The organism is Amycolatopsis sp. NPDC051903, from assembly GCF_044452505.1.
GTDB lineage: Bacteria > Actinomycetota > Actinomycetes > Mycobacteriales > Pseudonocardiaceae > Amycolatopsis.
Window position 1 is genome coordinate 1 of sequence record NZ_JBITBT010000050.1, and the last position, 57245, is coordinate 57245.

The window sequence follows — 57245 nt, forward strand, 5'->3', positions numbered from 1 at the left end:
TGTGGGCCATGCTCCGCGACAACGCCAACTACCACGCCTCACCCCCGATCCCAGCAGCAGCGTGACTTGACAATCCCCATTGGGAAGTCCTTTCACGACAGAACTTCGGGGTTTCTCAGGCGGCGGTGCGGGCTCGGGCCAGCAGGACGTCGCGCAGGATTTCGAGCTGGCCGTGGTGCTGGACGAGGTCGGCGCACAGGTGCAGCAGCGCGCCGCCGGCGTCGAGCGGGTCGCCGAGGCCCGCGAGCGCGGCCGGGACCGGCGCCTGCGGATCGGCGCGGCCGACGTCCTTCTTCAGCTGGTCCACGGTCTTGCGAACCAGCAGCGGAGCGACGGGGCCGCACGCGGTGAACTCGGCGTCGCGGTCGCGGTGGGCCGGGCGGCCGGAGACGACTTCGCCGGCCCAGTAGGCGGTGGCGCCGAGGCAGTGGTTGAGCACGGCGTACGGGGTGTTGGCGCCCGGCACGTCGAGGCGGACGCCGGCCAGGTCGTCGCCGAGCTGCTCGACGATGGCCGCCATGCCGGCGAGGGCGCGGGTGGCGACGTGCAGGTACTGGCCGGGGGTGATCACCAGTGCTCCCCCGCCGCCAGGCCCGGGAGCACGACCGTGGCGCCGGTGAGGGCACCCATCGTGACGAGCAGGTTCCGCAGGACGAGCAGCAACGTGACGGTCGGATCCATCGGAGTGAGACCTTTCGGGAATTGCGGGGCCGCCGTTTCCCGGGGCCTCCGGCGTCGATGCCGAAACTCTCGCACGCCCATTCGTCACCAGTCAAGAAGGTTACTAATTCCACCGGGCAAAAAATTTATGGTGGTTAGGTTTGTTGCGCACTGATTCGTCACCTGTCAGACTGGTGTCCATGGAACACGCCTTCCCCTGCGGGAACCCGGCGCTCGACTTCGTCGGGACCCTGCGCGCCCGCCGCAACGCCGAACCCCTGGAGAAGCTGGGCTCACCCGGCAGCCTCGACGCGTGGTTCCGCGAGTCCGGCGTCACCGACACCGACCCGGGCAGCCGGCTCTCCGACGTCGCCGCCGCCATCGAGCTGCGCGAAGCGATCTACGCGCTGGTCGCGGCCCGGCTCACCCACCACGACGCCGACCTCGGCGCCATCGGCGTGGTCAACGAGTTCGCCGCGCGGCCACCGGTGGTCCCCCAGCTGTCGGTGGACGGCCGCCAGCTGGAGGCCACGCCCGCGCAAGCGCTGTCGTCCGTGGCCCGCGCCGCCGTCGAGATCCTCGGTGGACCCGACGCGGACCTGCTCAAGGAGTGCGGCCGCCCCGAGTGCACCCAGATCTACCTCGACCACTCCCGCGGCTCCCGCCGCGAGTGGTGCGCCATGGCGACCTGCGGCAACAAGATGAAGGCCGCCGCCTACCGCGCGCGCCAGCGCGGCAACCCACCCCTGGCCCCGGCCCGCCAAGCCTGACCGCTCCCCCGGCACCGGCCGGCGAAGGCTCGCCTTCGCCGGCCGTTTTCGTGCCGCGCGTCGCAATAAATTCGTAACCGCTCAAAGAGGTTACGAACAGGAGCGTCGGCGCGCTAAGCTCCCCGCACTCGGATTTGATCGCACGGGGAGAATTCCATGCTCACTCTGGTACTGGCCGGCCTGCTCGCGGGCGTGGTCACGAGCATTTCGCCGTGCGTGCTACCGGTGCTGCCGGTCGTGCTGACGGCCGGGACCCGGCGGCCGGTTCGGGTGGTCGCGGGGCTCGTGCTGAGCTTCAGCGTCGCGACGCTGTTCGGCTCGCTGCTGCTGAGCGCGTTCCACCTACCCCAGGACTTGGTGCGCGACGCCGGCATCGCCGTACTGGCCCTGCTCGGCGTCGGCTTGCTCGTGCCGCGGGTCGGTGAGCTGCTGGACCGGCCGTTCGCGCGGCTGCGCGGGCACGCGGCCGGCCCGGACGGCACCGGGTTCGCCGTCGGACTCGCGCTCGGCCTCGTCTACGTGCCGTGCGCGGGCCCCGTGCTGGCGACCATCGCCGTGCTCGGTGCGACGCACCAGATCGGGTTCGGCGCGCTGGCCCTGACGGCGGCGTTCGGCGCCGGCGCCGGGATCCCGCTGCTCGTGCTCGCCCTGGCGGGCGACCAGCTGACGCGCCGGGTGCGGTTCCTGCGCGCCCGGGCCCGCGCGATCCGCGTGACCACCGGCGTCGTGCTGCTCGCGCTGGCGGCCGCGACGGCGTTCGACCTCACCGCCGGGCTGCAGCGCAGCGTGCCGGACTACACGGCGGCGCTGCAGCAGAAGTTCGAGAGCGGCGCGTCGGCGAACCTGCGGCAGCTCACGGCGGCACCCGAGCCGGCCGGCATCACCGCGTGGCTCAACACCCCCGGCGGCCGGCCGCTGACGATCGCGGGCCTGCGCGGGAAGGTCGTGCTGGTCACGTTCTGGACCTACAGCTGCGTGAACTGCCGCCGCGCCCTGCCCCACTACGAGAGCTGGTACGACACCTACCGCGGCTCCGGACTCGTCGTGCTCGGTGTGCACACCCCGGAGTTCGCGTTCGAGCACGAGCCCGCGAACGTCGCCGACCAGGCCAGGGCCCTGGGCGTCGACTACCCCGTGGCCATCGACAACGACTACGCCACCTGGCAGGCCTACGGCAACGAGTACTGGCCCGCGTCCTACGTCGTCGACGCGTCGGGCCAGATCCGCGGCTCCCACTTCGGCGAAGGCTCCTACGCCGACACCGAGCAGCAGCTGCGGCAGCTGCTCACCGAGGCCGGCTCCGGCCCGCTGCCCGCACCCGCCGACGTCCCCGACACGACCCCGACGGAGTCCACCACGCCCGAGACCTACCTCGGGCCGAAGAACGCGCCCCTCGACAGCACCGGCGACCTGCCACCGCTGGGCCGCTCCCGCGAGCTGCACTTCCCCGCCGCGGTCGCCGCCGACACCTTCGCCCTCGACGGCACGTGGACGGCCGCACCCGAACACCTCACCGCCGGCCCCGCCGCGCGCCTGCGCCTGGACTTCCACGCCCGCGCCGTCCACCTCGTCCTCGGCGGCACCGGCACGATCACCGTCGACGTCGACGGCACCCGCACCACCGTGGAAGCCTCAGGGGTGCCGAAGCTGTACACCCTCCTTGCCGGCCCGGTTTCCCGGCATTCGCAGGTGACCCTGTCATTCACGCCCGGCCTCCAGGCGTACGACTTCACCTTCGCCTGACCGGCCACAGTAGACGGTCAGGCGCCCCGCAGGGCCCGCTCGTAGCAGCCGACCGCACACCGCCGGCCGGTCTCGCCGTCACGCCAGGTCGCGACACCACCGTCCAGCCCCGCCCGCGCCGGCCGCGACGCCCCCGGAACGAGCGGCAGCCCGACCCGCAAGGTCTCGACCACGAAATCTTGAAACCGGTCCGCGACATCACACAGGGCGCCTCGGACCCGAGTCTCACACGGCGGCCAGCACTGACCACAGTGGACGCTCACTGCCCCCGCAACGGCAGCTTCGTGATCTTCCCCGTCGGCCCCTTCGGCAGCTCCGGAACGATCCGCACACGGCGCGGGTACTTGTACGCCGCGATCCGTTCCTTGGCCCACGCGACGATCTCCCCGGGGTCCGCCGCGGCGCCCGGTTTCAGCGAGACCACCGCGACGATCTCCTCGCCCAGCCGGTCGTCCGGTTCGCCGATCACAGCCGCCTCGGCGATCGCGGGGTGGCGGTAGAGGAGTTCCTCGACCTCGCGCGGGTAGACGTTGTAGCCGCCGCGGATGACGAGGTCCTTCTTGCGGTCGACGACGAACACGAAGCCGTCGTCGTCGACGTAGCCGAGGTCGCCGGTGTGGAACCAGCCGCCGCGGAAGGCTTCGGCGGTTTCGGCGGGGCGCTTGTAGTAGCCCTTGGTGATGTTGTGCCCGCGCAGCACGATCTCGCCGACGTGGTCCGGACCGGGCGGCAGCGGCCGGTCGGCGCCGTCGACGATGCGCAGCTGCACACCCCAGATCGGCTTGCCGATGGAGAGCACCTTGCGGTTCGCGGCGCCCGGGTTCACGGTGGTCGTCGACGCCGACTCCGAGAGGCCGTAGCCCTCCAGTACCGGGATTCCGTACTTCTCCTCGAACGTCCGCAGCACCTGCTCCGGGATCGCGGCCCCGCCGGAGCTGCCGATGCGCAGGCTGCTGGTGTCGTAGCCGGAGCTGTCCGCGACCGCCAGCGCGTGGTACATCGTGGGCACGCCGGCCATGATCGTCACGCGGTCGCGCTCGATCGCCGCCAGCACGGCCTGCGGTTCGAACCTCGGCACGACCGACACCGTGCGGCTGTGGCGGGCGGCGGAGTTGAGGATGCTGGAGAGGCCGTAGACGTGGAAGAACGGCAGCACGGCGAGCACCACGTCGTCGGGTTCCGCACCGAAGGTCTGACCGCCGATCGTGCACGTCATGTACAGCGAGAAATGGGACAGCTCGGCACCTTTCGGACGACCGGTGGTCCCGCTGGTGTAAAGCAGCACGGCGGTGTCGTCGGCCGCACCCGGGTACAGGTCGCCGTCGTCGCGCGCGTCGAGCAGCTGCGTGAACGGCGCCGAACCGGCGGGCCAGCCGTCGAGGTCACCGACGACAACTGCGGACGCGGAAGGGACCTCGGTGAGCGCTTTGGCCGCTTCGTCCACCACGGCGGCGCCCGCGATGAGCAGCCGCGCGTCGGAATCGGTGAGGTGATAAGCGATCTCGCCGGCCTTGAGCAGCGGGTTCAGCGGCACCATCACGAGGCCGGCCTTGAGGATCCCGAAGTACGCGAACACGAACTCGGGCCCGTTCGGCAGCTGCACCGCGACCTTGTCACCCGGGGCCAGTCCGCGCTGCCGCAACGCGGTCGCGACGCGGCCGGACAACTCGTCGACCTCGGCGTAGGAGTGGATTCCGCCCGGAAAACGGAGAAAGTCCTTTTCCGGCTGGGCGAGAGCGGACTCCCGCAGGATCGTGGCCAGGTTGAAGCTCACGCTACCTCCGAACCTCGTTCTGCTCGCGACGCCCGCGAACGGTGCACTCCGTTGTCGACCCAGTCCGGTCGCCGCCAGATTACCGAATCATGTTCGGTTCGCCGAACCACACTAGTTCGACGATCGAACAAACAGGGGTTACAGTCGGATCATGCCCCCTTCCGGAGAATCCCGCGAGCAGTCCGCGCTCGGCGCGGTCCGCGCGCTCGCCCGCGCCTCGCGGCTGCTGGAGCGCTCGTCGGGTGAACTGAACCTCGCGCACTACCGCGTGCTGTCCGCGATCGCGTCGGGCGACGAACGCGCCTCGCGGGTCGCGCGGCGGCTCGCGCTCGGCCGCCCGGCCATCAGCGCCGCGGTCGACGCCCTCACCAAACGCGGCCTCGTCGTCCGCGGCGGCGTCGACGCCGACCACCGCGCCACCGCGCTTTCCCTCGCACCGGAAGGCGAACGCCTGCTGGCCGCGACGGAGGCCGAGATGATCGCGCGGATCACGGCGCTGGTCGCCCGCACCCCCGACGCCGAGCGCGTCCTCGAAGCCCTGGGCTGGCTCGACACGGCCATCGACGAGGTCATGGCGGAACGGATGGCCGAAACCCAGTGACCGCCGGCGAACAGCAGCACACTTCGGGAGACGGCGAAACCGAGGCGGCCGCCGCGAACAGGGACCAGCGCCGCCGCGCCGCCGCCGCCGAGCAGCAGTCCGGCGGGACCTCCGCACCGGCCGGCTCCGCAACCCGGCCACGCCACCGAGACAGCGAGCGGCCCCGCGGCGAGCAGCGCTCCGCCGGGGAACTCACACCACCCGGCCCGGCAACCCAGGACCGACCCCACAGTTCGGCCAAGCAGCCGTCCGCCGACGAAGAGAAGTCGCGCTGGCTGCGCCGCCTCGGCGGTTACGTCCTCCGGCACCGCCGGGAGCTGCTGATCGCGTTCGGCGCGGCCGTGCTCGGCAGCGCGTGCCAGACCGTGGTGCCGCTGCTCGAACGCCAGATCGTCGACGGGGTGATCCTCAGCCGGTCGGCGTCGTTGTGGCCGTGGCTCGTCGCGTTGCTCGTGCTGTCGGCCGCGGCGTTCCTGTTCGCCTACCAGCGCCGCTACCGGGGCGGCCGGGTCGCGCTCGCGGTGCAGTACGACCTGCGCAACGACATCCAGGCGCACCTGCAGCGCCTCGACTTCGCCGCCCTCGACCGCATGCCGACGGGTCAGGTCGTCTCCCGCGCGACGTCCGATTCCGCCCTCGTGCAGGGCCTGCTCAGCCTGCTGCCCATCATGAGCGGCAACATCCTGCTGGTCCTGCTCTCGCTCGGCGTGATGCTGGTGCTGTCGCCGGTGCTCGCGCTCGTCAGCCTCGTCGTGGTGCCCGGCCTGCTCGCCGTGTCGTACCGGATGCGCCGCCGCATCTTCCCCGCCACCTGGGACGCGCAGCAGCGCGAAGGCGACGTGGTGCAGATCGTCGACGAGGACGTCAACGGCGTGCGCGTGGTCAAGGCCTTCGGACAGGAGGGCCGCGAGCTCACGCGGCTGGCCGACACCGCGGGCGACCTCTACGGCCGGCAGCTGCGGGCCGTGCGGCTGCAGTCGCGCTACCAGCCGCTGCTGCAGGCGATCCCCGCGCTGGGCCAGGTCGCGATCCTCGTGCTCGGCGGCTGGCTCGCGCTGCACCACGGGCTCAGCCTCGGCACGTTCCTCGCGTTCTCCACCTACGTCGGCCAGCTCATGGCCCCCGCGCGTCAGCTCGCCGGTGTCCTCGCGATCGGCCAGCAGGCCCGCGCGGGCGTGGAGCGGATCTTCCAGCTGCTCGACCTCGAGCCCGCCATCGCCGACGCGCCCGACGCCGTCGACCTGCCCCCGGCGCGCGGTGAGCTGACCTTCAAGGACGTCCACTTCGGATACTCGGCGGACGCGCCGCTGCTGCGCGGTTTCGACCTGCAGATCGCCGCGGGCGAACGCGTCGCGCTCATCGGTCCCAGCGGCAGTGGCAAGACCACCGCGACCACGCTCGTCTCGCGCTTCCACGACCCGGACGCCGGCGCCGTGCTGCTCGACGGGCACGACCTGCGCACGGTGCGCCTGCGGTCGCTGCGCTCGCAGGTCGGCGTGGTGTTCGAAGAGAGCTTCCTGTTCTCCGACACCATCCGCGCCAACATCGCCTACGGCCGGCCCGGCGCCACCGACGAGGAGATCCTGGCCGCGGCCAAGGTCGCCGAGGCCGACGGCTTCATCCGCGCCCTGCCGCGGGGTTACGAGACCGTGGTCGGCGAACGCGGGCTGTCGCTCTCGGGCGGGCAGCGCCAGCGCATCGCGCTCGCCCGCGCCATCCTCACCGACCCCCGGGTGCTCGTGCTCGACGACGCCACCAGCGCCGTCGACGCCAACACCGAGGAGTCGATCAACGCGTCCCTGCGCGAGGTGCTGGCCGGGCGCACGACGCTGCTCGTCGCCCACCGCCGCTCGACCCTGCACCTGGCCGACCGCGTGGTGGTCCTCGACGGCGGGGTGGTCGCCGACCAGGGCACCCACGAGGAGCTGCTCGACCGCAGCGCGCTCTACCGCACCCTGCTCACCGGCCTCGAAGAAGAAGCCGCCGAACGCGTCGGCGACCGCATCGAAGCGCTCACCGAATCGGGCACCACGGCGTCGGCGTGGCGGGGCGAGCAGGGCAACGGCCGGCGCGCCCGGCAGCGGTTCGCGACGCGCGCCCCGGGGCTCGGTGGCGGGCTCGGCGGGTCCGGTGGCGGCAGCTGGCGCGCCGCGCTGCCGCCGACGCCGCAGCTGCTCGCGCGCGTCGACGAGCTGAAACCGGTGCGGGACTTCGCGAAGGTGGACCTCGCGGCCGAAGCGCGCCAGGACCGGGCGTTCTCGCTGCGCACGCTGCTGCGCCAGTTCCGCCGGCCGCTGCTGTTCGGGCTCCTGCTGGTGGTGATCGACGCCGTCGCGTCGGTGATCGGGCCGGTGTTCGTGAAGAGCGGCGTCGACGACGGGGTGCTGCAGGGCTCGCAGGCCGTGCTGTTCGGCGCTGCGGGGCTGTTCCTGCTCATCACGCTGGTGGCGTTCCTCGACGAGGTGGCCCAGACGTTCGTCACCGGCCGGACCGCGCAACGCGTGATGCTGTCGCTGCGGATCCGGATCTGGGCGCAGCTGCAACGGCTTTCGCTCGACTACTACGAGCGCGAAATGGCCGGCCGGATCATGACGCGCATGACCACCGACGTCGACCAGTTCGAATCGCTCATCCAGAACGGGCTGCTCTCGGCGCTGGTCGCCTTCGTCACCTTCGCCGGAGTCGGGGTCACGCTCGTGGTGGTCAACCCGCTGCTGGGCCTGTGCACGCTCACCGTCGTGGTGCCGCTGGCGATCGGCACGGTGATCTTCCGCCGTCGCGCGGCGAAGCTCTACGACGTGGCGCGCGACCGCGTGGCCATCGTGAACGCCGACTTCCAGGAGAGCCTCTCGGGCGTGCGCGAGTCGCAGGCGTTCGCGCACGAGGGCGAGACGATCCGCCGGTTCCGCCGCCTCGGCCGCGACTACCTCGACGCGCGCTACTCCGCGCAGCGCCTCGCCGCCACGTACTTCCCGTTCGTGCAGTTCCTTTCGGCGGGTGCCGACGCGATCGTGCTCGGCGTCGGCGCCGGGATGATCTACACCGGGCACCTGACCCCGGGCGCGCTGATCGCGTTCATCCTGTACATCGACCTGTTCTTCTCCCCCATCCAGCAGCTGTCGCAGGTGTTCGACTCGTGGCTGCAGACGCGCGTGTCGGTGAGCCGCATCGCCGACCTGATGCGGCTGGAGACGCTCACCCCACCCGCCACGGACCCCGTCGACCCGGGGCGGCTGCGCGGCGAGATCACCTTCAGCGGCGTGCGGTTCGCCTACCCGGCGCCGCCGCGGCCGATCGCGGAACGCCGCGGCCCGGCCGATCCGCGGCTTGTCGCCGGTGCCCAGGTCGCCGCCACACCGCCGGAGGCGCTGCGCGAGATCGACCTGACGATCGCGGCCGGCGAGACCGTGGCCCTGGTCGGCGAAACGGGCGCGGGCAAGTCGACCGTGCTGAAGCTGCTCGCCCGCTTCTACGACCCCGACCACGGCAGCGTCCGCGTCGACGACCTCGACCTGCGCACCCTCGACCTCGCCGCGTACCGGCGCGCGCTCGGGTACGTGCCGCAGGAGGCGTTCCTGTTCACCGGAACCGTGCGCGACAACATCGCCTACGGCCGGGCCGACGCCACCGACGCCGAAGTCGAGGCGGCCGCCCGCGCGGTCGGGGCGCACGAGTTCGTGGCCGCGCTGCCCGGCGGGTACCTGCACGAGATCGCCGAACGCGGCCGGTCGCTGTCGGCGGGACAGCGCCAGTTGCTCGCGCTCGCCCGCGCCCAGCTCGTGGACCCGGCGATCCTCCTGCTCGACGAGGCGACCTCCAACCTCGACCTCGCCGCCGAGGCCCACGTCGCCGACGCGATGCGCACCCTGTCCCACGGCCGCACGACGATCGTCATCGCCCACCGCCTGCAAACCGCGCAGACGGCCGACCGCATCGTGGTGCTCGACCGCGGCCGCATCACCGAAACCGGCAGCCACGACGAACTCCTCACCCGCGGCGGGCGCTACGCCGGGATGTGGGAGGCGTTCGAGCTGCTGTCGGGGCAACCTTCTCAGGCGTGACACTGGAACCCGCTCCGAGCCGGTCGGGGGGAAGCCGGCCCGGAGCGGGGGGGAGAGAAGGCCGTCAGGCGCCGGCGCGTTCGGTCACGGCGGGAAACGGCTCGACCATCGGCGCGAGGTCGGTGCCGCGGGTTTCCGGCAGGGCCAGGACCGCGAGCAGGCCCGCGACGGCGACCACGATCATCGCCACCGCCACGAGGTTCGGTGAGCCCGCGCCGAGCGCCACGAGTCCGACGCAGATCACCGGGGCCGGGCCGGACAGCACCGCACCGGGGATCTCGCGGCCCAGCGCGAAGCCGCTGAAGCGGTACTGGGCGGGGAACAGTTCGGCGTAGAACGCGGCCTGCGAACCGAACATCGCGAGGCACCCGCCGAGCGCGAGGGCGAAGGCCACCACGACCAGGCCGACGTTGCGCGTGTCGAGCAGCCAGAAGAACGGGAACGGCACCAGGGCGCAGAAAGCGCTTACGGCCAGGTAAACGGGCCGGCGGCCGGAGCGGTCGGAAACCTTGCCCAGCACCGGGATCGCCGCCGCGCCGACCGCGCAGCCGACCAGCAGCGCCACGAGCGCGCTGCTCTTCGCCACACCTTTGCCGGCCAGGTAGCTCAGCGAGTACGTCTGCACCACGTAGATGTTGAACGCGAGCACCCCGTTGGCGACCATCACCAGCAGCAGGCGTTTCGGCATCGCCTTGATCATCGTGAGCGCCGGCACCTTGGTGCGCGCCCGGGCGTCCTTCAGCTCCGCGAACACCGGTGATTCGGGCACCCGCAAGCGGATCAGCAACCCGATGCCGACCACGACGAAGCTCAGCAGGAACGGCACCCGCCAGCCCCAGCTCATCAGCTGGTCTTCGGGCAGCGCCGCGACGCTCGCGCTCACCGCGGCCGCCAGGCCGATGCCGAGGAACACCCCCGAGGCGGGCAGCGAAGCGAAGTAGCCCCGCTTTTTCGCCGGCGCGAACTCCGCGACCATCGTCACGGCGCCCACGTATTCGGCGCCGACGCCGAGGCCCTGCAGCAGCCGGCACACCACGAGCAGCACGGGCGCGAGCATCCCGATGCTCCCGTAGGTGGGCAGCAGTCCGATCACGACGGTCGCGATGCCCATCAGCAGCAGCGTGCACACGAGCGAGAACCGGCGGCCGTACTTGTCCCCCACGTGGCCGAAGATCATCGCGCCGAGCGGCCGGGCGAAGTAGCCCACGCCGAACGTCGCGAACGCCGCGACCCGCCCGGCGGTGTCGGAGAACTCGGGGAAGAACAGGGTCCCGAACACCAGCGCCGCGGCCTGGCCGTAGACGGCGATGTCGTACCACTCGATGAGGCTCCCGATCACCGTCCCCGGGATGAGGCGGCGCCGGGACTCGGCCCAGATCTGGTCAGGTGTTGCGGTGGGGGACATGGCTGGCTCCTCCTTGAGCGGTGCCATTCGGCGGGCGAACGACGTGGCGCAGCGGCTCCCCTGCGGCGAGCCGGTTGATGTTGTCCGCGATGACCGCGTAGCGGCGGCGCGGCAGCTGGGTGGTCCACGCGCTGGAGTGCGGCGTGCACCAGGCGTTCGGCAGGTCCCACAGCGGGTGTCGCGCGGGCGCCACGGCGTCGGCCACCCCAGCGGGGTAGCGGTACCAGACGTCGAGGATCGCGCCGCCGATCCGCTGCTGCACCAACGCTTCGTACAGCGCGGCCTCGTCGACGATCTGCGCGCGGGAGATGTTGACCAGCACGGCGTGAGCGGGCATCCGGGCGAGCGCGGCCGCGTCCACGAGCCCCGTGGTCTCCGGGGTGAGCGGGCAGGCGAGGACGAGGTAGTCGGCCGTTTCCTGCACCTGCGCCAGCCGGTCCGTCGGCAGCACGCGCGCGGTGCCGTCGTCGGCGGCGTGGTCGTCCACCGCGAGCACCCGGACGCCGAACGCGGCGGCGCGCGTGGCGATGGCCCGCCCGATCCGCCCGTACCCCACGAGGCCGAGCGTCTTGCCGTGCAGCTCGCCGTGCGGGATGCGGTGCGCGTAGAGCCGCGGCCAGGCGTCCGGGCCGAACGAGGCCTGCAGCGCAGCCGCCCGGATCTCCCACTCCAGCAGGCGGGCGAGCACGAACTCCGCGATCGGCGTCTCGTGCTCGAACACGTTGGCCACCTGGGTTTCCGGGGCCAGCGCGGCGAAATCGATCCGGTCGAGGCCCGCGCCGGGCACGTGCAGGAGCCGGAACGGCGGCGCCTGGCCTTCCGGCCGGGAGAGCCGCAGCGACACGACGACGTCGTCCGGGCCGAACTCCGCGTCGAACGCGGCCGAGTCGGCGGCCGCCCACGGCAGCCCGGCGACCTCCCACGGCTGCGTCAGGTGCGGACGCAGGTCGGCCTCGTGCTCCGCGGCCTCGCCGATCAGCAGGACCCTCATCGCGCGCCGCCCGGTCTGGTGCCCTCGGCCGCCGCGCGGAGGATGGCGCGCACGGCGGCCGGGGTGACCGGCGCCGGATTGCCCGCCCGGCCGCTGTCGTGGGTGTCGGGTGTGGCCGGAGCGCCGTCGGCGGTGGTCGCGATCTCGACGGCGCGGTCCTCGTCGCCGGGCTCGAAGCCGACGTCGGCGAGCCGCACCGGGAGCCCCGCGCCGACGGCGAGGTCCCACAAGTACCCGGCGAGCTCGTCCGTGCCGAGCGCGGCGGCGATCCGGCCGAGCGGCCCGGGCGCTTGCCGCACGAGGTGGTCGGTGACGTAGGGCAGCACCACGGCGTGGGCGACGCCGTGCTCCACGTCGTAGCTGCCGCCGAGCATGTGCGCGATCGCGTGCTGCATCGCGAACCCGCCGGTCAGCGCGGCCCCGGAGAGGTAGGCGCCGTACAGCATTTCGGATCGCAGCACGAGGTCGCCCGGGTTCGCGAGCAGCGCCGGCAGCGTGGTCGCCACCACGCGGGCGCCCTCGACCGCGGCGGGCGCGATCAGCGGGCTCAGGCTCGGCAGGGAGATCGCGTCGACGCAGTGCGCCAGCGCGTTCATCGCGCTCGACGCGCTGACCGCCGGCGGCAGCCCCACCGACAGCTCGGCGTCGTAGACCACTGTGGACGGTCGCATCGCGAGGCTTTCCCGCATGCGCTTCACCCCGTCGGCGGTCATGCCGCAGAACCCGGTCATCTCCGAACCCGAGTAGGTGGTGGGCATCGCGATGATCGGCAGGCCCGACTCGTACGCGATGCCCTTCGCCAGCCCCGTCGCCGCGCCGCCGCCGACCGCGACGAGGCAGTCGGCGCCGCGGCTCGCGGCCTTCTCGGCGCCGCGGCGCACGAGCTCGACCGGAACCTGGCTCACGGCCTCGGGCAGCAGCCCCGCGCACCGGTCGCCGATCGCGGAGGCGAACCGGTCGCCGAGCTCGGTGCGGCCCGGCGTCGTGACGACCAACGCCCGGCTCGCGCCGAGCCGGGCCACCTCGTCGCGCAGGCCGGCCGAGGTGCCGGGCCCGAAGACCACGCGGGGCGGCGTGGCGTTGTGCACCCCGGCGGGGTGGGCGAACGTCCGCGGGACGGCGGTCACCAGTCCACCACCGTTCCGTCGGCCAGCACGGCCGAGCTGCTGTGCGGCACCTCGGGCCGATACGGGTGCTTCGCGGCTTCCCGCTCGTCGACCTCGACCCCCAGCCCGGGTGTCTCGGGCACCTGCCAGTGGCTGCCCACCCGGGTCATCGGGGTGCGCACGACGTCGTCGTACCAGCTCACCGCGCCGCTCATCTCCTCTTGGATCACGAAGTTCGGGGTGCTCACGTCGAAGTGCAGGGCCGCGGCACCGGCGATCGGGCCGTTGGGGTTGTGCGGCGCCACGCCCACGAGTTCGGTGTCGGCGACGGCCGCGATGCGCTTGCCCTCCAGCAGCCCGCCGGTGTGGTTGAGGTCGGGCTGCGCGACGTGCACCGCCTTCGCGGCGAACACCGGCAGGAACTCGCCGAGCCCCACCAGCCGTTCCCCGGTGGCGATCGGCACGCGCGAGCGTTCGGTGACCTGCCGCAGCGCCGCGGTGTCACCGGGCTGCACGGGTTCCTCGCAGAAGAGCGGTTCGTACGGCGCCAGCACGTCGAGGTACTGCAGGGCCGCGGCGACCGACGCGGTGCGCCCGTGGAAGTCGACCATGATGTCGACGTCCGGGCCGACGGTGTCGCGCAGCGTCGCCATCAATTTGTCGACGTGCCGCCGCTCGGCCGCCACGGTCAGGTGGTGGCCGTAGGGGATGAAGACGACCTTCATCGCGTCGTAGCCCTGCTCGACGACCGCGGCGGCCTTCTCGCGCAACACGCCGGCGTCGGCGGTGTCGTAGACCGAGGTCATGTCGCCGAGCCCGAGGTGGGTGTAGACGCGCACCGAATCGCGGACCCGACCGCCGAGCAGCCGCCACACCGGCAGCCCCACCGACTTGCCGAAGATGTCCCACAGCGCGTGCTCGATGCCGCTGATCGCGGTCGCGCCGATGATGCCGAGGCGGTAGTAGCTGTGTTTGGTCAGCACCCGCACGATCTGCTCGACGTCCCGCGCGTCGCGGCCGACGACCAGCGGCGCGAGGTCCTCGATCGCCCCGGTGACGGCCCGGGTCTTCCAGTTGAGGCTCGCCTCGCCCCAGCCGTACAGGCCGTCCTGGTCCGTGCGGACCTTCACCAGGATCCAGTTCCTCAGCTCCGCGTTGACGACGGTCGTCTCCACGGACGTGACGCGGATCGGCGGACCGCCGGACGTCGGCAACAGCATTCGGTGCTCTCCGTTCTTCGAGTGGCGCAGGCCACGCTAGGTTCGCCGAGACGATTACGTCCAACTCTTTGTCTGGATCTATTGATTTGTTTTGCTTCTCAGAGTTGGCTGGCGTGATGGACCGGACCGGACTCGAGTGCTTCGTGGCGCTCGCCGAAGAACTGCACTTCAGCCGGGCCGCGGAGCGCTGCCACATCAGCCAGCCGGCGATGAGCCAGCAGATCCTGCGCCTCGAACGCGCGCTGGACGTGCGCCTCGCTCACCGGAACAAGCGCACGGTCTCGCTGACGCGCGCCGGGGAGGTGTTCCTCAGCGAAGCGCGCAAGGTGCTGCGCCAGATGGACGACGCCGCCGCGCTCGCGTTGCGCACCGACCGCGGCGAGGTCGGGCAGCTCACCACCGGCGTCACCTCGCCGGCGCTCTACGTCGTGTACCCGGAGATCGCCGCGCTGTTCCGCCGCCGGCTGCCGAACGTCGGCCTCGTGGTGCGCGAGCTGACCACGGCGGAGCAGGAGCACGCGCTGCGCCGGGGCGACCTCGACGTGGGTGTCGTGCACCCGCCGCTGGACGACCCGAGCCTCGCGGTGGAGGAGATCGGGCGCGCCCCGTTCCAGCTCGCCCTGCCGGAGGGGCACCCGCTGACCGAGCGCGCCTCGCTCGAACTGGCCGACCTCGCGGGCGAGCAGGTGGTGATCTTCCCGCGCCAGATCGCCCCGCAGCTCTACGACACCGTGCTCCTGCTGTGCCGTCAGGCGGGGTTCAGCCTGAAGATCGCCCTGGAAGCCCACCCGGCGCAATCGATCATCGCGCTGGTCGCCGCCGGACTGGGCCTCGGGTTCATCGCCTCGGAGACCCAGCGCCTCGCCCGGGACGGCGTGGTGTACCGGCCGATCGACGGCCCGCGGCCCCAGCTCGCCATCGGGGTCGCCTACCACGCCGACGCGATCGCCCCGGCCGTGCGCACCTTCCTCGAAGCGGCGCGGGAAGCCGGCCGGTCGATGCGCTGAGCCACCGTTGCCAGATCACCGGCTTCCGGATCTTCTTTGCCAGTTGTTGACCAAGTTCGCCTTCGGAGTTATGGTCTAGACCACCACATCACCCTTCGCTCGCGCACCTCCCCCGGCGGCACGGGAAACCCGTGCGCTGCTTCGCCGTGCCCGCGTCCGGGAAGCGAGCTTTCCCCGAAGGAGCTGGTATGAAAGCGAACCGGAAGCTCATCGCCGGACTCACCGGTGCGGCGGTCGCTCCGTTGCTCGTCCTGGTCAGCCCCGCCGGCATCGCCAGCGCGCACGGTTACGTCAACTCCCCCGCCAGCCGGCAGGCGCAGTGCGCCCAGGGCGTGGTGGCGTGCGGCGCGATCAAGTACGAACCGCAGAGCGTGGAGGGACCCAAGGGCCTGCACAGCTGCGACGGCGGCAACGAGCAGTACGCCGAATTGAACGACGACAACAAGGGGTGGCAGGCCGCGCCGGTCGGCACCACGGCCACGTTCACGTGGACGTTCACCGCCCGGCACAGCACCGCCAGCTACGACTACTACCTCGGTGACGAGAAGGTCGCGAGCTTCGACGGCCACAACCAGCAACCCCCGGAAACCGTGACCCACCAGGTGGATCTGAGCGGCCACACCGGCCACCAGACCGTGCTGGCCGTGTGGAACATCGCCGACACCGCCAACGCGTTCTACTCCTGCATCGACCTCCAGGTCGGCTGACCGCGGCGGGATCCGTCGCGGGCGCGGCGGATCCCGCCGGGCCACCTCACCCGTCGCCGGCGAACGCCCGGCGGCCACTCCCGAGTCCCCACAGGAGGCGTTTTCCGTGATCTCCCGGCGAGCTTTCCTCGGCGCGTCCGCCGCGGCCGCGACCTTTCCCCTGTGGGGCAGAGAAATCGCCTCAGCGGCCACTCCGGACACCGTGCAGGTCGCGTTCGACGACAAGTCCGGCTCGGGCGCGACCTACGCGTACGTCACGGGAACCACCCCGGACAACCGGCTCGTGATCCTCAAAGCCGACGGCACGCCGTACTACCCGCCCTCACCCTCGGCGCCGCAGACGCCGCTCGCCGAAGACTGCGCCATCCCGGTGAAATCCCTGGCGCAGGTGAGTGTGCCGAAGATGTCGGGCGCGCGGATCTACGTGGTGACCGACGCGAAGCTCGACTTCTTCGTCAACCCCGGCCCGGCGATGGTGCACCCGAGCTTCGCGAACACCGCCGACCCCAACCACGACCGGAACTGGTCGTTCAGCGAGTTCACCTTCAACGACGACGTGCTGTTCGCCAACATCAGCTACGTCGACTTCGTCGCGATCCCGATGGGCCTGCACCTCACCACGACGGGTTCGGGCGACCAGACCGTGCCCGGGCTGCCCGCCGGTTCGCTGGGCCCGATCAGCGACGCGCTCGTGGCACAGGGCGGACCGTGGGCCGAACTGGTCGACGCCGGTCCGGACGGCAAGCCCCTGCGCGCGCTGTCCGCGGAGCACCGCGCCGACCGGTTCGCCGGCTACTTCGACGACTACATCGGTTCCGTGTGGGAGAAGTACGCCGGCACCGACCTCACCATCGACACACAGGTGCCCGGTCTCGGCAAGTTCTCCGGGCGCGTCGGCAGCGAGGGCAAACTCACCTTCAGCAACGGTGAGAGCTTCACGAAGCCCGCCACCGAGGACGTGTGGAGCTGCAACAGCGGTCCGTTCGCCCTGAAGGACGGCGACACGCAGGCCCGCAAGGCCTTCGTCCCGCGCCTCGCCGCGGCGCTGAACCGCACGACGTTGCTCGACAACCCGAACCAGCCGGACGGCGAAGACCCGGCGAGGTTCTACCGGAACGCCGTGACGAACCACTACGCCCGGATCGTGCACGGCAAGCTGCCCGACAACCGCGGTTACGCCTTCCCGTACGACGACGTCTCCCCCGGCCCGGACTTCAGCGGCGCCGTGCAGGCGGGTGACCCGGACACGCTCACCATCACGATCAACGCGCTGCGCTGACCCGCTCTCTCGAACTGTACTATATGGTACAGACAGACGGCGGGCACCGGATCCGCCGGGAGACGGGCCTGAGGCGATGCCACGCACGGATTTCCTGGTCACCACGCAGTGGCTGGCGGAGCACCTGACCGATCCGCACGTCCGGATCGTCGACATCCGCGGCTGGGTGCCGCCGCTGCCCGGCGAGGGTGAGCAGCCGGCCGGGCTGGGGTACGTGAGCTCCGCCGACGAGTACGCGCGGGGCCACGTGCCGGGCGCGGTGTTCGTCGACTGGACGCGCGACATAGTCGACCCGGACGACGCCGTGCCGGTCCAGGTCGCGCCACCACAGCGGTTCGCCGAGGCGATGGCGCGACTCGGGATCGGCGACGAGCACCTGGTCGTCGCGTACGACACGCATCCGGCGTCGACGTTCGCTACGCGGCTGTGGTGGGCGCTGCACTACTACGGCCACCCGCGCGTGGTCGTGCTCGACGGCGGGTTCGGCCAGTGGCAGCGGGAAAACAGGCCGGTGGACACCACCGCGCCGGCCCCCGCGCGGGCGGTGTTCACCCCGCGCCCGCGCCCGGAGCTGCGCACCACGGCCGACGAGGTGCTGGCCGCGCTGGGGAAACCGGACGTCCAGCTCGTCGACGCCCGCGACCCCGGCCAGTACTCCGGCGCGCTCGCCCGCCGCGGCAACCGGCCCGGGCACATCCCCGGCGCGGTCAACGTCCCGCGCGAGGATCTCGTGGACCTCGCCACCGGCACGTGGCGCGCGGCAGCCGAGCTCGAAGCCGTCTTCTCCGCGGCCGGCCTCGACTCCGGCACACCGGTCGTGGCCTACTGCAACGGCGGGGTCGCGGCCGCGTCCGTCCTCTTCGGACTCGCACTGGCCGGCTACCCGCTCGGCACGAACTACGACGGTTCGTGGAACGAGTGGAGCGCCCGCACCGACCTGCCCGTCGAAACCGCCTGAGGAGGCTGCGGTGGTCACCGAACTCGCGATCCTGACCGCGCTGCCCGGCGGCGCGGACGAACTGGGCCGCGCCATCGCGGCCGGGGTGCCCCACCTGCGACGGCACCCGGACTGCCGGTCCGTCTCGGTCAGCCGCTGTCTGGAGGAACCGGGCCGGTTCACGGTGTCGGTGGACTGGACGTCGGTCGAGGCGCACGAGCAGGGCTTCCGGTCGAGCCCGCTGTTCGAGCGGTGGATCGGCTCGATCGCCGGGCTGTTCGACCCCGCGACGCTCGACACCCGCCACTACGAGCCCTACCCCGCGTGATGCGCCCCGAACCGACCACGGCCCGCGGCCGCCGCACCCGCGAGAAGATCGTGACCACGGCGGCGCGGCTCATGCACGAACGCGGTCTCGGCGGCACGCCGCTCGAGGACGTGCTCGCCGAGAGCGGCACCGGGAAATCGCAGCTGTACCACTACTTCGGCGGCAAGCAGGACCTCGCCGTCGCCGTGCTGGAGCACCAGCTGGCGCGGGTGCTGGCGGCGCAACCGTCCCTTCAGGACGAAACGTGCACCGACCTGCGCCGCTGGCGTGACGAAGTGCTCGCCGCCGCGCGGGAAAGCCAGTACGGCAACTGCCCGCTCGGCGCGTTCGTCGGCCAGGTCGACGACGACGCCGAACTGCGGGCCACGCTCGCGCGCTTGTTCGAGCGCTGGCAGGACGCGATCACCGGGCTCGTCCGGCGCGCGCGAGCCGCCGGTGAGATCGCGCCCGGCACCTCGGCCGAGGACCTCGCCCTCACCCTGCTGACCGCGCAGCAGGGTGGGACGGCGCTGTCCCACCTGCGCGGGTCACCCGACGCGCTGGCCCGCGCGCTCGACGACGTGCTGGACCGGCACCGGGCGCCCGGAGTCACCCCGTGAGGTCACCCTCGCTGGCGTTCTTCGCGGCGTAGAAGGCCAGCTTCTCCTCGTCGACCTCCACGCCCAGGCCCGGCCCGGTCGGCACGCGCAGACGGCCGTCCGCCAGGTGCAACGGCTGGACGATGTCGTCGACGTGCAGGTAGTACATGCTGTCGATCGCGCGCGAGAGCACGGGCGTGCTGGCCACCACGGCGAGGTGGGCGGCCGTGGCGATGCCGAGCTCGCCACCGCTGTGCAGGTTCATGCCGAGCCCGAACGTCTCGCAGTGCGCGGCGAGCGCCTTCGTCGCCGCGATGCCGCCCCACTTGTAGACGTCACCGTGGATCACGTCGACGGCGCCGAGCCGCACGGCGGGCGCGAACTCCTCGAACCGCACCACGCACATGTTGGTGCACAACGGGATCCGCACCTTCGCGCGCACCTGGCTCATGCCCTCGATGCCCACGCACGGGTCTTCGAGGTACTCGAGGTCGAGCTCCTCCAGCGCGAGCCCGGCGCGGATCGAATCGGGCACGGACCACGCGGCGTTCGGGTCCACGCGCAGTTCCACGTCGGGCAGCGCGCGCCGCAGCTCGCGCAGGATCTCGACGTCGCCGAAGACGTCGGTGGTGCCCTTGAGCTTCACGGCCGTGAAGCCGCCCTCGGCCACGACTTTCGCCGCGTGCTCGGCCAGCCCCTGCGCCAGCTCGCGGCCCTGCGCGCCCGGCGCGTCGGCGCGGGTGACGAGCGCGGTGATCGGCACTTCCTCGCGCACCGGGCCGCCGAGCAGGTCGGTCACGCGCTGGCCCGTCGCCTTGCCCATGACGTCCCAGCACGCGACGTCGAGTGCGGCCAGCGCCGCGTAGCCGAGGTAGCCGTGGAAGAACGGCACCATGTGGTGGCGCCGGTGGAACGCCTCGAGCGCGAACGGGCTCTGGCCCACCAGTTCGGCGCCCAGCTGCCGCGTGAGCTCGGCGACCGGACGGCCCCACATCGTCTCACCCCAGCCCTCGACGCCGGTGTCGGTGCGCAGCCGCACCACCGTGCGGGTTTCGCCCGTCTTGGTCTCGAACGAGCTGGTGAACGGGTTGGTCAACGGCAGGTTCACCACCTGCACGTCGACTTCGGTGATCTTCATGCCTCCCCTTCGGTCGTGGCTTGGTGGTGGGTGGCTTCGGTGGCGCTGTCGAAGGCGCGGATCGCCCCGGCCAGCGCCGCCACCCGCCGGTCGAGCAGGTCGGTGCCGCGGTCGGCGGTCGCCGTCGTGGCGTCGTCGGTGCTGCCGCCGGCGCGGGCCCACTCGCCGTGGCGTTCGACCGTGAGCCCCGGGTAGGGCGGCCGGTCGAACAACGGCGGCGGGGTCACGTCGGGCCGGGGCGCGGGTTCGCGCACCAGGTCCGGGTTCGCGGCGAGCATCAGCGACGTCTCGAACAGGCCCGCGTGGCCCGGCGGCGCGGCTTCGCCGAGCGACCAGTACGAGCAGGCGGCCAGCGCGACGTCGGCCTCCAGCGCGTACTGCTTCACGGCCAGGCGCATGATCTCGTCGTTGCCGCCGTGGCCGTTGACGATCAGCACGCGCCGGAAACCACTGCGCACGAGCGAGTCGAGCGCGTCGGCCAGCACGGCTTGCAGCGTGGCGGCCGAGAGCGACACGGCCGCGGCGAACAGGTGGTGCGGGCTGTGGCCGTACGGCAGTGCGGGCAGCCGGACGACCTGCGGATCACCGTCGAGCCGGGCGAGCGCACCGTCGACGACGGCCTCGGCCAGCATCGTGTCGGTGCCCATCGGCAGGTGGGCCGCGTGCTGCTCCTGCGAGCCGATCGGCAGCAGCGCGATCGCGGCGGGCGCGGCCGCACGCACCTCCCGCCAGGTCATCCGCGTCAGTTCCGGCATGTGGGCTCCCCTCGAAGCGCTTCGCGTGGCATCGTGACCGCATGAGTTCCGGCGAACGACCGGCGCTGCGGCTGGTGCGAGCGCCCGAACCCGTTCCGCCCGTGCTCGGTGCCGTCGAGCTGGTGCCCGGGCGGGTGCGCGCGGCGCTGCTCGACCTGTCCGGCACCGTCCTCTGGCGCGCCGAAGCCGTGTTCCCGCGCGGTACGGCCGACCGGGCCGAGGTCGACGCGGCGCTGGCCGAGGCCACGCGCTTCCCGGATCCGCCCGCCGGCGTGGGGGTGGCGGCCGCGGGTCTCGTCGACGCCGGCGCCGGCGTGATCATCGAGCTCAACGAGGTGCCGGCCCTGCACGGCTACCCCGTCGCGGCGGTGCTCGGGGACCTGCTGCACGTACCCGTGCACGTCGAGCACCGCGCGCGCCTGCAGGTCCTGGGCGATCGCTGGTTCGGCCCCGGCGCCGGCCGCACGACGTTCGCCTCCGTGTCGACGGGTGAGGTACTCGGCGTCGGCGTGCTGTACGACGGCGAGGTGCTCGCCCCACCCGGCGGGCGCAGTGGCGCGCACATGACCGTGGCCGCCAGCGGCCGCCCGTGCACCTGCGGCGCGCGCGGGTGCTGGAAAACCGTGGCGACCACGCCGTGGCTGCGCGAGGAAGCGGAACGCCGCGGCCTGGCCGGGCGCACCGTCCGCGCCCTCGCCGGCGATCCGCTGCTCGACGAGTACGCGGGCAACCTCGCGCTCGGCCTGGTCAACATCCAGCAGCTGTTCGCCCCGGGGCTCTTCGTCCTCCACGGCGAAGCGGCCGAAGGTGGCGAACCGTTCCGCGCCCGCATCGAACAGCGCCTGCGCGAGGACTCCTCGTGGGCGAGGAGCGCCGAACCCCCGCGCGTGCTGGTGAACCCCGGCCCGGCCGACGACATCGCGTTGCTCGGCGGCGCGGGCCTGGTGCTGTCGAAGCACTGAAGTCACGAGGCCACCCTTCGCCGCGCGCGCCGTGGATCCGGGTCCGGCACGGCGTCGAGCAGCGTGCGCGTGTAGTCGTGCTCGGGCGCCGCGAACAGCTGCTTCGCCGGCGCCAGTTCCACGATGCGACCCGCGCGCATCACGGCGACGCGGTCCGCGATCTGCTGCACCACCGCGAGGTTGTGCGACACGAACACGTACGTCAGCTTCAGCCGTGATTGCAGTTCGCCGAGCAGGTCGAGCACCTGCGCCTGCACCGAAACGTCGAGTGCACTCGTCGGCTCGTCCAGCACGACCAGGCGCGGTTCGAGCGCCAGCGCGCGGGCGATCGAGATGCGCTGGCGCTGTCCGCCGGAGAACTCGTGCGGGTAGCGGTCCTGCAGCTCCGGCGCGAGACCGACTGCATCCAGCAGTTCGCCGACGCGGGCCCGCAGCCGCGTGCGGCCACGGCGGCCTCGCAGGTCGCCCTGGTGCGTGATGAGCGGTTCGCCGACGATCTCGGTGACGCGCAGGCGCGGGTTCATGCTGGAGTACGGGTCCTGCAGCACCACCTGCATCTCGCGGCGCACCGCGCGCAGCCGGGCGCCCGAGAGCGTCGCCAGGTCGGCGCCGGCGAAGCGGACGGTGCCCGCGGTGGGTTCTTCGAGCCGCAGCAGCAGCCGGGTCAGCGTCGTCTTGCCGGAGCCGGATTCGCCGACCACGGCGAGGGTTTCGCCGGTCACCACGTCGAGGTCGACGTGGTCGACGGCGGCCAGCGCACCGTAGTCCTTGCGCAGGCCCCGGATCTCGGCCAGGTTCGTCATACCCGCTCCAGCTTCGGTGTGGCGCGCAACAGCTCGCGCGTGTACTCCTCCTGCGGCGCCTCGAAAACCGGCAGCACGTCGCCGGTTTCGACGACGCGCCCGGACCGCATCACCACGACGCGGTCGGCGACCTCCGCCACCACCCCGAGGTCGTGGGTGATGAGCACGACCGCCATGCCGTGCCGGCGTTGCAGGTCCACCAGCAGTTCGAGGATCTGCGCCTGCACGGTCACGTCGAGCGCCGTCGTCGGCTCGTCGGCGATCAGCACCCGGGGCCGGCCGACCAGTGCCATCGCGATCATCACGCGCTGGCGCAGCCCGCCCGAAAGCTGGTGCGGGTACTGGGCCGCGCGGCCCTCGGCGTCCGGGATGCCCGCCTCGCTCAGCGCGGACACCGCGGCCCGGGCCGCCTCCGACCGTGAGGCGCCCTGGTGCCGGCGCACGACTTCGGCGACCTGCGCGCCGACGCGCTTCACCGGGTTGAGGCTCGTCATCGGGTCCTGGAACACCATGGCGACGTCGTTGCCGCGGATCCTGCGCAGGTCCTTTTCGGACAGTCGCAGGACGTCGCGGCCGTCCAGCCGCACCTCGCCGGCGGCGTAGACGCACGGCGGCTCGGGGTTGAGCCGCAGCAGCGACAGCGCGGTGGCCGTCTTGCCGCTGCCCGACTCCCCCACCACCGCCAGCGTTTCCCCTTCGTCCACCGCGAAGCTGACGCCGTCGACGGCCGTGACCGTGCCCGTGTCCAGCCGGAACTCGACCCGCAGGTCGCTGATCTCCACGAGGCTCATGAGCGGTACGCCTTCGGGTCCGCGACGTCGCGCAGGACGTCGCCGGTGATGTTGACGGCCAGCGCGGTGATCATCAGCGCGATGCCGGGGAACACGGCCACCCACCACGACGTGCCGAGGTACAGCTGGCCGTCGCTGAGCATGCCGCCCCACGTCACGGTCTGCTTGGGCACCCCGAGGCCGAGGTAGCTCAGCGACGCCTCGGCCACGATCGCCGCGGCCACGTGCAGCGTGCCGATCGTCGCGAGCGGCGCCATGACGTTCGGCAGCAGGTGCCGGCGCATGATCGCGAGGTCCGTTACCCCGATCGCCCGCGCCTCGGTGACGAACTCCCTGGTACGCAACGAAAGCACTTCGGAGCGGATCACCCGGGCGTAGGAGACCCAGCCGGTGAAGCCGAGCACGAGGACCACGTACCACAGCCCGGAGCCGAGGAACCCGACGATCGCGAGCGCGAGCAGGATAGGCGGGAACGCGAGCTGGATGTCGGCCAGGCGCATGAGGATCCGGTCGAACCAGCCGCCGAGGAACCCGGCGACGAGCCCGATCACCGCGCCGACGATCCCCGCGAGCAACGCCGCGCACGCGCCGACGAGCAACGAAATCCGGGCGCCGTAGCACAGGCGCGACAGGATGTCGCGGCCGAGCTGGTCCGTGCCGAGCAGGTGGCTCGCGTCGCCGCCCGTCTGCCACGCCGGCGGGTGCAGGCGCACGAGCAGGTCCTGCGCGCTCGGGTCGTAGGGCGCGATGAGCGGCGCGAACACCGCGACCAGCACCATCAGCACGAGGACGGTCACGGCGACGGCGCCCAGCCGGTTGCGCAGCACGGCGCGCACGGCACTGGGCCGGGCGGCCGGAGCCGCGGCGGTGTTCGTGGCAGCGGTGGTGATGGCAGTCATGAGGTCACCCGCACCCTGGGGTCGAGGATCGTGTAGGACAGGTCCACCAGCAGGTTCACGACCACGAACGTGGCCGCGAAGAACAACACCGCGGCCTGCACGAGCGGGAAGTCGCGGTTCTGGATCGCCTCGACCGTGAGCCGGCCGAGGCCCGGCCACGAGAAGACCTGCTCGGTGAGGATCGCGCCGCCCAGCAGCGAGCCGACCTCGAGGCCGACGACGGTGACCACGGGCAGCGCGGCGTTGCGCATGCCGTGGCCGAGCACGATGCCGCCGGTGCCGAGCCCCTTCGCCTTGGCGGTGCGGATGAAGTCCGAACCCAGCACGTCGATCAGCGATGAGCGCAGCAGCCGCGCGATCACCGCTACGGAGTACACGGCGAGCGTGACGGCAGGCAGGATCAGGTGCGCGATGCCGCCGTACCCCGACGCGGGCAGGATCTTCAGCTGCACCGCGAAGATCAGGATCAGCAGGATCCCGACCCAGAAAGCCGGAGTGGACTGTCCGACCAGGACACCGGCCATCACGCCGGAGTCGCCGGCGCGGCCGCGGCGCAGCGCGGCGAACGTGCCCGCGGGCACGGCCAGCACGAGCGCCACGAGCAGCGCGGCGCCGGCCAGCTCCAGCGTCGCCGGGACGCGGGAGAACAGGACGTCGGTCACCGGCTGGTCGTAGACGAGCGAGTTCCCGAGCTGCAGCCGCGGCAGGCCGGCGAGGTAGTCGAGGTACTGCGTGATGAGCGGGCGGTCCAGCCCGAGGCTCGCCCGCAGCGTCGCCTCCTGCGCCGCGGTCGCGTCGGGCGGCAGGATGAGCTTCACCGGGTCGCCCGAGAGCCGCACGAGCAGGAACGCCGCCGTGGCCACGAAAAACAGGACCACGATCGCCGTGAGCACCTTCGTCACGACCACCCGCAGCACGCCGGCGCCGGCTCGCGCGGGCGGCCGCGTGGCGGTGGTGACCGGCGCCGTCACGGGGTCACCTTCGCCGAAGCCATGGCGAGCACGCCGACGACACCGGGCTGCCACGTCGGACGGGTGTTGACCGCGTAGGTGTTGTCGATCTGGTAGAGGAACACGAACGGCGCCTCCTGCTTGAGAAGTTGCTGCAGCGACGTGAAAGCCCGCTGCCGGTCGGCGGGTGCGAGGGACAGTTCTTCGGCGTCCACGAGCCGGTCGGCTTCGGCGTTGTGCCAGCGGCTCTGGCGCCGGTCGTGGCGCACGTTGGACTGCACGAGGCTTTCGGCGTCGAGCGTCCAGCCGGTGCTGGCGGCGAGGTAGATCGGGCCGAGCGCGCCGCGGTTGCTCGACGTCAGGCGGCTCGAGTACGTGCCGGTGTCCACGAGATCGACGCGCGCCCGCACGCCGGCCTTCGAGAGCAGTCCGGAGATGGCCTCGGCGACGTTGGAGTCGGCCGTCTGCGCGGTGATCGAGGTGTCGAACCCGTCCGGGTAGCCCGCCGCGGCGAGCAGCCGCTTGGCTTCGCCGACGTCGCGCGTGTACGGCGTGATCGACGGGTCGAAGCCGAACGACTCGCGGGGGAACATCGTCGGCACCTCGCGCGCCTTGCCGTCGAGCACCGCCTTGATCAGCAGCGGCACGTCGACGGCGTGGTTGAGCGCTTGGCGCACCCGCACGTCCCGCAGCGGTCCCTGCGTGGTGTCGAGCGAGAGGTACGACGTGCGGATGCCCGGGAAGTGGCGGATCTCCACGCCCGGGTAACCCTGGATCTGCAGCGCGGCGTCGGGCGTCAGGTTCGCGACGATGTCGACCTCGTCGCTCTGCAGCGACGCCAGCGCCGACGACGGGTCGGGCATCGGCAGGAACACGAGCTCGTCGAAGGCGGGTTTCCCGCCCCAGTACGCGGGGTTCGCGCGCATCCGCAGCTGGTGGTCGCGCTGGAACTCCTCGAACGTGAACGGCCCGGTCCCCACTGGGTGTTTCGCGAAGCCGGCCGACCCGACCTTCTTGAGGTAACCCGGCGGCACGGCGACGCCGCCGAACAGCGAGACCTTCGCCGGGATGATCGGGTCGGGCTGGCTGCAGCGCAGGTCGACGGTGAGCGGGTCGACGGCCACGGCGTGCTTCACGTACCGCAGCTCGACGATCGGCGATTTCGTGGCGGGGTCGAGCAGGCGGTTGATGCTGAACGCCACCGCGTTCGCATCGCAGGGCTCGCCGTTGTGGAACTTCACGCCGGGCCGGAGCTTGAACCGCCAGGTCAGCGGCTCGGGTGAGGACCAGGACAGGGCCAGGCCCGGCTTCAGCTGGTTGTCCGGACCGCGGGTGGTGAGCGTGTCGAAGAGGTTGATCAGCACGTTCATCGAGAACAGGTCGCCCTGTTTCTGCGGATCCAGGATCTTGGGATCCGCGGTCTGGGCCACGCGCAGGACGTTTCCGGCGGGGCCGGTCGTGCCCGCGGCGCTGCCGCAGGCGGTGAGCAGGCCGGGCAAGGCGAGTGCAGGCAACGCGAGGCTGCCGAGCCGGAGGGCGTCGCGGCGGGACAGGCGGGGACGCGGTGGGGCCACGGGGAGCCGGCTCCTTTCGCTTGGTGAAATGTCGTTCCGTCACATGGAACGGGATTGCGCTAAGGTAGGCCTCGTGAACAAGGCTGTCAACGACTCGGCTCGCGCCCGGCCCGAGCCCCGCGGCGCGGTGGAGAAGGCGCTGGAAGTGCTGGCGACGCTCGCGCGCCCGGGCGGCCCGCACCGGCTCGCCGACGTCGCGAAGGCCTGTGACCTGCCGAAACCGACCGCGCACCGGATGCTGCAGACGTTCGCGGACGCCGGGTTCGCGGTCGGGACGGGCGGCGCGTACGACGTCGGCCCGCGGTTGCTCGGGTTGTCGGCGGCGGCGCTGGCGGGCAGCCGCGTCGCCCGCGCCGCGCGGCCGGTGCTCGTCGACCTGCGGAAGCGGACCGGGCTCACCGCGCACTTCGCCGTGCGGCACGCCGATCAGGCGGTGTACGTCGAGAAGGTCGAGCCGGAGCAGGCGTACCGGTTGAACACGCGCCCCGGCGGCGAGGTGCCGCTGTACTGCACGGGCGTGGGGCGCGCGATCCTGTCGCGATTGCCCGCCGCGGAGGTGACGGCGGTGCTCGATGCCGCGCCACTGAAGGCGTGGACCGCGAAGACGCAGACCGACCCGGCGGCGATCCGGGCCGATCTGGCCACTGTGGACAGTCTGGGGTACGTGGTCGACGACGAACAGCACGAAGCCCACGTGCGATGCGTGGCCGCTCCGGTGGTGTCCGGCGACGGGGCGGTCGCCGGCGCGGTGAGCGTGGCGGGGCTGACGTTCACGCTGCAGCCGGACGCGTTCGCAAAGCTCGGCCCACTCGTCGCCGAGGCGGCGAACCGGATTTCGGCGAAGCTGGACAACGCTTCGACGCCGCTGCACTCGGTGTCCGATGAGGACTGAACTCGCGGGGATCCTCACCCGGGGCCGGGAAAGCGGCGTTTACTCGGCCGCGGCGTGGTCGGTGGGCACCGCCGGCGGCGTCCTCGACCGGGGCTTGCTCGGCACCCGCTGGCACGGCGGCCCGGCCGTCACCGAGGACAGCCGGTGGGATCTCGCGTCGGTGACGAAGCCGATCGCCGGGCTCGTCGTCGCGGCGCTGGCCGAGCGGGGGTTGCTGGACTTCGACGACCCGCTCCCCCGCTACCTGCCGGCGTACGCGGGCGGCGACAAGGCCGGGATCACTGTGCGGCAGCTGCTCACGCACACGTCGGGACTGCCCGGCGGGACGCCGTTGTGGCGGCAGCACGCGACGCGGGACGCGTTGCTCGAAGCGATCCGGACGGGACCGTTGCGGTCGGCGCCGGGAACGCGGGTGGAGTACTCGTCGCAGGGGTTCATCTTGTTGGGACTGATCGCGTCGGTGGCGGCCGGGGTTCCCTTGGACGAGCTGGTGGCGGATCTCGTGTGCCGGCCCGCCGGGCTCACGTCGACGAGCTTCGGACCGGCCTCGAACGCGGTGGCCACTGAGGACTGCCCGTGGCGCGGGCGGGTCGTGTGTGGACAGGTGCACGACGAGAACGCCGTGGTGCTGGGCGGGATCTGCGGGCACGCCGGGCTGTTCGCGACGCTCGGCGACGTCGAGCGGCTCGGGCAGGTGCTCGCGGCCGGTGCGCCGGGGTTGCTGAAACCCGCTTCACACCAGGCGATGATCGCGTGCCACACCTCGTCGCTCGAGCTGCGGCGCGGTCTGGCGTGGCAGGGTCTCGACGTGCCGGGCTCGCCCGTGGGCACGGCCCTCGCGCCGGATGCGTACGGGCACACGGGGTTCACCGGCACCAGCCTCTGGGTCGAGCCGGGCCGTGGGCGTTATTACGTGCTGCTGACCAACCGCGTGCACCCGTCGCGGTCGGTGCCGGGAATCGACGTGGTGCGCCGCGAGTTCCACGACCGCGCGGCGATGCTGTGAATTGAGCTCCCACATCCTGGGAGTTCGCGGCCGTCGGGATTCGTTGGCGGAGAACGACTCCCGTTGGTCGATGTCCGTTTTATTCGGTTTCCACCCAAGGGCTGGACCCGGTTCCAGTCCCTACTTTCGGCGCTTCTCGCTTTCCGGGCGAAATCCGAAACTTTCTGCACGGGCCACTCGGGTTGGCCCTCTGTGCGGAAGGTAGACCGTATGTCTTCGAAACGGCTGGCCGTGCTGGCGACAGCAGTGACGGCTTCGTCGATCCTCGTGGCCGCCGGTGGCGCCGCGAACGCGGCACCCCAGCAGACCGGCCAGGTGAGCACCGACTCGCAGGGTCGCGTCATCGCCGTCCAGCCCGCGGCCCCGCTCGCCGCGGCCCGGGGGCTGGCCGGCACCGCCGCCGCTGCGGCGCAGTCGCACACCGCGGGCCTGGCCGAGCAGTTCGGGGTTTCGATCGGCGACCTCGCGCTGACCAGCGTGCAGTCCATCCCCGGAGGCAGCATCGCGCGGCTGCAGCAGAACGTCGCCGGTGTCCCGGTCTACGGTGCGCAGATCGTGCAGGACCTCGACAACAGCGGCGCGCTGATGGCCGCGCTGGGCAAGACCACGCAGCACACGCGGGGTGCCTTCCCGGCCGACGCGAAGTCCGCTCAGGACCGTGCGGCGAAAGCGGCGTACGGCGCGGTTGCGGCCAAGGAAGGCGCGGCTGCCGCGGATCTGAAGACGGGCGCCGAGAAGGCGTACTGGTACGACGCGAGCCTCGGCGGCGACGGTGCGAGCGCCACGGCCGTGCCGACCTACTTCGTGCCGGTGTCCGGTGTGGACCCCGACGACAAGTGGACGGTCGTCGTCGGCGCCGACAGCGGCCAGGTGCTGCAGCTCTGGGGCGAGACGAAGGCCGCCACCAACCGCGTGGTGTGCGACGCGAACCGCAAGGTCGTGGACCTCGACGTGGCCACGCTGGCGGACCTGCGCTGCGGCATCGGCACCGCGTTCAGCGCGACCCGCAGCGAGGGTCAGGCCGCGGTCTCGACGGCGGACGTGAACAGCGTCTACGACTTCTTCGGCGAGGCGCAGGACTTCTACTCGAAGTACGCCTCGTACGACCTGACGAGCAACATCGGCGCCGACTACCACGACGGCAAGGGCAAGGCGCTGCGCGGCACCGTGCGCATGTGCGAGGTCGAGACCGAATCGGACGGTCGCCGGCACACGCAGTGCCCGTGGGCCAACGCCTTCTGGGAAGGCGAGCAGATGGCCTTCGGTGAGGGCGTGACCACGATGGACATCACCGGCCACGAGCTCACCCACGGCGTCACGCAGCACACGTCGCAGCTGGGCAACGGTTATGCGGGCGCCCTGAACGAGGGGATGTCCGACGTGCTGGGCCAGTTCATCGCCATCAAGGCGGGGGACGCCAACGTGCAGGGCGCGAACCGCTGGCTGATGGGTGCGGGTTCGTCGATCGGGCAGGTGCGGGACATGAAGAACCCCGCGAACTCCGGCGAGGGCCCCAGCCCGGACCGCGTCAACGGCCAGTACTGGGTCGGCCCCAACGGCGACCCCCACATCGACGCCGGCGTCGTCGACAAAACCGACTACCTCATCACTGACGGCGCCACCTTCAACGGCCAGACGGTCCGCGGCATCGGCGAGGACAAGGCCATCGCGCTCTGGTGGAAGGTCGAAAACCTCCTCCGCCCGACGTCCACCTTCCGCGACCTCGGGGTGGCCCTGAACTCCGCCTGTGCGACCAACGCCCGCACCGCCGTCGCCGGCACCACCACGGCGGACTGCACGCAGGTCGCCAACGCGGTCAAGGCCACGCAGCTGAACCTCGCCCCGTAGGTCACCCTCACCCCCGCCGCTGCCGGCCCCTGCCCCGGGCGCCGGCAGCGGCCTCTCTCGTGTCGCAAACCTGCCAGCACCCCCTACCCCCTTCTGTGACGATCGTCATGACGACCCGACCGGGAGGTGGTGCCCATGCCACAACACTCGTTCGTCGAGCACCGCCCCTGCGTTGCCGAACACCCACTCGCCGCGCCGGTGGGCAACAGCCTTTGTGCGCAACTCACCCTCACGCGTCCGGATCGCACCATCCACTCAGCGCTTCTGACCGCCCACCCGTCCGACAACCACCACCCCGACGGCGCCAATCACACATCCGGACGGCCCCTCAGCACCGGATCGCGAGCGCAACCCACCACCGCCTGTCCAGATCACAACATCTGTTTAGCTCTTCCCACCGCTGAACAGCTCAGCCGCCGCCAGCGCGACGCTGCCGAACCCTCGCCCGACCAACCCCGTAGCGCCCGAGCGCGAGTGGAAATCACCGTCGCAAGTTCAGGTCACGACGTCCGCTTAGCGCGTGTTGCCGTGCAGCGGTTCAGCGAGCACCCTCCCCACGGTGCCAAACGCCCACCCAACCGACATCACGGCAACCGAATGCGAACACAGCCCGACACCGCGCGTCCAGATTGCGACATCCGCCCAGCGCTGTGTGCCGCTCAGCGGTTCGGCGAACACCACGGCAGTGGCGCCGAACGCCCACCGCGCCGACGCCGCGGCGACCGAAGGCGAGCGCAATCCACCACCGCCTGCGCAGATCGCGACAGAGGTTCAGCGATCCTCGTCGTCCAGCAGTTCGGCGAGCACCGCCGCCTGGCTGATGTCCAGGGCTTTCGTCGCGGTGAGCAGGGTGAGCGGGCCCTTCGCGGCGAGCGCGCGGAGGTCGGCGAGGGCGTCGGCGGCGGGGCCGGGCTCGGAGAGCTCCGCGTGGTAGCGGCGGGTGAACTCGGCGAACCGGTCGGGGTCGTGGCCGTACCACTTGCGCAGCTCGGTGGAGGGCGCGACCGCCTTGCACCAGTCGTCCAGGGCAGCCTTCGCTTTGGCCAGGCCGCGCGGCCAGACGCGGTCGACGAGCACGCGGGTGCCGTCGTCGGGGCCGGCGGGGTCGTAGACACGGGCGATGCGGACCATGGGGCCATTGTCTCCCAGGCGCGGCCCGCGGTCCACCGGCGCCACCCAGGAGTCCACTGTGGATAGCTCACCGGCACGGAACCGCGTGACGCCGCGGGGCGAGATCGTCGCGATCCCGCTGCGCGGCGCCTGGACGGGCAACCGCGGCATCCTCCACTCGGGACGGCAGATCGTCCGCACCCACGCGAGCGACCTGTGGCTCACGTGCCGCCTGGAGTTCCGCGGGCGGTGGCGGGAGCAGTGGCTGCCCCGGCGGTACACGCACCTGTTCTTCCACGACGAGGCCGTGTCGTTCGCGGCGGGACACCGTCCGTGCGGCGAATGCCGCCGGGAGGACTACGTGCGCTATCGCGACACCTGGGCGCGCCTCCTCGAAGTCCCGCCGCCGTCGGCGCGGGCGATGAACCGGCAGTTGCACACCGAACGCCTGGCCGGGCGCCGGCGCCGGCTGCACGCGATGCCGTGGCGCGACCTGCCCGACGGCACGTTCGTGCTGCTCGACGACGTTCCGGCGCTGGTCGTCGACGGCGGGCTGACCGAGTGGACCACCAGCGGCTACGGCACCCGCCACCGGCTCCCGCACGAGGGGACCGCTCAGGTGATCACCCCACCGTCGACTCTCGCCGTGCTGCGGGGCGGATACCCCGTGCAGATCGACCCATCCGCCCGGCGTTGACCTGCGAGTTCACTCTATGGCACTGAGTGCACTTACGTGTCGCTCTCCGGGAAAGCGGCACTGAGCCGGGCCATGACGTCGGGCAGCGGCGTGGCGGTGCTCAACACGGCGACGACCGTGGTCTCGCCGTCCACCTTCGCCGGCCGGAAAGCCTCCCCGACCAGCGCGAACGCCCGCGCGGCACTCGCCGCGATGTCGTCCTTGCCGCCACTGCGCAGCCAGCGCCGCAGCACGTGGTTGTTGGCCGCCGCGATCGCGGCGGCGGCGACGGCCGCGCGCAGGCTCGCCATCACGTCGCCCCGCTCGGCGAAGCGGCCCTGCAGGTAGCGGGCGAGCACGCGCTGGTAGCGATCGACCGTCGCGACTTCCTTGTCCCGCAACGAAGGCACGGTGCGGGTGAGGGTGAAGCGCTTGAGCGAGACGTCCAGGTCGGCGGCGTAGTAGTCGAGCACGAGACTGACCGTCTCGCAGGCCACCTCGACGGGGTCGCGCGCCGGGTCGGCGTTCTCGAACGCCTGCTCCATCTCGGTGACGATTTCGTCGTGGTTCGCGAAGAGGACGTCGTCCTTCGTGTCGAAGTACCGGAAGAACGTGCGGCGCCCGACGCCCGCGGCCGCGGCGATCTCGTCGACGGTCGTCGTCTCGTAGCCGTTGGCCGTGAACAGGTCCACCGCCGCCGAGGACAGCGCCCGGCGCAGCTGCCGTCGGCCGGCGGGCGTCGCCCCGACCCGGGTGGCCGGCACGCGGCGCGGCGATTCCGTCATGCCCGCAGACGGTAGCAGGCCCCCTTGCTAGTGGCACTGAGTGTCGTTAGACTCTCGGTCAGACCTCGCGCACCCCAGACCGGAAGGCGTCGACGATGACACTCGACCAGCACCTGTCGCCGACCGACACCGTCGCGCTCGCCGACCACCCCCACGATCGCTTCGACGCCTACTACGGCCGGCTCTTCGGCTGGTCGGTGCGCCGGCAGGACAACCGGCTCTTCCTGGCCCTCGAGAACGGCCTCTGCGCCGTCACCCTGCCCAAACTCGCGGCCGGTCCCGTGCTCCGCCACCTGGACGTCACGGGTTGCCAGGGTCCCGTCCTGGTCCTCCCCACGCCGCACGGCCCGCGCGTCGCCATCCTCGCCGAGACCGACGGCCTGGTCCCCCCGCGCGCCACCCTGCCCCCGGACGCCGACCTCCTCGACTGCGGCGCCCTCGTGCCGCTGCCCATCGGCCCCGGCCTGCCCGGCATCTCCGCCGAGTGGCTCACCGCTCCCGACCCCCGCCAGCGCTGGCTGCCCAGCCTGAGCGCCGTCCTCGCCGCCATCCGCATCCGCCACTGACCCCACGGCCACCACCCGGACAGCCTCTCTCCACCGCCACACCCCTCCACGGCGCGGATTGCCACGACAGCCGCCGAACAACGGCACGACCAGAAGACTCAGCGGACGAGCGCCCCCATGAAAATCCCAGGCCAGCGAACAAATTCCCGCGGCCCCGCGAAAACCGTTGCCCGCGCCCTCCCAGGCAGGGTTCCGGCAAAGTCTTTGTGTTGTTTGGGTGGGTTTTCCGGGCAGGGTGGGGGCTGGGGTGGGGTTGCGGGTCATGTGGCGTGGTCCGGCGGGGATGTTGGTCCGGCTGGTGTGGCGTAGGGCGCTGGTGGTGGGGTTGCGCGGGCTGGCCATGACGCGGGGTGCGGTGCCGGCGCGGACGCGGGAGGCGTCGCCGGTGCAGGTGACGTCGCGGACCGAGTGGGACGAACGTGCCCCGCAGGGACGTCCCGTCCACCGCGATCGCTTGCGGCACAGTGCCAGGGCCGAGTTCGGCGGGATCCTGCCCAGCCGGCCAGCGACTGATCGCGTCGTCGAGAGCGTCACCGTTGATCCGCCCGCCCACCCGGCACACGGTCGCCTCGCCCGGTGCCGCACACCGGCCCCGCCGCGGATCGAACCGGGTTCCCCGGCAGCGCCAGCACCTGCGGCAAGGCATCCGCGGCCCACTCCCCGATCGCGGCGAAGGACCGTGCTCCGGCCGCCACCGCCACCGCGGCCAACACCAGGACCGACCCGACCCGGTGTCGCACACCACACCGATGCCGCGGATCAGGGACCCGATCCAGAAACTCACGCAGGCCAGCAACCCCGCCCGAATCCCCCTCAACACCGATGAGCACGCCCAGACGATCAAACACGGCAGGGATCAGGCACGCTGACCCAGCGGGCACGGCACTCACACGATCATGGGACTTCGACAATCACATGATCAACACAGACCACGCCCGCCCTGCAACCAGCTCCACCAGACATGCCCCCGCCCTCCCGAGGGGGGCGTCCCCATCCCAGTCTACCGTTGCCAGGCACCAAAAAGTGGCCTGCGCGGAATCTGTGGACAACTTCGGCGATCAGCAGTGACCTGTGGACAACGGCGAACTCATGAGGCAATTACCGAGTACCGTTCCTGCCGCGATCCGGGGCCACCGTTGAGGCGCGACGACGCGCGGAGGCCTGAGCGTCGCGGGTGGACGAGCGGAGACTCGAGCGTCGCCCGTGGAAGTGCCGAGACTCGGCCGTCGGCTGGTGGCGGTGCAGAGACGTGACCGCGGCTGCGGATGCCGCAGAGACCTGGCCGCGGCCAGCAGACGCCGCAGACACCTGACCGCCGGATGGGGCGGGTTGGCTACCTCTGCCGAGCGGGCAAACGACGGTCAACGGCTGACGGCCAGCTGTCCCCCGAGCACCTCGGCGGTGAGGTTCACCAAGGCGTCCACGCCGGCGACCAGACCCTCGATCTCCGCCCAGCGGCGGTGGTCGCGGTCCGGGTCGGGGGCGAGGGCGGTGTCGACGAGGAGCAGGAGGGTGTCGATCTCGTAGGCGAGGTCGGCGAGGCGCAGGAAGGGCACGTGGTCCGGCGCGGGGCCGGCCCCGGCGGCGCGGGCGCACGCCGCGTGACCCAGGCTGCGGCAGACCTCCTGCAGCCGCGCGCGGATCTCCTCCTTGCGGGCCCCCGCCCGCGGGACGCCGGTGCGGATGTTCCAGGCGACCGAGAGGAGGCAGCGCCCGGCGTCCTCGAGGGAGGTGTTCGTCACCGGGTGAGTCTGGGAGATCCGGGGCCTACCCCCGTCGTTCGACACGCGAGAGCCACCGGATCGGGTGACGCCAGGCCGTTGGGTCCTTTATGGACAAACACGTGATGTCGGAAGAACACCATCAGCTGGCGGACAAGCACCACTAAGCGATCGCGTGGTTCTTTTCCACGGGTACCGTGATCACCTCGACCCCGTTTTCCCCCAACGCATCGCGGTAGCGCCCGGGCAACCGATCGTCGGTCACGAACACGTCGACGTCGCTGAGCGAACACGCCCGCACCATCGCCGAGGTCTCGAACTTGTCCGAGTCGGCGAGCAGGATCACCTCGTCGGCGACCTCCACGAGCGCGCGCTTGGACACGGCGTCGAAGTGGTTGCCGCAGTACACGCCCTCGCCGGTGAGCCCCGACGCCGCGAGCAGCAGCGTCCGCAGCCGCAGCTCCCCGATCGCCGCCACCGTCATCGGCCCGGCGAACGACTGCGAGCCCTGGTGCAGGGTGCCGCCCAGGCTGATCACGTCGAAGCCTTCGCGCCCCTGCAACGTGTTGATAACCGGCAGCGAAGCCGTCACCACCTGCAGGTTCAAGCCCGGCCGCAGCAGCTGCGCGACCTCGTGCGTGGTGGTGCCGGCGTCGAAGGCGACCGCGCCGGACTCGGGCAGCAGCTCCAGCACCTTGCGCGCGATGGCCTTCTTCGCGTCACCGTTGCGCGCGGTGCGGGTGTGGAAGTCGGTGCCGCCGATGGCCGCCGCGGGCAGCATCGTCACGCCGCCGTGGACGCTGCGCATCCGGCCCTCCCCCATGAGCTGGCGGGCGTCGCGGCGGATGGTCATCTCCGAGACGCCGAACGCGTCGGCCAGTTCGGCGACGGTGCAGAAGCCCTGCGCCTCGACGAGCGCGACGAGTCTGCTCCGGCGTTCCTGTGCGGGAGACAGCTGGGTCTCGGGTGGTGCCACGGGTTCCTCCGGTCGGTCGCGGCGGCCCCGTCACCGTGAGGGGGCCTGCCGGATCCGTCCGATGTTAACCAGCACCAATTCCCGAACACCAACACCGCGGGTCACGCGGCGCGTGGACGGATCGTACGGCGATTGGTACTGGGCCATCGTTTTCTGACTCCTCTCGAACAGGTGGTGGCTGGTTCTTCACACCGGAAGGCGGCCGAGGAACGTGCGTCCGGGGTCGTAGCCGCGCAGGCGCTCGAGGTCCGCGGCGTCCGGTATCGGCTCGGGCCGGCAGTCGGCGGCGACACCGAGGGGGAATCCCGTGCGTTCGACGATCCGGCGCAGCGTCGCGTCCCGGTCGGTTCCGGGCTTCTCGACGTAGCTCGTGATCACGTAACGGCCGTTCCGGCGTTCGAGCACACCCTCCGACGTCACGATCGCCGACACGCGCCTGCCCGGCACCGTCACGTAGGGCACGGCTTCGACCAGCCGACGCGGCGAGTGCTTGACCACGGCGACGACGTCATCGGCCGCGGACGCGACGTCGTTCGCCCCGCCCGAGCCGACCAGGAAACCGCCGTCGGCGCCGACAGTCGAGTTGATGTTGCCCTCGGCGTCGATCTGACCCGCGCCGAGCACTCCGATGCTGGACGTGCCGGGGCCCGCCATGTCGCGCCCGAGCACCGTCATCACGTCGGTGAGCTGCAAGCACGTCGGGAGGTTTCGGCCGGCGAACAGGTAGGGATCACCCGGCTGCGGTTCGAATCCGGACATCCCGAGTTCGGCGGCCAACTGCACAGGCGAACCGGCCGCACGCAGTCGCGCGACCGCGACCCACGCGGCCAGGTGCGCGAACCCGATCCCCGCCAGCGCGACGTCGTGGCCCGCCACGGTGATCCGGTCCCCGACGACCCGGGCGGCGGTGAGCGTCATCCGCTCTTCGACCGTCGGCCCCGTCGCCAGGGAAGGCGGCCACTCGACCGGGCGACCCTCGCGCAACGTGCGCAGCCGGTCCTCGCCGAGGCGGGCCAGGAAGTCGTCGTGGTCGCGGACGCCGGTGATCCACTTCTTGGTCCACCGCGCGAGTTCGTCCGGTTCCGCGGCGGCCGCGCGTAGTTCGTCCATGAACTCCGCGTCCTCGACGTACCCGCCGACCCCCTCGAGACCCACCGGCTGCAGGCCGTAGGGGTGGGAACCGAACGGCGTGTGGCACACCGCGCGCACCGCGTGTGCGGGAACCATCGGCAACGAGTTGTGCCGCCGGATGAACGCGTCGTCCACGATCTCCTCGACGCACGCGATCACGCCTTCGCGGGCCGCGAGCGAACCCCACGCGCCCTCGCCGTAGGGCGGCGCCAGGATGACGTTGCCCGCCGGGTCGGCGGCGAGTCCGTGCAGCAGCAGGAGGTCGGGGCGCAGCGCCGTGACCACCGGCGAGATCGTGCCGTCGGGCCCGATCTCGTGGTAGTCGCGGCCGGCGTGCTCTTCGGCCATCGAACTGCCCGCCAGTGAGCGCACCGGCAGGAACGGCACCCCGAGCGCGCCGGCCATCAGGCGCGCCGTGAGGGTCCAGATCGACCAGTTCTCGATCTCCACGGACCCGTCGGCCGACGCCCGCTGCAGCACCGGGTTCGGGCGCGGGCTCGGGAAGTTCTCCCCCGCGTACGCCACCGTCAACCGGCGCACGAGGCCAGCGGCGACGAGCGCGTGCTGGGTGTTCACGAACCCGTGGGCGCTGATCCGGAACTCGGGCGTGGTGCCCGTGAACCGCCGGATGATCTCCGCGACCGCCGCGTTGGGCCGGCCGCCGTTGTAGGCGAAGTGCAGGAACGCACCGGGGCGCACGAACTGCTCGACGGCATCCGCGAGCGGCAGGACCTTCGACGCACTCATGCCGTGGTCTCCACGATCAGGAGCGCGTCGAGCGCCACGACCCCGGCCGCGACGGCCTTCACCGGGTTGATCTCCAGCGTGAACTTTCGCCACGGCAACGCGGCGGCCAGCGCCCCGAGGTTCGCGACGAACCCGCCCAGCGCGGCGAGGTCCACTCCGGACACGAGCTTCGGCGCCCGTTCGAACAGTTTCAGCTCGCGGATGTGCGCCACCGCCGCTTCGGGCGTGACAGGCGCGCGCATCAGCACCACGTCGTCGAGCGCTTCGGCCAGCACTCCGCCGACCCCGACGCTCACCATCACCCCGAACTGGTCGTCGGTGAACGCGGACACGAGGAACTCGGTGTCCCCGTCGGCCATGCGCTGCACGAGCATCCCGTCGAGCGCGACGCCGTCGGTCTCGGCGCGGGTGGTGATCGTCTTCCACGCCGTGGCGAGCTCCTCCCGGTCGGCGACACCCAGTTTGACCAGCCCCGCCGCGTACCGGTGGGTGACCTCGCCGGTGACGCCCTTGAGCACGAGCGGGAACCCGAACCCCGCGGCTTCGTCGATCGAGTGCGCGTGGATCCCGTCGACGACCGGCAGGCCCGCCGCCGTCAGAAGCGGACGGCACCGGTGCTCCGCCACGACCGCGGGACCCGTAATCGCCCACTCGGCGACCAGGGACGTCACCTGGTCCGGAACGGCCGCGTCCGCCACCGCGGAGTCTGCGGTGTGCGGCCGGTACCCGCCGAGGTGACCGAGAGCCCGCGCCGCCCGGTCGTGTTCCGGGAACGCGTAGATCCCGAGGGAGGCCAGGGAAGTCAGCGCCTCCTCGGGAGCGAGGGGCCAGCTCACGCACATCGGCTTGTCCGTCGCCGAACGCAACGCCTCGACCGCGGCCACCACGTGTTGTGCCCGATGCCGCATCGCCTGTGCGAGGAACAACACTCCGTCCACCCCGTCGTCCGCCGCGAGCGCAGCCAGGGCAGCAGGCAGCTGGGCCCGCCACTTCTCCTGGTAGAACGACTCCGGCGTCAGGTCGGTCGGATTGCCCACGGCCGCGAGCGGTGTGAGTTTGGCACCCGCCGCCTCCACCGTGGCCGCTGCCAGCCGCGGCACGGCCACGCCGCGCGACACGCACTGGTCCGTCGCGAGCACACCGCCCCCACCACCGGTCGTGGTGATCGCGATGCGGCCACCCGCGCCGAGCTGCTCCGGACGCAAAGAGCTGAACAGCGAGCACACGTCCAGCAGCTCTTCCAGCGACCGCACCAGCGTGACCCCGCAGTCGCGCATCACGGCGCTGAACACCTTGTCGACACCGGCCAGCACCGCGGTGTGCGATTTCGCAGCTTCCGCGCTCTCCGCCGAACGTCCGCCTTTGAGAATCACCACAGGCTTGTGTGCCGCGTGTGCTTCTTTCAACGCCGCGACGAGCTTCGGCCCGTCCTGCACACCTTCGAGGTAGGCGGCGATCACGCGGACACCGTTGTCGTTCGCGTAGTGGTGGATGAAGTCGGCGGCCGACACCACGGCTTCGTTGCCGACGCTCACCACGTGTTGGAAACCCCACCCGGCGCGTGCGGCGAGTGCCATCGACGCGGCGGTGATCCCACCACTCTGGCTCACCATCGACACCGTGCCGGTCAGCATCGTGTCGAAGTCGAACAACCCCGAGCTGTAGGTGGCCGTGAGTTTGGTACCGGTGTTGATCAACCCGAGGCAGTTCGGCCCGCACAGGTTGAAGTCCGTTTGCGCACATGCCGCCACCAGCCGGTCCTGCAGCGCCCGGCCCTCGGGCCCGGACTCCGCGAACCCACCGGCCCACACGACACCGTTGCGGATGCCGGCCGCGCCGCACTCGGCGACGAGCTCCACCGCCCGGGCCGCCGGAACCGCGAGGATGGCGAGGTCCGCCACCCCCGGCAGCTCGGCGACACTCCGGTAGGCCGGCAGACCCGCCACCGTCTCGGCCGACGGGTGCACCGGCCAGATCTCACCGGTGTACCCGAACTTCAGCAGGTGCCGGATCGCCGTACCACCGATGTTCCCCTCCCGGTCGGACGCGCCGACCACCGCGACGCTGCGCGCGTCGAGCAGGCCGCGGATGTCACGAAACCGCACTGGGTTCACCCTTCCTTCCGCCCCGTCGCTCACGCGGCGAGGATCACGAGCTTCTCGGCCACCAGCGACTCCACGGCGTACTTCACGCCTTCGCGGCCGTGGCCCGAGTCCTTCACCCCGCGGTAGGGCATGTGGTCCGCGCGGAACGCGGGCGCCACGTTGACCAGGACCGAGCCGGCCTCGGCGCGCCGGCTGTACTCCAGCGCGTTGCCGAGGTCGTTGGTGAAGATCGCGGTGTTGAGGCCGAAGCGGGAATCGTTGGCCGCGGTGATGGCCTCGGCCACGCTCTTCACCGGCACCACCGTGACCACGGGTCCGAACACCTCGTCGCACAGCAGCACCGAATCGGGCCGCACACCGGTGACGACGGTCGGTTCGAGCACACCGTCGCGCACCGCGCCGCCGGCGACCACGCGGGCTCCGTCGCGGACCGCGCCCTCGACCCACTGCGTCACCCGGTCCGTGGCCTGGCTGCTGATGAGCGGGCCGACCACGGTCTTCTCGTCGGCCGGATCGCCCACCGCGAGCGCCCCGACGGCAGCGCCGAGCTTGGCGAGGACGTCCTCGACCACGTCCTCGTGGACGTAGAGCCGTTGCAGCGAAACACAAGCCTGACCGGAGAAGCCGTAACCGGACGCTACGGCAGCGGCCACCGCGCGGTCGAGATCCGCGTCGGCGTCCACGACCATGGCGGTGTTCGAGCCGAGCTCCAGCACGTGCTGCTTGTGCGGCGAACCGGCCTTGATCTGCCAGCCGACGGCGGCCGAACCCGTGAACGACACGACGGCGACACGTTCGTCTTCCTGCCAGGCCTTCACGATCTCCGCCGGGTCGCCCGTCACCAGGTTCAGCCAGCCCGGGGGCAGGCCGGCCTCCGCGAGCACCTCGACGAGCAGACCCGCGGTCAGCGGCGTGCGCTCGGACGGCTTGAGCACCACCGGGCACCCCGCCGCCAGCGCCGGGCCGATCTTGTGCGCCACCAGGTTGAGCGGGAAGTTGAACGGGGTGATCGCCGCGACCACCCCGAGCGCCTCGGCGACGGTGAACGCGAGCATGCCCTCGCCGGTGGGGAACGCGTCCAGCTGCACGGACTCGCCGGGCAGCCGGCGCGCCTCGTCGGCCGAGAGCTGCAACGTCGTGATCGCGCGCTGCACCTCACCACGTGCGGCAGTGATCGGTTTGCCTGCTTCCAGCAACAACAGTTGTGCGAATTCTTCCGCTCGTTCACCGACGAGCCGCGCCGCGGCCACGAGCACCTCCGCTCGGCGGTACGGCGGCAGTCCGTCGGCGAGCGCGCGCCGCGCGGCCGTCACCGCGGCGGCCGCGTCGGCGGCGTCCCCGACGGCGTAGGTGCCGACGAGCTCACCGTTCCACGGGCTGCGGACCTCCGCCGTCTTCTCCCGCGTGACGGATTCGCCGTCGATGTACAGAGCCTGGTTACGCATTCCGGTCCCCTCTTCTCCCCTGGTGGTGGTCATGCCCGCAGCCGCGCGGCGACGCCGTCGGTGAACTCCGCGGTGGACGCGGTGCCCCCGAGGTCGCGGGTGCGCAAGCCTTCGGCGAGGCAGGCTTCGAACGCGGCGGTCAGCTCCGCCGCGGCGGCGGGTTCGCCGAGGTGGTCGAGCATCATCACGCCGGCCCACAGCTGGCCGACGGGGTTCGCGACGCCCTGGCCCGCGATGTCCGGTGCCGAACCGTGTACGGGTTCGAACATCGACGGGTGTTTTTTCTCCGGGTTCAGGTTCCCGCTCGGCGCGACACCGATCGAGCCGGCGATCGCGCCCGCGAGATCGGACAGGATGTCGCCGAACAGGTTCGACGCGACGATCACGTCGAAGCCCGCCGGGTCCAGCACCAGCTTCGCGGCCAACGCGTCGATGAGCACCTTGTCCACGGCCACACCGGGGAAGTCCGCGAGGACGTCGGCCACGACCTCGTCCCAGAACGGCATCGTGTGGATGATCCCGTTGGACTTCGTCGCGGACGTGAGCTTGTTGCGCCGCGTCGTCGCGAGTTCAGCGGCGAAGCGGGCGGCGCGCGTGACGCCGCGGCGGGTGAACACGGCGTCCTGGATGGCCGCCTCGTGCGGTTCGCCGGCGTAGATCCGGCCGCCGACGGCCGAGTACTCACCCTCGACGTTCTCGCGCACGATCACGAGATCGACGTCGCCCGCGCCGGCGACCCGCGCGGGGATGCCGGACAGTGTCCGAACCGGACGGAGGTTGATGTACTGGTCGAACGTGCGGCGGATCGGGATCAGCAGTCCCCACAACGTTTCCACGTCGGGGATCTCCGGATCGCCGACAGCGCCGAGGAAAATCGCGTCGTGCTTCGCGAGGTCGTCGAGCCCGGTCGAGGGCATCATCGCGCCGTGCGCCTTGAAGTACGCCGAACCCCACGGGAGCTCGGTGAGGTTCAGCGTGAACCCGTGCCGCTCCGCCACGAGGTCGAGGCACCGCAGCGCTGCGGGCACCACCTCGAGGCCGATGCCGTCACCCGCGATGACGGCGATGTCGTGCCGCTTCCCTTGGGAAGTCATGCTTCCTCCTTGTCCTCCGGGAGTTCGGCCCGGGGGACGATCGTGACCTCGACCCCGTGGGCGAGGAGTGCTTCGTGGTCGGAGGCCGGGATGCCGTCGTCGGTGACGATCCGGTCCACGTCGTCGAGGGTGCAGGCGCGCACCATCGCGGAGATCGAGAACTTGCTGGAATCGGCCAGCAGCACCACTTCGTCGGCGACGTCGACGAGCGCGCGCTTGGTCATGGCGTCGAAGTGGTTGCCGCAGTACACGCCGTCGGGGTTGATGCCGCTCGCCGCGAGGTAGAGGCGGCGCAGGCGCAGCTCGGCGATGGCCGCGAGCGTGGCGGGCCCGGCGAACGACTGCGTCAGGTGGTGCAGCGAACCGCCGAGGCACACGATCTCCACGGTGTCGTGGGTGAGCAGCGTGTTGGCGACGGCGAGCGAGGGCGTCACCACGTGCAGCCGCGCGGCGGGCGGGATGGCCAGCGCCAGCGCCAGCGTCGTGGTGCCGGCGTCGAGCGCGACGGCGCCGGTGTGCGGCAGGTCGAGCACGGCGCAAGCCGCGATGGCGTCCTTGGCCGAGCGCATGCGCCCGGCCCGCGACCGGAAGTCGGTGCCCGCCAACGCGGTCTGCGGCAAGGCGGTCACTCCACCGTGGACACTGCGGAGCCGGCCGTCGGCCACGAGCTTCTGGACGTCGCGGCGGATGGTCATGTCCGAGACGTCGAACTCGCGCGAGAGCTCCGCCGTGGTGCAGTAACCCTGATCCTCGACGATCTGCATGATCCGGCCGCGGCGGTCCTGCGTGGGACGGTGCGAGGTCGTCATCGGGCGCTCACCACTTCACGGACCGCGCCCGCCAGTGCGGCCAGCCGCGGCGCCGCCGTCACCCGCAGACCCGGGCCCGGCGGGTTTTCGGTGACGACGTCGTGCCAGATCGCGCGCCCGGCCAGGAAACCCGCCGCGCCGCCGCGGCAGGCTTCGAGCACGGCGGCCGGGTAATCAGTGGGCACGACGCCGCTGGAGAGGACGACCCACGGCACGGTCAGCTCACGCGTCAGTTCGGCCGAAAGGCGGGCCACAGCGGAGACGTCGCCCTTGCGGTAGCCGGGGATTTCGGCCTTGTACAGGTCGGGCCCGGCGGCGGTGAGGGTGACGGCGGCTTCGTGGACGGCCACGTCGCGCTCGGGCTCCGGGCAGCGCACCATGCCCTCCAGCAGAGTGGGCACGCCGCAGCGGCGGCCGAGGTCGACGAACCGGGCGACGGTTTCGTCCCGCCGCGGGTCGGGGCGCCCGGGGCGGAAGAGGACGAGCAGTTTGATGGCGTCGGGCCGGACGCGGCCGAGGAAGTCCACTGTGGCCTCCTCGGCCAGCTCCCCGCGGGTGACGGGCCCGCCCGGTTCCTGCACGAGCCGGTCGACGGCGAGCACGAACCGCGTGCCCGCCGGGATGCCGGCGCGCGGGCCGTTCACCAGTCCGTAGCGGCTGTCGACCAGGATCGCCGACGCGTGGGGCGCGAGCGCCGCCACGGCTTCGGCCTTGAACCGGCAGAGGCGCTCGTCGGGCACGGTGCGCAGGGGCGCACCGGCCGCCATGAGCGTCCGCAGCGATTCGCGGTGGTCGACCGACACCATCGTGAAGGAGCCGCCCGGGTTCGCCAGCCGGGTCGCACGCGGGTGCGGGGAACTCATCCGGACTCCTTCCTGTTCGTCACTCTTCGCACGCCGTGATGGTCGAAAAGCGACATCAATCGGCGGTTTTCCGCGCCGGGCTGGGGCGTTTCGCGCTACTTCAGTGCGCCTGCGCAATCGATCTGTGGATCGATGCGCACGTCCAGCACCGTGAGTCCCGGGCCGGCGCCGGCCGCCGCGGCGGCCAGCTCCTCGCGGGTGCGCACCACGCGGCCGGTCCCGCCGAACGCGCCGGCGAGCTGCGCGACGTCCGGCAGGGTCTGGCGGATCATCTCCGGGGGCAGGTCGTACTGGTCGACGTACTTGGCTTCGGCGCCGAGCTGCTCGTCGTTCGTGACGACGACCGTGAGGCTGAGTCCGTTGAGCCGCACCGCGTCGAGGTCCTGGGCGGCCATCATGAAGCCGCCGTCGCCGCAGAACAGCACCACCGGATCGGCGGGCCGCGCGGCCGCGGCGCCGATCGCGATGCCGAGCCCGCGCCCGATCGACCCGAAGCTGTTGCCGATCAGCCACTGCCGCGCCGACTCCGCCGAGACGAGCGTCGGCAGGGTTTTGAGGCTGCGTCCGGCGTCCGTGACCACGACCCGGTTGGCCGGCAGGTGCTCGTCGAACACCCCGAACACCTCCCGCAGGTCGAGCCCACGCGCCGGATCGTGCCCGACGTCCACCGCCCGGACGGACTCCTGCACCTGCGCGATCGTCGGCCGCGCGACCACCGGCTTCGGGTTCGTGAGTCCACGCGCCCGCCACGCGTCGAGTACGGCGCGCACCACGTGCTGTGCGTCGCCGAACAACGACACGTCCGGATCCGCACCGGTAGGCACCGTCTCCGGGTCCACGTCGACGCGCGCGAACCGCGCCGCCGGGAACACCTGCCGGTCCCCCGTCGTCCACGTGTTGAGCGAAGCTCCGACCGCGAACACCACGTCCACTTCGGCCAGTGCTTTGCGTACGAGCGCGGGAGCCCAGTTGCCGCACAGGCCGAGATCGCCCGCGCGACCGGAGAAGAACCAGTTGGCCCGCAGGGTGGTGCCGGTCTGCGCCCCGGTCAGCGTCGCCAGTTCCGCCAGCTCCGCCCGGCAGTCCGCGAGGATCGCCCCTTGTCCGGCCAGGATCAGCGGCCGCCGCGCTGAGGCCAGGAGATCTACAGTGGACTCGACGGCGGCCGGATCCGGTGTCGCACCACCCCGCTCGCTTCCGGTACCAACGCCCAGCCGCTCGGGCGACGATCCGAGACCCTCGGCAGGCAACTCGACGTCCGCCGTGAGCACACCGTCGGCGATGCTCACCACCTGCGGGCACCCGTTCCACCGCGCCGCCGCCAGGGCCGCACCGAACCGGTCCGCGAGCTGCGAGGCCTCGGCGACGTGGTGGAACCCCGCCCCCGCGACCTCGCACAGCGCCCGCTGGTCGAGGTTCATCGTCGTCTTCACCTTCGTCGCCGGGGACTCACCGACGACGAACAGCAGCGGCACGTGCGTGCGCGTCGCCGACACCAGGCCGTTGAGCGCGTTCGCGAAGCCCGGCCCCTGCGTCACGCTGCAGACCGGGATCTCGCCGGCAGCCCGGCTGAAGCCCTCGGCCGCGTTCACGGCCGTCTCCTCGTGTCGCGTTTTCACCAGCCGCAGTGCGCCGGTTTTCACGCCGTGTCCGATCCACGGCACGTTGGTGTTGCCCACCATGCTGAACACCGTGCTGGTGCCCCCGCGCCGCAACAGTTCGGGGATCGCCTCGTACCCCTTCACGAAAGGCTCCCGCTGGGCTTGTCCCAGCCCTTCTCGTCGGTGCCGTACTTCGCGATGTAAGCCTTGAGCACGGTTTCGCCGAGGTAGCCGTCGGTCGGGGCCGGGCCGGGGATCGAGTGGATGTCGTTGAAGAAGTACTGGTTGTCCTGGTCCCAGGTGGTCTTCCAGTACGCCACCGCCCCGGGGGTGAAGATCTGGGCTCTCGTCTCCCCCGCGTTCGCCGGGTACGTCTCGAGCTTCTGCCAGTAGGCCTTGAAGTTGTCGACGGTCAGCGTCGACCCGGTCTGCTTGTTGTACTCCTTCGAGATGTAGGCGGCGACCTGGTCGAGGTTGGCGTTGGTGTAGCGGATCGCCTCGTAGGTCACGTGGATCAGCTTCAGCAGCGCGTCCTGGTTGGCGTTCCAGTACGACTTCGTGGTGATGTAGCCGTTGATCGGCGGCGGCGAGAGGTTCGTGCCCGCCAGCAGCACCTTGTACCCGCGGTCGGACAGCGTCTGGCGCTGCGGGATGCCGGCGATGTACGTGTCACCGTCGCCGCGCAGGTACGCCGTGAGCCCGCTCGCCGGGTCGAGGTCGGTGTACTTGACCCAGTCGAGCGATTTGCCCTGCGCCTGGATCGCCGTCTGGATCACCTCGGCGCGGCTGTTGTTCAGCGTGGTGATCACGTTCTTGCCGTGGATCTCGTCGATCACGGCGCTGATCGCGTCCTGGGAGCTCTTGCCCGCCTTGACGAAGTCGTCGTAGGTCTTGAGGTTCGAGTCCGGCCGGCCCATGAGCGCGAAGCCGTTGCTGAAGATGTCCCACGGGTAGAGGTAGGCCAGGTCGTTGTCGAGGTGGTAGCCCTGGTTGATCTCCGACGCCGTGCGCCACCCGACCGGCGCGCCCTTGCCGCTGGCCACGATCTTCGCGATGTTGGTGAACGCGACGTTCTGGAACGTCACGTTCAGGCACTCCTTCTTGTACCAGCCCAGCGCGTCGCCCAGGCTCATCACCAGCGAGTCCTGGTACGGGGTGGTCGCGATCTGGATGTTGGTGGTCTTCGCACAGCCCTCGATCGCGGGACCGGCCGCGCTGTCCGTCGACCGGCAGGCGGTCAGCGCCGCGCACAAGCTCACGGCCGCGACGAGCGCCGCCACGACTCTCCGGCGTACTGGCATGGTGCACCTTCCTTGGAGCTCTCGAGCGTCATCGATCGAACCCCCGGCCGTGCGTTCGCACGGCGACGAACTTCGTCCCCTTGATCACAGGCTTCCGGTCGGCTTCGACCACCCGGTCTCACTCGACCCGTACTTCGCGACGTAGGCCTTCTGCACCTGCTCACCCAGGAACGCCGAGGCCGGCGCCGGTGCGGGGATGATGTGCGTGTTGTCGAAGAAGTAGTGGTTGTCCTCGTCCCAGATCGTGCGCCAGTACGCGGGCGCGCCCTGGGTGAACATCAGCTTCTGCGCGTCCCCGGCGTTGGTCGGGTACGTCTCGAGCTTCTGCCAGTAGCGGTTGAAGTCGGCGACGGTGAGCGTGCTGCCGGTCTGCTTGTTGTAGGTGTCCGACACGTACTTGGCGACGGCGTCGCGGTTCGCGTCGGTGTAGCGGATGGCCATGAACGTGACGTGGATCAGCGACAGCAGCGCGTCCTTGTTCTCGTTCCAGTAGCTCTTGGTCGTGAGGAACCCGTTGAGCGGCGGCGGTGACAGCTCCGAGCCGGTCAGCAGGTTCTTGTAGCCCTTGTCGAGCAGCGGCTGCTGCTGCGGCAGGCCCGCGATGTAGGTGTCACCGGTGCCGGAGAGGAACGCGGTGTACCCGCTCGCCGGATCGAGGTCGACGTAGCCGGCCCAGTCCAGCGGTTTGCCCTGGCCCTGGATGGCGCTCTGGATCACCTCGGCGCGGCTGTTCTTCAGCGTGGTGACGATCGACTTGCCGTGCAGTTCGTCGATCACCGCGGCGATGGCGGCCTCGCGGCTCATGCCGGAGTTCTTGAACTCCGCGTAGCTCTTGAGCCCGCCGCCCGGCCGGGCCATCAGCGCCGAGCAGCTGCTGCAGATGTCCCACGGGTACAGGTAGATCAGGTCGGAGTCGAGGTGCTGCGCCTGGTTGATCTCCGACGACGTGCGCCAGCCCACCGGCGCGCCGTGTCCACTCGCGACGATCTTCGAGATGTTGGTGAGCGCGACGTTCTGGAACGTCACGTTGAGGCACGCCTGCCGGTACCAGCCGAGCTGGTTGCCCAGGCTCATGATCAGCGAGTCCTGGTACGGCGTGGTGGCGATCTGGATGTTGGTGGTTTTCGCGCAGCCTTCGATCGGCGCGCCGGCGCTGTTCGAGCCCGCACACGCGGTCACACTGCTCGCGAGCAGGCCGAGCGCCGCGATCAAGCCGCCGAGGCGGAGTCGGGTGCTGATCCTCATGGGTGGTGCTCCTCGGTGTTCGAAAGGCGACGGGGAGGTGTGCGGATCAGGCCATGCGGTCGACCCAGCGGGTGAGGAACTTCGTCACCAGCCTCAGGAGCTGGTCGAACACGAACGCGCCGATCGTCACCGTCGCGGTTCCGATCAGCACCACCGAGGTGTTCAGCGAGTTGCTGGCCTGCAGGATCAGGTAGCCGATGCCGTTCTGCGCCCCGAGGTACTCGGCCGACACCACCACGGCCCACGCCAGCGCGGCGGCGATCCGCAGCGACGCCACGAGGTTCGGCAGGATCGCGCGCAGCACGACCGTGCGGTAGATCTGGTTCGGCGTCGCGCCCAGCGACTGCGCGGCCCGGACGAACAGCGGGTTCACGTTCTTCGCCGACTCCATGGTGGTCACGGCGAGCGTCATGAAGCACGGAAGCGCGGCCAGGGCGATGCGCTGGGTGTCGGTGAGACCGAACCACAGGATCGTGAACGGGATCAGCGCGATCGGCGGCACCGGCCGGATGATCTCGATCAGGGGGTTGACCGAGAAGTACGCGATGCGGCTGCGGGCCATGATCAGGCCGACGAGCACGCCGAGAGCGCACCCGATCACCCAGCCGAAGAGCATGCGGTACGCGGTGGAGCCGAAGTCGACGGCGAGGTTGCCGCCGAGGGTCTCCCCCGCCTGGATCGTGGACGCGATCGACGGGAAGTACAGGTCGGGGACGACCTTCAGCAGGTCGGTGAGCAGGTACCACGCCGCGAGCACGACCACGACGGCGAGCACGCTGAGGATGCGGATGTTCGGCCGGCGGCGGGGCCGCGCGGACGGGCGCGCCGTCCGCACCGGCGGGGTGTCCAGCTGGGTCATCGGATTCTCACTCTCGAAAGCTCGGCGGGCGGTTCACTCGCTGCGCAGCAGCGACTGGATCTCGCGGCGCAGCTCTTGGAAGGCGGGTTCCATGCGGACGTTCTCCGGCCGCGGCCGGGCGAACGGGATGCCGATGATCTTGCGGATGCGGCCCGGGCGCGGCGTCATCACCGCCACCATGTCGCCGACGTAGATCGCTTCCTCGATGTCGTGGGTGATGAACACCAGCGTTTTGGGATCGGACACGCTGAGGTTGACGAGCTCCTCCTGCAGCTGTTCCTTCGTGATCTCGTCGAGCGCACCGAACGGTTCGTCGAGCAGGATCGTGCGCGGGTTGTTCACATACGCACGCCCGATGTCCACCCGCTTGCGCATCCCACCGGACAGCACCTTCGGGAACTCGCCGGCGAACGCCTCGAGTCCGAGCACCTGCAGGAAGTGCTCGACCCGGCTCTTCGACGCGGCGTCCTGCGCGCGGCGGATGCGCGGACCGTACTCGAGGTTGCCGCGCACGGTCAGCCACGGGAACACGGCGTCGGCCTGGAACACGGTGGCGCGGTGTTCATCCGGTGCGCCCACGGGTTCGCCGTCGATCAATGCCTCGCCGGTGGTGGGACTGGTGAAGCCGCCCAGCACGTTGAGCAGGGTCGTCTTCCCGCAGCCCGACGGGCCGACGACGGCGAGCGTCTGCCCCGGCTCGATCGTGAACGACGCGTTCTGCACCGCGTCGAAGCTGCGGTCCTTGAGCTGCATCGTCACGGTCAGGTCGTCCACGACGATGCGCGCGGGCAGGGTGTCGGTGGTCTGGGTGATCGTCATCGCTTCGTCCTCGGTGCTCGGGCTGCGGTCACTTGACGGCCAGGGCGTTGGCCGGGGAGGCCGCGCCGTGGGGGAGGTTGATCGGCGCCGACGCGAGCAGGAACCGGTAGACCCGGTCGCGCGCGCAGTCTTCGGCGAGCGCGGCGAGGTCCCACATCTCGCCGATCGGCAGGCCCAGCATCGGGATCAGGCGCGGGTGCAGCATCATCTCGTGCCGCCGCGCGGGGTCGGCCTTGATCTCGTCGGCGACGGCGGGATCCAGCAGCGCGCCCGGCGGCCAGATCTCGAGCGCCGGGTTGTCCGCGGCGACGGCCGCCAAGCGCAGGTTCCACAGCGTGCGGACCATGTCCTCGACCGGGCGCAGACCAGGAGTGCGCAACGCGGGGATCGGGGCGATCTCCGCGCGGGCCCGCTCGTCGAGGCTCTCGTACCACTCCGTCCAGCCGGTGCGGACGAGCAGGATGTCTCCACTGTGGACTTCGACGCCCTGGCTCTCCAGCGCGCCTGTGACGTCCTCGACCTCGATCGGGTCCGCCGTGCGGTGGTCGAGCGGCCGCCCGGCGGCCTCGCGGTACCGGCCGACGTCGGCCAGCACGGCACTGCCGAAGATCCCGCGCTCGGCCCACACGTGGATGCCGTGCTCCTCACTCGGGATCCCGTTGTAGTTGCCGAATCCGACTCGCTCCACGTGCCGGAACCCGTCCCACTGCGACGACGCCTGCGTGTTCCAGTCGTGCAGCACGTCGTTGAGCGACGTCGAGGTCGTCGACTTCACGATCTCGTGGCGGAAGTTGGGCCGCCCGAAGAACGCCGGGTGCGGCAGGTCCATGCGCCAGTTGAGCGAGAAGACCTTGCCCCGCCGCACGCCCCGGGCCGCTTCGGCCGCGCGCTCCTCGGTGATCAGGTTCAGGCAGCCCAGCTTGTCGTCCGGCCCCCACAGCCCCCAGGAACACGGCAACCCGCCCTTGGTGGGGAGGTCGTCGTACTCCGGGATCGCGTCTGCCGTCGCCACTGGTGCTCCAACCTGTCGGGGAGAGCCGCGGACTCGCGGCCGTGAGGTGCGGGAAGTGACAGCGACGTTAAGCGCGCGATGCCGTTGTGTCAATATTCGAACAGATCTCTGTTCAGAAACGAACATCTTCCGTGACGCGGGGTGGATTCCCGCTCACACCAGGGAAACTCGCTCGACGATCAGCAGGCCGTCGAGTGCGGCCCCCCGGTCTCGCGGACGGAGACAGGGTTCAGCTCCAGCAAGAACCGCGCCCACGGCAGCGTTTCGGCGAACTCCGCGAAGGCCGTGAGGAACTCCGCCGCCCACTTCCCAGCCGTCGCCAGGTCGAGCCCCGCGGCGTGCTGGGCGAACCGGAGTTTTCCCAGTTCTCGCACCATCTTCGGCTCCGTGAAGGGCGCCGTGACGAACGCGATGTCGTCGAGCAGCTCGGCCAGCACCCCGCCCGCGCCGCACGACACGACGAGCCCGAACACCGGATCCCGGAACGCCGACACGAACAGCTCCGTGCCCGGCTCGGCCATCTCCTGCACGTAACACGACGCGCCCGCCACACCGAGTTCCGCCGTCCTGGCCACGAGTTCACCGTGCGCCCGGCGGAGGGAGTCCTCATCGGACAGTCCCAGCCGGACCAGGCCCGCGGCCACGCGGTGCGTGACCTCCGGGGACACGACCTTCACCGCGACCGGGTAGCCCACGCCCTCGGCCGCGCAGACGGCTTCGGCGGCAGTCGCGGCGAGAACTCCCTTCGGGACGCGGATCCCGGCCCCGGCGAGCAACCGGTGCACCTCGTGCTCGGGAAACACCTGGCCGTCGACCGCCTCGGGAACACCCGGTGGTCTGCGGCGCACCGAATCGGCGACGAGCCGCGCCGATTCGGCACCGACGTCCCGTTCCGCGGCCGCCACCTGCCCCAGCGTGGTGGCCGCAAACGCTTGCTCGGTGAAGATGTGCACACCCGCCGCCTTCAGCAGCGCCTCCGCCGTCGGCGGGAAACCCTTGCAGTGCACGGCGAGCGTCGTGGTTCCCCCCGTGTGCACGGCTGCAAGGGCGAGCGCCAGCTCCTCCCCCGCCGCCGCGCTCATGGCGCCGAGCTGCACGAGGACCACGTCGACTTCGCCGCAGGAATCCAATACCCGCAACGCTTTCGGGAACCGCTCACGCCATTCGGGCCGGGTGAACGCCTCCGGGGTCAGGTCGAGCGGATTGCGGCTCGACGCGATCTCCGGCAGCAACGGCGCCAGCCGCGCCCGCGTTTCCGCGCTCAGCGGCGGCACCTCGAGCCCCGCGTCGACACACAGGTCGGCGGCGATGATGCCCTGGCCGCCGCCGTGGCTGACCACCGCGACACGGCGGCCCGGCAGCGGACGGCCGGTGTTCGCGGCCAGGAACGACGCGACTTCGACGAGCTCTTGCGGCGAAGCGACCCGCACAGCGCCTTCCTGGTCGAGCACCGCGTCCCAGATCCGGGCCGGGCCGGCCAGCGCACCCGTGTGCGCGGCGATGGCCTGCGCGCTGACCGCCGATCGGCCACCCTTGAGCACCACCACGGGTTTGCCGGCCCGCCGGGCCGCGCGCAGCACCGAGATCAGCCCGGCTCCGTCGGCGAGCCCTTCGAGGTAGCAGCAGAGCACGTCGGTGCCGGGGTCGTCGACGAGGTACGCGAGCGCTTCGACGGCACCCAGGTCGGCCTCGTTGCCCGTGCTGATCATGTGGCTGAACCCCGTGCCGACCGCCTGCGCCCACGAGTGGGCCGACGCCGCCAGCCCGCCGCTCTGGCTCACGACACCGATCCGGCCCGGCAGCAGGGTGTCCACACCGGACAGCCACGACGCGAACGTACCGGTGAAGCCGAGTGCGGTGTTCACCACACCGAGACAGTTGGGGCCCAGCAATCGAACACCGGCTGTGCGTGCGCGCACGACAAGCTGTTCCTGCAGCACCACACCGGCGCCGCCGTTCTCGGCGAACCCGCCGGCCCAGACGACCGCGGCCGGGACTCCGGCCGCCGCGAGTTCGGGCACGAGGTCCGGCACCCGCGCCGCACCGACCCCGACGATCGCCAGATCCGGCGCCGACGGCAGCTCGGCCAGGCTGCGGTGACCGGCGTACCCGGCGACGGGCTCCCCCGAGGGATGGACGGGGAAGACGTCGCCCGCGTAGCCGAACTTCCGCAGGAACCGCACGGCCGTGCCGCCGCGGTTGCCCTCGGCGTCGCGCGCGCCGACGACAACGACCGACCGCGGCGCGAACAGCGCGCGCAGGCCGGCGCTCGCGGCCGGACCACCGGTCCTCCGGAGCGACTGCTCTGTCGTCGGATCCACGGACACCCCTTTACGGGTCGCCTGAGGTTGCTCTAGTTTGTGCGGAGGTCGCACAAGTTTCCGTAGCTCGCACAAACCATGCCTCGCCGCCGACCGGCTGTCAAGAATCGAGCCGGGCACCGGCGGCGGGTGCGAGCGTGCGACAGTTGCGAACCGGAGCACAGACAGCGGAGGTGACGCGCCAGTGGCCGACAACCCGGGCCCGATCAGCAAGGGCGACCTGGTCCAGTCGTTCGAACGCGGCTTGGCCGTGATCCGCGCGTTCGACGGGCACGGGCCGGAGCTGACGCTGACCGAGGTCGCCGAGCTCGCCGGGGTCACGCGCGCGGCCGCGCGGCGGTTCCTGCTGACGCTCGCCGAGGTCGGCTACGTGCACACCGACGGCAAGCGGTTCTGGCTGCGGCCGCGCATCCTCGAACTCGGCAACGCCTACCTGTCGAGCCAGGGCCTCGCCGAGGTCGCGCGCCCGCACATGGATCGGCTCGTGGCCGAGGTCGACGACTCGGCCGCGCTGTGCGTGCTCGAAGAGGACGACATCGTCTACGTCGGGCTCGTGCGCACGCCGGCGCGGCGGATCATGGCGCTCAACGTGACGATCGGCAGCCGGATCCCGGCGCACCCCTCGTCGATGGGGCGGGTGCTGCTGGCGAACCAGCCCGAGGACTGGCGCGAGGCCTACCTCAAGCGCGTGGAGCTGCAGCCGTTCACCCCGCGCACCGTGAAGGACCCCGAGAAGCTGGGCACGATCCTCGGCCGCGTGCGGACTGACGACTTCGCGCTCGTCGACCAGGAGCTCGACCTCGGCCTGCGCTCGATCGCCGTGCCGCTGCGCCACGCGGACGGCGAGGTGTACGCGTCGCTGAACGTGTCGATGCACTCGACTCGGCGGTCCAAGGAGGAAATGCGCAGTCAGCTGCTCGAACCGTTGCGCCGCACGGCGGCCGGCATCGAGTCCGACTTGCGCGCGATCGCGCGGCGGCGCCAGTCGTTCTCGATCAGCGGCGAGGGCAACGCCTGAACCGGCTGTGACCCGGGTCCCTCGGCCGGTACCCGGCGCGGTGGCGAAGTTACCATCTGTTCATGGATGACTTCGCGGGCCTGCTGAAGCAGCGGGGACTGCGGAACACGGCCCAGCGTCGCGCGGTGCTCGGCGCCGTCCGCGAGCACCCGCACACCACCGCGGCCGAGATCGCCGCGCTCGTGGAGGCCGACGCCGGTGGCCTGTCGCGGCAGGGTCTGTACAACGTGCTGGACGACCTGGTCTCCGTCGGGCTGCTGCGCACCCTCGAACCGGCCGGCTCCCCCGCGAGGTTCGAACTCGACCACCACGACAACCACCACCACCTCGTGTGCCGGGGCTGCGGGCGGATCGAGGACGTGCCGTGCGCGGCGGGGTCCGCCCCGTGCCTGCACCCGGTCACCGCGTCGGGCTTCACGATCGACGAAGCCGAGGTGACGTGGTGGGGCCTGTGCGCTGACTGCGCCCGCGCGACGTCCTAGTCCTGCGGTGGTGCCGTCTCGTCGACGGCCACGGTGAGCAGGCGGATCATCGCGTCGATCGGCAACCGGTTTTCGTCGGCGTGGTCGAGGAACGACAGGACGCGCAGGCCGTCCGAGGTGAGTTCGGACGTGTCGTCGCCGACGTGTGCGCTCGCGGCTTCCAGCGTGCCGAGGCCTGCGCTGTGGTGAGCGTCGCGGACGGCGTTGCGGAGGACGGCGAGCTCGGCCGCCGACGGGCCGCGCTTCTCCGCCCGCAGCCGTTCGACGATCCGCACGACCTGCGGCGACCGCGCCGTCACCGATTGGCGCGCGGCGAAGGACGCCACCATGCGCGGGGTCGCCCGCGTCTCGGCCGGCGGTGCCGGGATGGCCGGCGCCGGGGCGCCCTCGACGCGCAGGCTGTCGAGCGCGGCGGCGCGGCGTTGTTCGCTTTCGCGCAACCGGACCAACGGGTCCTTGCGCTTCGACGCGGCGAACGCGCGCGCCTGCTCCCGGGCCTGCCGGCCCGCTTCGGTGACACGTGGCGCGCGGCGGCCGGTGCCGTCGGCGGCGGACTGGCGGCGGTTGTTCGCGAACCACGCCTCGAACGACTGCCCTTTGCGCGGCGGCTCGTGGACTTCGGACATCGTGGTGTCCGAAGTTTCACGGAACCAGCCGTTGAGGCGTGAGCGCAGGAACTCCCCCGGGCGTTCGCCGGACTGGCGCGGGCGCTGGCGGGTGCCGTCGGGCAGGGCACTGAGTGCAATCAGCAGTGCGTCGGGGCAGTAGCCGCTGCTGTACCAGAACTCCAGCTGGCGCTCGACGTCGTCACGCTCGTCGCGGGTCAGCCGCTCTGTGACCCAGCCCATGCGCCGGAACAGGACACCGGTCGCCTGCGCGCGTTCGTGCGCGTCGCTCGGGACGACCGTCGACGGCCACGCCCGGTCCGACATCCGAACCACTCGGCACCTCCTCCGGCTCTGACGGTACGGGGCCCGCTTCCGCGCCTTTCACCCGACACGCCGTCGCGTTGGCGGCGACGATCACCACGATCGCGGCCCACGACAGCGCGTCGAGGTGCTGACCGAGCACCACCAGTCCCACGAGGGCCGCGAGCACCGGGTTGACGCTCATGAAAACGCCGAAGAACCGCGCGGGCACGCGGCGCAGGGCCAGCAGGTCGGCGAGGAGGGGCACGGCCGACGAGAGCACCCCCGCCGTCAGGGCGGCGCCGAGCGCGGCGAGCGTCGGGTGGTGGTGGACGAACACCACCACGCCGACCGGCACGTAGGCCAACCCGGACACGGCCGCTGCGGCGGCCGAGCCCTGCGCGCCGGGCAGCCGGCGGCCGATGGTGCGGTTGAGCAGGATGTAGCCGGCCCAGCACGCGGCGGCGGCCAGCGCCAGCCCGATGCCCACGTAGTCCGTGCTGGGCCGCGGGCGGGTCAGCACGCCGACGGCCGCCGTGGCCGCGAGCGCGCACACCAGGTCCGTCCGGCGGCGCGATCCGGCCAGCGCGATCGTGAGCGGGCCGACGAACTCCAGCGTGACGCCGAGGCCGAGGCCGATGCGGTCGATGGCCGAGTAGAGCGTGAGGTTCATCGTGGCGTACACCGCCGCGAGCCCGAGAATGGGCCGCCACTGCCGCGCGGTGAAGTCCCGCACCCGCGGGCGTCCGATGACGAACAACACCACCGCGGCGACCCACTGTCGGACGGCGACCACGCCGGTGGGGCCGAGCACGGGGAACGCGAGCGCTGCCGTGGCCGCGCCGATCTGGTTGGCGGTGGCGCCG

Annotated in this window: 51 protein-coding genes (1 of these 51 running past the window's edge); 18 read left to right on the top strand and 33 right to left on the bottom strand. The window is 71.4% G+C overall.

Annotation, left to right across the window (positions count from 1 at the left end):
* Positions 1 to 115 precede the first annotated feature (115 nt).
* The gene (locus tag ACIA77_RS47170; RefSeq protein WP_395892737.1) at positions 116 to 571 is read right to left on the bottom strand and encodes a DUF664 domain-containing protein; all 456 of its coding nucleotides are present in this window, start codon (positions 569 to 571) and stop codon (positions 116 to 118) included.
* 289 nt (positions 572 to 860) lie between these two features.
* Between ACIA77_RS47170 and ACIA77_RS47175 the strand changes: the two genes are divergently transcribed.
* Positions 861 to 1430 carry a CGNR zinc finger domain-containing protein gene (locus ACIA77_RS47175; protein WP_395892738.1) on the top strand — a complete coding sequence of 190 codons (570 nt, stop codon included), beginning with the start codon at positions 861 to 863 and terminating at the stop codon, positions 1428 to 1430.
* A 156-nt stretch (positions 1431 to 1586) separates the two neighbouring features.
* Complete coding sequence (locus tag ACIA77_RS47180) at positions 1587 to 3173, top strand: cytochrome c biogenesis protein DipZ (RefSeq protein ID WP_395892739.1); 1587 nt, start codon at positions 1587 to 1589, stop codon at positions 3171 to 3173.
* 259 nt (positions 3174 to 3432) lie between these two features.
* Here the strand turns inward: ACIA77_RS47180 and ACIA77_RS47185 are convergent, their stop codons facing one another.
* Positions 3433 to 4947, bottom strand: a complete 1515-nt coding sequence (locus ACIA77_RS47185) for a long-chain fatty acid--CoA ligase (RefSeq protein WP_395892740.1) — start codon at positions 4945 to 4947, stop codon at positions 3433 to 3435.
* A gap of 151 nt (positions 4948 to 5098) precedes the next feature.
* Here ACIA77_RS47185 and ACIA77_RS47190 point away from each other — a divergent pair, with 151 nt between their 5' ends.
* Positions 5099 to 5548 (top strand): MarR family winged helix-turn-helix transcriptional regulator, encoded by a 450-nt coding sequence (locus ACIA77_RS47190; RefSeq protein ID WP_395892741.1) that lies wholly within the window; start codon positions 5099 to 5101, stop codon positions 5546 to 5548.
* The gene (locus ACIA77_RS47195) at positions 5545 to 9609 is read left to right on the top strand and encodes an ABC transporter ATP-binding protein (RefSeq protein ID WP_395892742.1); all 4065 of its coding nucleotides are present in this window, start codon (positions 5545 to 5547) and stop codon (positions 9607 to 9609) included. The genes ACIA77_RS47190 and ACIA77_RS47195 overlap by 4 nt, the downstream gene beginning before the upstream one ends.
* A gap of 64 nt (positions 9610 to 9673) precedes the next feature.
* Here the strand turns inward: ACIA77_RS47195 and ACIA77_RS47200 are convergent, their stop codons facing one another.
* From ACIA77_RS47200 to ACIA77_RS47215, 4 genes are read right to left on the bottom strand one after another with little or no spacing between them, the layout of a single operon-like run.
* Positions 9674 to 11014, bottom strand: coding sequence for an MFS transporter (locus ACIA77_RS47200; RefSeq protein ID WP_395892743.1), 1341 nt, complete (start codon positions 11012 to 11014; stop codon positions 9674 to 9676).
* Positions 10992 to 12005: a 2-hydroxyacid dehydrogenase gene (locus ACIA77_RS47205; protein WP_395892744.1), complete on the bottom strand. Its 1014-nt coding sequence runs from the start codon at positions 12003 to 12005 to the stop codon at positions 10992 to 10994. The genes ACIA77_RS47200 and ACIA77_RS47205 overlap by 23 nt, the downstream gene beginning before the upstream one ends.
* On the bottom strand, positions 12002 to 13132 hold the full coding sequence (locus ACIA77_RS47210; RefSeq protein ID WP_395892745.1) for a maleylacetate reductase: 1131 nt from the start codon (positions 13130 to 13132) through the stop codon (positions 12002 to 12004). The genes ACIA77_RS47205 and ACIA77_RS47210 overlap by 4 nt, the downstream gene beginning before the upstream one ends.
* Positions 13129 to 14331: an enolase C-terminal domain-like protein gene (locus ACIA77_RS47215; protein WP_395892746.1), complete on the bottom strand. Its 1203-nt coding sequence runs from the start codon at positions 14329 to 14331 to the stop codon at positions 13129 to 13131. The genes ACIA77_RS47210 and ACIA77_RS47215 overlap by 4 nt, the downstream gene beginning before the upstream one ends.
* 116 nt (positions 14332 to 14447) lie before the next feature.
* On the opposite strand from ACIA77_RS47215, the gene ACIA77_RS47220 reads away from it, so the two are divergent.
* The 6 genes from ACIA77_RS47220 (at position 14448) to ACIA77_RS47245 (ending at position 19188) form a co-directional block, all read left to right on the top strand.
* Positions 14448 to 15338, top strand: coding sequence for a LysR family transcriptional regulator (locus ACIA77_RS47220; protein WP_395892747.1), 891 nt, complete (start codon positions 14448 to 14450; stop codon positions 15336 to 15338).
* A gap of 188 nt (positions 15339 to 15526) precedes the next feature.
* On the top strand, positions 15527 to 16045 hold the full coding sequence (locus tag ACIA77_RS47225; RefSeq protein WP_395892748.1) for a lytic polysaccharide monooxygenase auxiliary activity family 9 protein: 519 nt from the start codon (positions 15527 to 15529) through the stop codon (positions 16043 to 16045).
* A 106-nt stretch (positions 16046 to 16151) separates the two neighbouring features.
* Positions 16152 to 17324, top strand: coding sequence for a glycoside hydrolase family 64 protein (locus ACIA77_RS47230; RefSeq protein WP_395892749.1), 1173 nt, complete (start codon positions 16152 to 16154; stop codon positions 17322 to 17324).
* Between the two features lie 76 nt (positions 17325 to 17400).
* Positions 17401 to 18282, top strand: a complete 882-nt coding sequence (locus ACIA77_RS47235; RefSeq protein WP_395892750.1) for a sulfurtransferase — start codon at positions 17401 to 17403, stop codon at positions 18280 to 18282.
* Between the two features lie 10 nt (positions 18283 to 18292).
* On the top strand, positions 18293 to 18589 hold the full coding sequence (locus tag ACIA77_RS47240; protein WP_395892751.1) for a putative quinol monooxygenase: 297 nt from the start codon (positions 18293 to 18295) through the stop codon (positions 18587 to 18589).
* Positions 18589 to 19188 (top strand): TetR family transcriptional regulator C-terminal domain-containing protein, encoded by a 600-nt coding sequence (locus tag ACIA77_RS47245; protein ID WP_395892796.1) that lies wholly within the window; start codon positions 18589 to 18591, stop codon positions 19186 to 19188. The genes ACIA77_RS47240 and ACIA77_RS47245 overlap by 1 nt, the downstream gene beginning before the upstream one ends.
* On the opposite strand, the gene ACIA77_RS47250 is transcribed toward ACIA77_RS47245, so the two are convergent.
* Both ACIA77_RS47250 and ACIA77_RS47255 read right to left on the bottom strand, forming a co-directional pair.
* A complete protein-coding gene (locus ACIA77_RS47250) occupies positions 19178 to 20305 on the bottom strand; it encodes a mandelate racemase/muconate lactonizing enzyme family protein (RefSeq protein ID WP_395892752.1) in 1128 nt (375 codons plus the stop codon). The two genes, ACIA77_RS47245 and ACIA77_RS47250, sit on opposite strands and share 11 nt — an antisense overlap.
* Positions 20302 to 21060, bottom strand: a complete 759-nt coding sequence (locus ACIA77_RS47255) for a creatininase family protein (RefSeq protein WP_395892753.1) — start codon at positions 21058 to 21060, stop codon at positions 20302 to 20304. The genes ACIA77_RS47250 and ACIA77_RS47255 overlap by 4 nt, the downstream gene beginning before the upstream one ends.
* 41 nt (positions 21061 to 21101) lie before the next feature.
* On the opposite strand from ACIA77_RS47255, the gene ACIA77_RS47260 reads away from it, so the two are divergent.
* Positions 21102 to 22022 carry an ROK family protein gene (locus ACIA77_RS47260; protein ID WP_395892754.1) on the top strand — a complete coding sequence of 307 codons (921 nt, stop codon included), beginning with the start codon at positions 21102 to 21104 and terminating at the stop codon, positions 22020 to 22022.
* 2 nt (positions 22023 to 22024) lie between these two features.
* Here the strand turns inward: ACIA77_RS47260 and ACIA77_RS47265 are convergent, their stop codons facing one another.
* Genes ACIA77_RS47265 through ACIA77_RS47285 form a run of 5 tightly spaced genes read right to left on the bottom strand, consistent with a single transcriptional unit; the run spans position 22025 to position 27039 of the window.
* Positions 22025 to 22825 (bottom strand): ATP-binding cassette domain-containing protein, encoded by an 801-nt coding sequence (locus ACIA77_RS47265; RefSeq protein WP_395892755.1) that lies wholly within the window; start codon positions 22823 to 22825, stop codon positions 22025 to 22027.
* Entirely contained in the window at positions 22822 to 23616 is a 795-nt protein-coding gene (locus ACIA77_RS47270; protein ID WP_395892756.1) for an ATP-binding cassette domain-containing protein, read from the bottom strand. The genes ACIA77_RS47265 and ACIA77_RS47270 overlap by 4 nt, the downstream gene beginning before the upstream one ends.
* Positions 23613 to 24515 (bottom strand): ABC transporter permease, encoded by a 903-nt coding sequence (locus ACIA77_RS47275; RefSeq protein ID WP_395892757.1) that lies wholly within the window; start codon positions 24513 to 24515, stop codon positions 23613 to 23615. The genes ACIA77_RS47270 and ACIA77_RS47275 overlap by 4 nt, the downstream gene beginning before the upstream one ends.
* The gene (locus tag ACIA77_RS47280; protein ID WP_395892758.1) at positions 24512 to 25486 is read right to left on the bottom strand and encodes an ABC transporter permease; all 975 of its coding nucleotides are present in this window, start codon (positions 25484 to 25486) and stop codon (positions 24512 to 24514) included. The genes ACIA77_RS47275 and ACIA77_RS47280 overlap by 4 nt, the downstream gene beginning before the upstream one ends.
* Positions 25483 to 27039, bottom strand: coding sequence for an ABC transporter substrate-binding protein (locus ACIA77_RS47285; RefSeq protein ID WP_395892759.1), 1557 nt, complete (start codon positions 27037 to 27039; stop codon positions 25483 to 25485). Before ACIA77_RS47285 ends, ACIA77_RS47280 begins: the two co-directional genes overlap by 4 nt.
* Before the next feature lie 73 nt (positions 27040 to 27112).
* Here ACIA77_RS47285 and ACIA77_RS47290 point away from each other — a divergent pair, with 73 nt between their 5' ends.
* From ACIA77_RS47290 to ACIA77_RS47300, 3 genes are all read left to right on the top strand, one after another.
* Positions 27113 to 27931, top strand: a complete 819-nt coding sequence (locus ACIA77_RS47290) for an IclR family transcriptional regulator (protein ID WP_395892760.1) — start codon at positions 27113 to 27115, stop codon at positions 27929 to 27931.
* Positions 27921 to 28937: a serine hydrolase domain-containing protein gene (locus tag ACIA77_RS47295; RefSeq protein ID WP_395892761.1), complete on the top strand. Its 1017-nt coding sequence runs from the start codon at positions 27921 to 27923 to the stop codon at positions 28935 to 28937. Before ACIA77_RS47290 ends, ACIA77_RS47295 begins: the two co-directional genes overlap by 11 nt.
* 210 nt (positions 28938 to 29147) lie before the next feature.
* The gene (locus ACIA77_RS47300; protein WP_395892762.1) at positions 29148 to 30785 is read left to right on the top strand and encodes a M4 family metallopeptidase; all 1638 of its coding nucleotides are present in this window, start codon (positions 29148 to 29150) and stop codon (positions 30783 to 30785) included.
* Positions 30786 to 31556: 771 nt separating this feature from the next.
* Here ACIA77_RS47300 and ACIA77_RS47305 read toward each other — a convergent pair.
* On the bottom strand, positions 31557 to 31916 hold the full coding sequence (locus tag ACIA77_RS47305; RefSeq protein ID WP_395892763.1) for a DUF488 domain-containing protein: 360 nt from the start codon (positions 31914 to 31916) through the stop codon (positions 31557 to 31559).
* Between the two features lie 85 nt (positions 31917 to 32001).
* Here ACIA77_RS47305 and ACIA77_RS47310 point away from each other — a divergent pair, with 85 nt between their 5' ends.
* The gene (locus ACIA77_RS47310; RefSeq protein WP_395892764.1) at positions 32002 to 32592 is read left to right on the top strand and encodes a hypothetical protein; all 591 of its coding nucleotides are present in this window, start codon (positions 32002 to 32004) and stop codon (positions 32590 to 32592) included.
* Positions 32593 to 32624: 32 nt separating this feature from the next.
* On the opposite strand, the gene ACIA77_RS47315 is transcribed toward ACIA77_RS47310, so the two are convergent.
* Positions 32625 to 33356, bottom strand: a complete 732-nt coding sequence (locus ACIA77_RS47315) for a TetR family transcriptional regulator (RefSeq protein ID WP_395892765.1) — start codon at positions 33354 to 33356, stop codon at positions 32625 to 32627.
* 95 nt (positions 33357 to 33451) lie between these two features.
* On the opposite strand from ACIA77_RS47315, the gene ACIA77_RS47320 reads away from it, so the two are divergent.
* Positions 33452 to 33922, top strand: a complete 471-nt coding sequence (locus tag ACIA77_RS47320; protein ID WP_395892766.1) for a hypothetical protein — start codon at positions 33452 to 33454, stop codon at positions 33920 to 33922.
* 530 nt (positions 33923 to 34452) lie between these two features.
* Here ACIA77_RS47320 and ACIA77_RS47325 read toward each other — a convergent pair.
* From ACIA77_RS47325 to ACIA77_RS47400, 16 genes are all read right to left on the bottom strand, one after another.
* Positions 34453 to 34812, bottom strand: a complete 360-nt coding sequence (locus ACIA77_RS47325) for a transposase family protein (RefSeq protein ID WP_395892767.1) — start codon at positions 34810 to 34812, stop codon at positions 34453 to 34455.
* A 471-nt stretch (positions 34813 to 35283) separates the two neighbouring features.
* On the bottom strand, positions 35284 to 35664 hold the full coding sequence (locus ACIA77_RS47330) for a hypothetical protein (RefSeq protein ID WP_395892768.1): 381 nt from the start codon (positions 35662 to 35664) through the stop codon (positions 35284 to 35286).
* A 142-nt stretch (positions 35665 to 35806) separates the two neighbouring features.
* Positions 35807 to 36619, bottom strand: a complete 813-nt coding sequence (locus ACIA77_RS47335; RefSeq protein WP_395892769.1) for a DeoR/GlpR family DNA-binding transcription regulator — start codon at positions 36617 to 36619, stop codon at positions 35807 to 35809.
* Positions 36620 to 36805: 186 nt separating this feature from the next.
* The gene (locus tag ACIA77_RS47340; RefSeq protein ID WP_395892770.1) at positions 36806 to 38497 is read right to left on the bottom strand and encodes a CoA-transferase; all 1692 of its coding nucleotides are present in this window, start codon (positions 38495 to 38497) and stop codon (positions 36806 to 36808) included.
* Positions 38494 to 40602, bottom strand: a complete 2109-nt coding sequence (locus ACIA77_RS47345; protein ID WP_395892771.1) for an acetate--CoA ligase family protein — start codon at positions 40600 to 40602, stop codon at positions 38494 to 38496. The genes ACIA77_RS47340 and ACIA77_RS47345 overlap by 4 nt, the downstream gene beginning before the upstream one ends.
* 29 nt (positions 40603 to 40631) lie before the next feature.
* Positions 40632 to 42047, bottom strand: a complete 1416-nt coding sequence (locus ACIA77_RS47350; RefSeq protein WP_395892772.1) for an aldehyde dehydrogenase family protein — start codon at positions 42045 to 42047, stop codon at positions 40632 to 40634.
* A gap of 29 nt (positions 42048 to 42076) precedes the next feature.
* Positions 42077 to 43141: a tartrate dehydrogenase gene (locus ACIA77_RS47355; RefSeq protein WP_395892773.1), complete on the bottom strand. Its 1065-nt coding sequence runs from the start codon at positions 43139 to 43141 to the stop codon at positions 42077 to 42079.
* On the bottom strand, positions 43138 to 43950 hold the full coding sequence (locus ACIA77_RS47360) for a DeoR/GlpR family DNA-binding transcription regulator (protein ID WP_395892774.1): 813 nt from the start codon (positions 43948 to 43950) through the stop codon (positions 43138 to 43140). The genes ACIA77_RS47355 and ACIA77_RS47360 overlap by 4 nt, the downstream gene beginning before the upstream one ends.
* A complete protein-coding gene (locus ACIA77_RS47365; RefSeq protein WP_395892775.1) occupies positions 43947 to 44813 on the bottom strand; it encodes a hypothetical protein in 867 nt (288 codons plus the stop codon). Before ACIA77_RS47365 ends, ACIA77_RS47360 begins: the two co-directional genes overlap by 4 nt.
* Positions 44814 to 44908: 95 nt before the next feature.
* Positions 44909 to 46558, bottom strand: coding sequence for a thiamine pyrophosphate-binding protein (locus ACIA77_RS47370; protein WP_395892776.1), 1650 nt, complete (start codon positions 46556 to 46558; stop codon positions 44909 to 44911).
* The gene (locus ACIA77_RS47375; protein WP_395892777.1) at positions 46555 to 47715 is read right to left on the bottom strand and encodes an ABC transporter substrate-binding protein; all 1161 of its coding nucleotides are present in this window, start codon (positions 47713 to 47715) and stop codon (positions 46555 to 46557) included. Before ACIA77_RS47375 ends, ACIA77_RS47370 begins: the two co-directional genes overlap by 4 nt.
* A gap of 84 nt (positions 47716 to 47799) precedes the next feature.
* Entirely contained in the window at positions 47800 to 48960 is a 1161-nt protein-coding gene (locus ACIA77_RS47380; RefSeq protein WP_395892778.1) for an ABC transporter substrate-binding protein, read from the bottom strand.
* A 46-nt stretch (positions 48961 to 49006) separates the two neighbouring features.
* Entirely contained in the window at positions 49007 to 49819 is an 813-nt protein-coding gene (locus ACIA77_RS47385; protein WP_395892779.1) for an ABC transporter permease, read from the bottom strand.
* Between the two features lie 33 nt (positions 49820 to 49852).
* A complete protein-coding gene (locus ACIA77_RS47390) occupies positions 49853 to 50638 on the bottom strand; it encodes an ABC transporter ATP-binding protein (protein ID WP_395892780.1) in 786 nt (261 codons plus the stop codon).
* Positions 50639 to 50666: 28 nt separating this feature from the next.
* Positions 50667 to 51650 carry a cyclase family protein gene (locus ACIA77_RS47395; RefSeq protein WP_395892781.1) on the bottom strand — a complete coding sequence of 328 codons (984 nt, stop codon included), beginning with the start codon at positions 51648 to 51650 and terminating at the stop codon, positions 50667 to 50669.
* A gap of 179 nt (positions 51651 to 51829) precedes the next feature.
* Entirely contained in the window at positions 51830 to 53971 is a 2142-nt protein-coding gene (locus ACIA77_RS47400) for an acetate--CoA ligase family protein (protein WP_395892782.1), read from the bottom strand.
* A gap of 184 nt (positions 53972 to 54155) precedes the next feature.
* Here ACIA77_RS47400 and ACIA77_RS47405 point away from each other — a divergent pair, with 184 nt between their 5' ends.
* Positions 54156 to 54989: an IclR family transcriptional regulator C-terminal domain-containing protein gene (locus ACIA77_RS47405; RefSeq protein WP_395892783.1), complete on the top strand. Its 834-nt coding sequence runs from the start codon at positions 54156 to 54158 to the stop codon at positions 54987 to 54989.
* 62 nt (positions 54990 to 55051) lie between these two features.
* Positions 55052 to 55471 (top strand): Fur family transcriptional regulator, encoded by a 420-nt coding sequence (locus tag ACIA77_RS47410; RefSeq protein ID WP_395892784.1) that lies wholly within the window; start codon positions 55052 to 55054, stop codon positions 55469 to 55471.
* Here ACIA77_RS47410 and ACIA77_RS47415 read toward each other — a convergent pair.
* Entirely contained in the window at positions 55468 to 56319 is an 852-nt protein-coding gene (locus tag ACIA77_RS47415) for a hypothetical protein (protein WP_395892785.1), read from the bottom strand. The two genes, ACIA77_RS47410 and ACIA77_RS47415, sit on opposite strands and share 4 nt — an antisense overlap.
* A protein-coding gene (locus ACIA77_RS47420) for an EamA family transporter (RefSeq protein WP_395892786.1) crosses the window boundary here: on the bottom strand, positions 56279 to 57245 show its 3' portion. 38 nt of this gene lie beyond the right edge of the window; only the last 967 of its 1005 coding nucleotides appear in the window; its start codon lies beyond the right edge, outside the window; the stop codon is at positions 56279 to 56281. The genes ACIA77_RS47415 and ACIA77_RS47420 overlap by 41 nt, the downstream gene beginning before the upstream one ends.

What these genes read in the sequence shown, in the direction of transcription:
- ACIA77_RS47205 (WP_395892744.1), bottom strand. Translation starts at nt 12,005, where the DNA reads ATGAGGGTCCTGCTGATCGGCGAGGCCGCGGAGCACGAGGCCGACCTG.
- ACIA77_RS47380 (WP_395892778.1), bottom strand. Translation starts at nt 48,960, where the DNA reads ATGAGGATCAGCACCCGACTCCGCCTCGGCGGCTTGATCGCGGCGCTC.
- ACIA77_RS47355 (WP_395892773.1), bottom strand. Translation starts at nt 43,141, where the DNA reads ATGACTTCCCAAGGGAAGCGGCACGACATCGCCGTCATCGCGGGTGAC.
- ACIA77_RS47415 (WP_395892785.1), bottom strand. Translation starts at nt 56,319, where the DNA reads ATGGGCTGGGTCACAGAGCGGCTGACCCGCGACGAGCGTGACGACGTC.
- ACIA77_RS47385 (WP_395892779.1), bottom strand. Translation starts at nt 49,819, where the DNA reads ATGACCCAGCTGGACACCCCGCCGGTGCGGACGGCGCGCCCGTCCGCG.
- ACIA77_RS47245 (WP_395892796.1), top strand. Translation starts at nt 18,589, where the DNA reads ATGCGCCCCGAACCGACCACGGCCCGCGGCCGCCGCACCCGCGAGAAG.
- ACIA77_RS47340 (WP_395892770.1), bottom strand. Translation starts at nt 38,497, where the DNA reads ATGAGTGCGTCGAAGGTCCTGCCGCTCGCGGATGCCGTCGAGCAGTTC.
- ACIA77_RS47235 (WP_395892750.1), top strand. Translation starts at nt 17,401, where the DNA reads ATGCCACGCACGGATTTCCTGGTCACCACGCAGTGGCTGGCGGAGCAC.
- ACIA77_RS47300 (WP_395892762.1), top strand. Translation starts at nt 29,148, where the DNA reads ATGTCTTCGAAACGGCTGGCCGTGCTGGCGACAGCAGTGACGGCTTCG.
- ACIA77_RS47375 (WP_395892777.1), bottom strand. Translation starts at nt 47,715, where the DNA reads ATGCCAGTACGCCGGAGAGTCGTGGCGGCGCTCGTCGCGGCCGTGAGC.
- ACIA77_RS47360 (WP_395892774.1), bottom strand. Translation starts at nt 43,950, where the DNA reads ATGACGACCTCGCACCGTCCCACGCAGGACCGCCGCGGCCGGATCATG.
- ACIA77_RS47275 (WP_395892757.1), bottom strand. Translation starts at nt 24,515, where the DNA reads ATGACTGCCATCACCACCGCTGCCACGAACACCGCCGCGGCTCCGGCC.
- ACIA77_RS47265 (WP_395892755.1), bottom strand. Translation starts at nt 22,825, where the DNA reads ATGACGAACCTGGCCGAGATCCGGGGCCTGCGCAAGGACTACGGTGCG.
- ACIA77_RS47260 (WP_395892754.1), top strand. Translation starts at nt 21,102, where the DNA reads ATGAGTTCCGGCGAACGACCGGCGCTGCGGCTGGTGCGAGCGCCCGAA.
- ACIA77_RS47225 (WP_395892748.1), top strand. Translation starts at nt 15,527, where the DNA reads ATGAAAGCGAACCGGAAGCTCATCGCCGGACTCACCGGTGCGGCGGTC.
- ACIA77_RS47390 (WP_395892780.1), bottom strand. Translation starts at nt 50,638, where the DNA reads ATGACGATCACCCAGACCACCGACACCCTGCCCGCGCGCATCGTCGTG.
- ACIA77_RS47200 (WP_395892743.1), bottom strand. Translation starts at nt 11,014, where the DNA reads ATGTCCCCCACCGCAACACCTGACCAGATCTGGGCCGAGTCCCGGCGC.
- ACIA77_RS47295 (WP_395892761.1), top strand. Translation starts at nt 27,921, where the DNA reads ATGAGGACTGAACTCGCGGGGATCCTCACCCGGGGCCGGGAAAGCGGC.
- ACIA77_RS47175 (WP_395892738.1), top strand. Translation starts at nt 861, where the DNA reads ATGGAACACGCCTTCCCCTGCGGGAACCCGGCGCTCGACTTCGTCGGG.
- ACIA77_RS47220 (WP_395892747.1), top strand. Translation starts at nt 14,448, where the DNA reads ATGGACCGGACCGGACTCGAGTGCTTCGTGGCGCTCGCCGAAGAACTG.
- ACIA77_RS47270 (WP_395892756.1), bottom strand. Translation starts at nt 23,616, where the DNA reads ATGAGCCTCGTGGAGATCAGCGACCTGCGGGTCGAGTTCCGGCTGGAC.
- ACIA77_RS47365 (WP_395892775.1), bottom strand. Translation starts at nt 44,813, where the DNA reads ATGAGTTCCCCGCACCCGCGTGCGACCCGGCTGGCGAACCCGGGCGGC.
- ACIA77_RS47180 (WP_395892739.1), top strand. Translation starts at nt 1,587, where the DNA reads ATGCTCACTCTGGTACTGGCCGGCCTGCTCGCGGGCGTGGTCACGAGC.
- ACIA77_RS47250 (WP_395892752.1), bottom strand. Translation starts at nt 20,305, where the DNA reads ATGAAGATCACCGAAGTCGACGTGCAGGTGGTGAACCTGCCGTTGACC.
- ACIA77_RS47350 (WP_395892772.1), bottom strand. Translation starts at nt 42,047, where the DNA reads ATGCGTAACCAGGCTCTGTACATCGACGGCGAATCCGTCACGCGGGAG.
- ACIA77_RS47305 (WP_395892763.1), bottom strand. Translation starts at nt 31,916, where the DNA reads ATGGTCCGCATCGCCCGTGTCTACGACCCCGCCGGCCCCGACGACGGC.
- ACIA77_RS47315 (WP_395892765.1), bottom strand. Translation starts at nt 33,356, where the DNA reads ATGACGGAATCGCCGCGCCGCGTGCCGGCCACCCGGGTCGGGGCGACG.
- ACIA77_RS47190 (WP_395892741.1), top strand. Translation starts at nt 5,099, where the DNA reads ATGCCCCCTTCCGGAGAATCCCGCGAGCAGTCCGCGCTCGGCGCGGTC.
- ACIA77_RS47255 (WP_395892753.1), bottom strand. Translation starts at nt 21,060, where the DNA reads ATGCCGGAACTGACGCGGATGACCTGGCGGGAGGTGCGTGCGGCCGCG.
- ACIA77_RS47215 (WP_395892746.1), bottom strand. Translation starts at nt 14,331, where the DNA reads ATGCTGTTGCCGACGTCCGGCGGTCCGCCGATCCGCGTCACGTCCGTG.
- ACIA77_RS47320 (WP_395892766.1), top strand. Translation starts at nt 33,452, where the DNA reads ATGACACTCGACCAGCACCTGTCGCCGACCGACACCGTCGCGCTCGCC.
- ACIA77_RS47410 (WP_395892784.1), top strand. Translation starts at nt 55,052, where the DNA reads ATGGATGACTTCGCGGGCCTGCTGAAGCAGCGGGGACTGCGGAACACG.